This window comes from Mesorhizobium sp. B2-8-9, assembly GCF_006439475.1.
GTDB lineage: Bacteria > Pseudomonadota > Alphaproteobacteria > Rhizobiales > Rhizobiaceae > Mesorhizobium.
This window is the reverse complement of record NZ_VFTQ01000008.1, coordinates 1-56827: the sequence shown is the minus strand read 5'-3', so window position 1 is coordinate 56827 and position 56827 is coordinate 1. Positions and strand designations below refer to the sequence as shown.

Genomic DNA, 56827 nt, shown 5'->3' with positions numbered 1-56827 from the left:
CGGCCGGTGACTATTCGGCCGTCTACTACTGGAACGGCGCCATCATGCGCTCGCGCATCAAGAACCCCGACATCAAGTTCGGCTACCCGAAGGAGGGCTTCCCCATTTTCATGGACAGCGTTGCCATCCTGAAGGATGCCAAGAATGTCGACAACGCCAAGCTGTTCATGAACTTCATCATGGATCCCGAGAACGCCGCCATGATCTCCGCCTTCGCCAAATATGCGAATGGCATCAAGGGCTCGAAGGCGTTCATGCCGGCCGACATGAAAGATGCGCCCGAGCTGGTGGTACCGCCAGAACTGGAGAAAGCGGGCCAGTTCCTCACCCCCTGCTCGCCCGAGGTGCAGCAACTCTACACGCGCATCTGGACGGACGTTCAGAAATAGCGACACGCCGCTTTCTTCCCTGCGCGAGCGGGAAGAGGGCGGGTCAGGGGCCGGATGAGGGGTAGCGCTCAATTCGCACGTTCGCGCCGCCCCTCACCTGGCATGCCGGGACTGCCCTTCGCCATGGCGTCGGGCGTTCGTCACTCGAAGGCCCATTCGGGGGCTTTCGTCCGCTGTGCAGACCGCTCTCATCCAAGTAAACGGAAGGGACGGCATGGGGCGGCAGGGAAATTCTCATGCAATCCTATCGCAATTCCGATCCGCGGCCGCCGATCATGCAGGGCTCGCCGCCCAGGCTGGTGCCGCCGAGGCTCGATTGGGACCGGCCGCCCTGGAACCGCTGGGCCTTCCAGCACATCCGCGAATTCCTGCCGACCATCGAGGTGTGGCGCGGCAGCGGCCATCGCCGTCGCCTCGATCGCGCGGAGGTGGACCTCGACGATCTGCCGGTGGCCGACAGCAACGGTGCGCCGACGACACTCGCGGGCCTGCTCGACGAGACCTATGCCGACGGCTTCCTGGTGCTGAAGGACGGCAGGATCGCCTATGAGCGTTATTTCAACGGCATGGACGAGCGCACGCTGCATCTGTCGCAATCGATGGCGAAGTCGATCACCGGAGCGGTGTGCGGCATCCTGGTCGGGCGCGGCCTGATCGATCCGGACAAGCTGGTCACCGACTATCTGCCGGAGCTTGTCGAGACCGGCTGGGCCGGCTCCACGGTGCAGCATGTGCTCGACATGACGACGGGCGTGCGCTTTTCCGAGGAATACACCGACCGCTATTCCGATATCGGCCAGGTCGATGTCGCGACCGGCTGGAAGCCGATCCCGCCGGGCAGCGAGCCGGACTTTGCATGGCCGTCGCACCTGTTCGAGCTGATCCTGCGGCTGAAGGACAGAGTGCGCCCGCATGGCGAGGCGTTCGAATACCGCTCGATCGAGACCGACGTGCTCGCCTTCATCATGGAACGGGTGAGCGGCAAGCGCCTGGCGCAGTTGGTCTCGGAAGAGCTCTGGCAGAAGCTCGGCGCCGACGAGAGCGCCTGCTTCACCGTCGATAGCGCCGGCTATGCGCTGGCCGATGGTGGCTTCAACGCGACGCTGCGCGATTATGGCCGCTTCGGGCAACTGATCCTCGACAATGGCGGCGGCGTGATCCCGGCCGACTGGATCGTGGCGACGCGCAGCGGCAAGCACGGGCCGAATTTCAGCCCGAGCCTTCCCGACGGCAGCTACCGCAACCAGTTCTGGATCGAGGATTCGCGCTCGCGCTCGCTGATGTGCCGCGGCGTGTTCGGCCAATTGATCCACATGAGCTGGGAACACAGGATGGTCGTTGTGAAGCTTTCGAGCTATCCGGATTTCGTCAATTCCGCCTATTCGGTGGCGACGCAGAAGGCGGTGCATGCCATCGCCGCCGCGCTGGCCTGAAACCGCAAAAACAAGATCCGGGAGAGCATCATGAGCGGCAAGACCGCGTTCGAGGCCAGATACGGCTTTGCCCGCAAGGATGTGCGGCTCGACAACTGGCGGCTTTCGCCGTTCAACCGATGGTCTTTCCAGAATGTCGGCGAGCTGGTGCCGAGCGCGCATATCGCGGCGGCGCCCGCCGGCGAGAGCCAAGCGAAACCGCTCGACGCATTGCTTGAGGAAAGGATATCGCTCGCCGGCGGCAGCGAGACCGTCGAGAGCTTTCTGAAGCGTTCCGACACGGACGGGCTGACGATCCTGAAGGCCGGCAAGCCTGTCGGCGACTGGTCGGCGCCGCATATGCCGTTCGGAGCGCGCCACATCATCTTTTCGATCAGCAAGTCGGTGACGGCGATCCTCGCAGGCATACTGGAAGGCGAGGGGTTGTTCGATCCCAACGCGCCGGTAACGCACTACATCCCTGAAGCCAAGGGCTCAGCCTATGGCGACGCGAGCGTGCGCAACGTGCTCGACATGACGGTCAGCCTCGATTTCGAGGAAGCCTATCTCGACCCGGGAAGCGCCTTCGCCCGCTACCGCCGCTCGACACTGTGGAACCCCGGCGGCGGGTCCGAAAGCCTCGCCGCGTTCCTGATGACCATCCAGCGGCTTGCCGAGCCGCATGGCCAGACCTATCGCTACCGTTCGCCCAATTCAGACGTGCTCGGCATCCTGATCGAACGGGCCTCCGGCAGGCGTGTCAGCGACCTGCTCAGCGAGAAACTGTGGCAGCCGCTCGATGCTGGAAGCGAAATGTCGGTGACCGTCGACATGGAAGGCACGGCGCGCACCGCCGGTGGCATGTCGATGACGCCGCGCGACCTTGTCCGCATCGGCGAGATGATGCGGCAGGGCGGCATCGCCAATGGCCGCCGCATCGTGCCGGAAGCCTGGGTGCGAGACACGGTCGCCACCGGCGGCAGCCATGAAGCCTGGCAACGCGGCACGATGGCGTTCCTGTTCCCGAAGGGACGCTACCGCAACAAATGGTATCAGACCGGCCACGACAGCGGCGCCTTCTGCGGCATCGGCATTCACGGCCAGTGGCTTTACGTCAATCCGAAGACGGACGTGGTCATCGCCAAGATGTCGTCGCAGCCGGAACCGGTGGACGACAAGCTGGATGGGGACATCGTGGCGTTCTTCGAAGCGTTGAGCGGCATGGTTTGAGCCGGTCAGAGGCTGGTTCCAACAGCTGTTTTCTGTGGACCTTCGGCGCGTGACGAAACCGTTGCGGTTGGCGCAGCGGTTCTCCCGTCCTATGGTCGCCGCTCTTTTCCGCAGGGACCAGCATGGCATCGGACATCAAGCGCATCGCAGCAATCATCGCGGCCGAGATCGGCGCGCGGCCGGAACAGGCAGCGGCGGCAATCGGGCTGCTCGACGAAGGCGCGACAGTCCCCTTCGTGGCGCGTTACCGCAAGGAAGTCACCGGCGGGCTCGACGATACGCAGCTGCGCGACCTTTCCGAGCGGCTCGCCTATCTGCGTGAGCTCGATGCGCGGCGCGAGACCATCATCAGCTCCATCCGCGAGCAGGGCAAGCTTACCGAGGAGCTGGAAGCCAAGATCGGGGCGGCCGCCACAAAGGCGGAGCTCGAGGACATCTATCTGCCCTACAAGCCGAAGCGGCGCACCAAGGCCGAAATCGCCAAGGAGCGTGGGCTTGGGCCGCTCGCAGAGGCGATCCTCGCCGATCGCTCGAAAATTCCGGCCGAGCTTGCGCTCGCCTATGTCACGGAAGAGGTGGCCGACGCCAAGGCGGCGCTTGAAGGCGCGCGAGACATCCTGTCGGAGCAGTTCGCCGAAAATGCCGATCTGGTCGGCAAGCTGCGCGCCTATATGAAGGAACGCGCCTTCCTGCGCGCAAAAGTCGTCGACGGCAAGCAGGAGGCCGGCGCGAAATTCTCCGACTATTTCGACCATGTCGAGCGCTGGGCAGGCGTGCCCAGCCACCGCGCCCTGGCCATGCTGCGCGGCCGCAACGAGGAAGTGCTGTCGCTCGACATCGAGGTCGATGCCGACGATCAATCGCCGGTGAAACCGGTCGAGCGGATGATCGCCAATGCCTATGCGATTGGCGGCAGCTTGCCCGGCGATAAATGGTTGATGGACGTAGCCGGCTGGACTTGGCGGATCAAGCTGTCGCTACATCTGACGCTCGATTTGATGCGCGACCTGCGCGAGCGGGCCGAGGAAGAAGCGATCCATGTCTTTGCCCGCAACCTGAAGGACCTTTTGCTGGCCGCGCCCGCGGGCTCGCGGCCGACCATGGGGCTCGATCCAGGCATCCGCACCGGAGTCAAGGTTGCGGTGATCGATGGCACCGGCAAGCTGGTGGCGACCACGACCGTTTATCCGTTTCCACCCAGGAACGACGTGCGCGGCACGCAGGCCGAGCTCGCCGCCCTCATCCGCCAGTACAAGGTCGAGCTGATCTCGATCGGCAACGGTACCGGCAGCCGAGAGACCGAGAAGCTGGTGGCCGACATGCTTTCGGACCTGCCGGCAGGTGCCGGGCCGAAGCCGCTCAAGGTGATCGTCAGCGAGGCTGGCGCCTCGGTCTATTCGGCCTCGGCGACGGCAGCGGCGGAATTCCCCGGCCTCGATGTCTCGCTGCGCGGGGCGGTGTCGATCGCCAGGCGCCTGCAGGATCCGTTGGCCGAGCTGGTCAAAATCGAGCCGAAGTCGATCGGCGTCGGCCAGTATCAGCACGATGTCGACCAGTACCGGCTCGGCCGTTCGCTGGAAGCCGTGGTCGAGGATGCGGTGAACGCCGTCGGTGTCGACCTCAACACGGCGTCGGCGCCGCTTTTGGCGCGCGTGTCGGGACTTGGGCCGTCGCTGGCCGAGGCGATCGTTGCGCATCGCGACGTGGCCGGGCCGTTTGCCAGCCGTAAGGACCTGCTCAAGGTGGCGCGGCTCGGGCCGCGCGCATTCGAGCAAAGTGCCGGCTTCCTGCGCATTCCGAACGGGACAGAGCCGCTCGACGCGTCATCGGTGCATCCGGAAGCCTATGGTGTGGCCAAGAAAATCGTCGCCGCTTGCGGCCGCGACGTGCGCGCGCTGATGGGGGACAGCGCCGCCCTCAAGGCGCTGGATCCACGCGTCTTCGTCGACGAGCGTTTCGGCCTGCCGACCGTGCGCGACATCATCGCCGAGCTGGAAAAGCCTGGCCGCGACCCGCGCCCCGGCTTCAAGACCGCGACCTTTGCCGAGGGCGTCGACGATATCAAGGATTTGAAGCCGGGCATGCTGCTCGAAGGTACCGTCACCAATGTCGCGGCCTTCGGCGCCTTCGTCGATATCGGCGTGCACCAGGACGGGCTGGTGCACGTATCGCAACTGGCCGACCGCTTCATCAAGGACGCGCATGAAGTGGTGAAGGCCGGCGATGTCGTGAAGGTGCGGGTCGTCGATGTCGACATCACGCGCAAGCGCATCGGGCTTTCGATGCGCAAGGATGGCGGCGAGGGCGGGGCGCCCCGTGGCGGCCAGCGCGATCACGGCGGCAGCAAGCCGGCGCCGCGCTCGCCAGCGCCGCAGCGCCAGCCGGAGCGGCCGTCGCAGGGCGCGCTCGGTGCGGCGCTCGCCGAGGCGATGAAGCGCAAATAGCTACCACGCCAGGACGGCTGGCTCCTTGCCGATCTGGCCCAGCAGCCAGTCGCGAAAGCTGGCGACCGGCGGGTGGCCGCGCTTGTCGTGCGGCACGACGAGGTAATAGGCGCTGCGGCTCTGCATCGGTTGGCCGGGCGCCGGCACAAGCTGGCCGCGCTGCAACTCGCCGGCAATCAGGATTTCCGGCAGCAGCGCCACGCCAAGCCCGGCCATGCAGGCTTGGGCGACGGTGCCGAACTGCTCGAACTGCATGCCGGGTCCGGTCGGCGCCTCCAGCCCCTGATGCTCGAACCATTCGCTCCAGGCGCCGGGCCGGGTCGCCATATGCAGCAGCGGAAGACGGCTGATGTCGGCCGCTGTGGCGATGTCGCGGCTGGCCAAAAATTCGGGCGAAACCACCGGCATTACGGTCTCGCGCATCAAGAGCGTGCAATCGGCGTCCGGCCAGTCGGGCATGCCGTGATGGATCGCGGCATCCAGCCGCTCGCGGGCGAAGTCGAAGCGTCCGATGCGGGTGGCGAAGTTGATGGTGATGTCGGGATGGCGGGCGACGAAATCCGGGATCAGCGGCATCAGCCAGCGTGTGCCGAAGGTCGGCAGGATGGCCAGGTTGAGAACGCCGCTATGCCGATTGCTCATCAATCCAAGTGCTGCGTCGCGTAATTGGCCAAGCGCCGAGCGCACCGCTTCGGCATAGATCTCGCCGGGCGGCGACAGCCGGACGTTGCGGCTGTCGCGTTCGAACAGCCGGCGACCGAATTGCTCTTCTAGGAGGCTGATCTGCCGGCTGACAGCCCCTTGCGTCAGGTCGAGCTCACGCGCGGCGGCGGTGAAGGAGCCGAGACGCGCAACCGCTTCGAAGGCGGCGAGGGCGGCGGTGTTGGGTAGAAGGCGGCGCTGGACATTCATGGTCCATTCCTAACGCTCATTGATCCGTGATGCAATTTCGTTTGATTTTTTGCACGCGGAGTCCGATAAGCCGGCCACCTCAACAATATGTCGGGAGATCGAGGCCATGGCCGCCGAGAAGAACGCCTTCGTGTGGAACGATCCTTTCCTGATCGAGGACCAGCTTTCCGAGGACGAGCGCATGGTGCGCGACGGCGCTGCCGCCTTCGCCGCCGACAAGCTGGCGCCGCGCATCGAGGAAGCCTATGCCGACGAGAAGACCGACCCGTCGATCTTCCGCGAGATGGGCGAAGCGGGCCTGCTCGGCATCACCATTCCGGAAGAATATGGCGGGCTGGGCGCCAACTATGTGACTTACGGCCTGGTGGCGCGCGAAGTCGAGCGCATCGACTCAGGCTACCGCTCGATGATGAGCGTGCAATCCTCGCTGGTCATGTATCCGATCCATGCCTATGGCTCGGAAGCGCAACGCAAGAAATACCTGCCCAAGCTGGCGTCGGGCGAATGGATCGGCTGTTTCGGGCTCACCGAGCCGGACGCCGGCTCCGATCCAGGCGGCATGAAGACGCGCGCCGAGAAGACGGCGAACGGCTACAGGCTCTCCGGCTCCAAGATGTGGATCTCGAACGCGCCGATCGCGGATGTGTTCGTCGTGTGGGCGAAGCTGAAGGGCGACAGCGGCAAGGACGAGATCCGCGGCTTCGTGCTGGAAAAGGGCATGAAGGGACTGTCGGCGCCGAAGATCGGCGGCAAGTTGTCGTTGCGGGCGTCAATCACCGGCGAGGTGGTGCTGGAAGGCGTCGAGGTCGGCGAAGACGCGTTGCTGCCCAACGCCAAGGGCCTCGGCGGTCCGTTCGGCTGCCTCAACCGGGCGCGCTATGGCATCTCTTGGGGCGCGATGGGCGCGGCCGAGGATTGCTGGCAGCGGGCACGGCAATACGGCCTCGACAGAAAACAGTTCGGCAAGCCGCTCGCCGGCACGCAATTGTTCCAGAAGAAGCTCGCCGACATGCAGACCGAGATCGCGCTCGGACTGCAGGGCTCGCTGCGCGTCGGCCGGCTGATGGACGAAGGCAAGATGGCGCCGGAGATGATCTCGATCATCAAGCGCAACAATTGCGGCAAGGCGCTCGACATCGCCCGCCAGGCCCGCGACATGCATGGCGGCAACGGCATCCAGATCGGCTATCACGTGATGCGCCACGCGCAGAACCTGGAGACGGTCAACACCTATGAGGGCACGCATGACGTGCATGCGCTGATCCTCGGAAGGGCGCAGACGGGGATCCAGGCGTTTTTCTAAGCCGGCAAGGCTGCTTAAATTAGGTGCAGCGCAACATCTCTGCTTGGAGAATGGCCAGCATCTATGTCAGGGTTCGGCGAATTGAAACGCCGAACTCCGGGGCACCATGGCAATTCAGGCAGCCGTTCATCACCTGACCCATTACAAATATGACCGGCCGGTGGTGCTCGGTCCCCAGGTGATCAGGCTGCAGCCGGCGCCGCACTCGCGCACCAAGGTGCTCAGCCATTCGCTGAAGGTCGAGCCGGCAAACCACTTCGTCAACCTGCAGCAGGATCCCTACGGCAACTTCCTCGCCCGCTTCGTCTTCCCGGAGCCGGTGACGGAATTGAAGATCGAGGTCGACCTCGTCGCCGACATGACGGTCTATAACCCGTTCGACTTCTTCGTCGAGGAAAGCGCCGAGACTTTCCCCTTCGACTACCCGGAAGAGATCAGGGAAGACCTCGCCATCTACCGGGCGCCGGAGCCGGCCGGGCCGCTGTTGACGGCATTCCTTCGGACGATCGACCGCAGCCCGACAAACACCGTCAATTTCCTCGTCGACCTCAATGCAAGGCTGCAGCGCGAGATCGCCTACATCGTGCGCATGGAGACCGGCGTCTACTCGCCGGAAGAGACCCTGGCCGCGGCCAAGGGCTCGTGCCGGGATTCGAGCTGGCTCTTGGTGCAGATCCTGCGCAATCTGGGCGTCGCCGCGCGCTTCGTCTCCGGCTATCTGATCCAGTTGAAGCCGGATCTGGTCTCGCTAGACGGACCGCCGGGAACCGCTGTCGACTTCACCGACCTGCATGCCTGGTGCGAGGTCTATATTCCGGGCGCCGGCTGGATCGGCTTCGACCCGACCTCCGGCCTGCTCACCGGCGAAAGCCATGTGCCGCTTGCCGCGACGCCGCATTTCCGCAATGCCGCGCCGATCTCAGGCATGGCGAGCTTCGCCAATGTCGATTTCAACTTCGACATGCGGGTCGACCGCATCGCCGAGCATCCGCGCATCACCAAGCCATTTTCGGACGAAAGCTGGGAGGCGCTCGATCGACTGGGCGAAAAAGTCGACGCGGTGCTGAAAGACGGCGACGTGCGGCTCACCATGGGCGGCGAGCCGACGTTCGTGTCGATCGACGATTTCGAATCCGCGGAATGGAACACGGCAGCCGTCGGTCCGACCAAACGCGACAAGGCGGACCAGCTCATCCGCCGGCTGCGCGAGCGCTTTGCGCCGGGCGGCTTCCTGCATTACGGCCAGGGCAAGTGGTATCCGGGCGAGAGCCTGCCACGCTGGACCTTCTCGCTCTACTGGCGCACCGATGGCGAGCCGATCTGGCGCGATCCGTCGCTGATCGCGCGCGAGACGAGCAGCGCCGCCATCGGACCCGAACAGGCCGAAAGCCTGCTCACGGCGATCGCCGGCGAGCTCGGCATCGACAAGGCGATGGTCGGCGAGGCCTATGAGGATCCGGGCGAGTGGCTGCTCAAGGAAGGCAAGCTGCCGGACAATGTCGATCCGTCCAATTCGAAGCTGGAGGACCCGGAAGAGCGCAGCCGCATGGCGCGCGTCTTCGAGCGCGGCCTGACCAAGCCGTCAGGCTATGTGCTGCCGGTGCAGCGCTGGAACAGCCAGGCCGCTGGACAGCGCTGGCGCTCGGAAAAATGGAAGACCAGGCGCGGGCGCCTGTTTCTGGTGCCGGGCGACTCTCCAGTCGGCTACCGCTTGCCGCTCGGTACGTTGCCCTATGTTCCGCCGGCGCAATTCCCTTACATCGTGCCCGTCGACCCCTCAGTGCCACGTGGCCCGCTGCCGGCGCGCGCCGAAATCCTGCCGGAAGCTCCGGCTGGCGGCGCGGACGAGATGGCGCGTCAGCAGGCGGAGGCCTCCTTCACTGCCGCCACGGCCCAGCAGGACCGGGTCGAGCAGCGACTGACCGAGATCGGCGGCGCGGTGCGGACCGCACTCACCGTCGAGCCGCGCGACGGCAGGCTCTGTGTGTTCATGCCGCCGGTCGAGGCGCTGGAGGATTATCTCGAACTGGTGGCGGCGGCGGAAAATGCTGCCAAGGCCATCGGGTTGCCGGTGCATATCGAGGGCTATGCTCCGCCGCACGACCCGCGCCTCAACGTCATCCGCGTCGCGCCCGATCCCGGCGTGATCGAGGTCAACATCCATCCGGCCGCCAACTGGCAGGAATGCGTTGCCACCACCACTGCCATCTACGAGGAAGCGCGGCAGTCGCGGCTCGGTACCGACAAGTTCATGATCGACGGCCGCCACACCGGCACCGGCGGCGGCAATCATGTCGTGGTCGGCGGCGCGACGCCCAATGACAGCCCGTTCCTGCGCCGGCCAGACCTTCTGAAGAGCCTGGTGCTGCAATGGCAGCGGCATCCGTCGCTGTCCTACCTGTTTTCGGGCCTGTTCATCGGCCCGACCAGCCAGGCGCCGCGCATCGACGAGGCGCGGCACGATTCGCTCTATGAGCTCGAGATCGCGCTGGCGCAGGTGCCGCATCCCGAGAAGGGCGAGGCACCCTTGCCGTGGCTGGTCGACCGGCTGTTCCGCAATCTCTTGACCGACGTGACCGGCAATACGCACCGTTCGGAAATCTGCATCGACAAACTGTTCTCGCCGGATGGCCCGACCGGCCGGCTCGGCCTGGTCGAGTTCCGCGGCTTCGAGATGCCGCCCAATGCACGCATGTCGCTCGCGCAGCAATTGCTGGTCCGCGCGATCGTCGCCCGCGCCTGGAGGAACCCGCTCGACGGACGCTTCGTGCGTTGGGGCACCTCGCTGCACGACCGTTTCATGCTGCCGCACTACGTCTGGGCGGATTTCCTCGACGTGCTGGAGGATATGAAGCTCAACGGCTTCGACTTCCGCCCCGAATGGTTCGCGGCCCAGCTCGAATTCCGTTTCCCGTTCTGCGGCGAGGTGCAACATGCCGGCGTCAAGCTCGAGTTGAGGCAGGCGCTCGAGCCGTGGCATGTGATGGGCGAGCAGGGCGCTATCGGCGGCACGGTCCGCTTCGTCGATTCCTCGGTCGAGCGGCTGCAGGTGCGAACCGAAGGCCTCAATCCGGAGCGTCACGCCATCGTCTGCAACGGCCGCCTCGTGCCGATGAAGGTCACCGACAATCGCGAGATCGCGGTGGCCGGCGTTCGCTTCAAGGCCTGGCAGCCGGCGTCGGGCCTGCATCCGGCGCTACCGGTCAACACGCCGCTGGTCTTCGACATCTATGACCGCTGGTCGGCCCGCTCGGTCGGCGGCTGCGTCTACCATGTCGCGCATCCGGGTGGCCGCAACTACGACACCTTCCCAGTCAACGGCAACGAGGCCGAGGCGCGACGGCTTGCCCGGTTCGAACCGCGCGGCCACACGCCGGGCGGCTATGTGCTGCGTGACGAAGAAGCTGCTGAAGAGTTCCCCATGACCCTTGACCTCAGGCAGCCGGCGAGATTCTGATCGAAAATGGCCAAGGGGAATCAGAGACGGGCGGGCGGCAGGCCGCGGGCGCCGAGCCTGCTGGAACGCTACCGACCGATCGAAGGCGTCGTCGACGAGATGGTCGACGCGGCCGGCAGCCCGCGCCCGGCCTGGCGCTCCTTCATCGACGCGCTCGACGATCTCGGGGCGGATCGGCTCGGGCAGCGGTTTGCCCGCGCCGATCAGTATCTGCGCGATGCCGGCGTCTATTATCGTGTCTATGAGCAGGCTGGCGCCAATGAGCGGGAGTGGCCGCTCGCGCATGTCCCGCTGCTGATCGACGAGAAGGAATGGGCCGACATCAGCGCCGGCCTCGTCCAGCGCGCCGACCTGTTCGAGGCGATCCTGTCCGACATTTACGGGCCGAACCGGTTGGTCGAGAAAGGCATTCTGCCGGCCGGCCTGATTGCAGCCAGCCCGGAATATCTGCGTCCGATAGCCGGCGTCCGGCCGGCCAACGGGCATTTTCTGCATATGGTCGCCTTCGAGCTCGGCCGTGGCCCGGACGGCCGCTGGTGGGTGCTGGGCGATCGCACCCAGGCGCCGTCGGGCGCAGGCTTCGCGCTGGAGAACCGCGTCGCCACAACGCGCGCGCTGTCGGATATCTATGGCGAGATGCATGTGCATCGGCTTGCCGGCTTTTTCCGCCGCTTCCGCGACGCGCTGAACGCTATGGCAAGGGAGTCGGGCGGCCGCGTCGCTATCCTGACGCCGGGACCCCTCAACGAAACCTATTACGAGCACGCCTATATCGCCCGCTATCTGGGCATCATGCTGCTCGAGGGCGAGGACCTGACCGTTTCCGGCGGCAGGCTGATGGTGCGAACCGTTTCCGGCCTGATGCCGATCGGCGTCCTGTGGCGACGGCTCGATGCCGCTTTCGCCGATCCGCTGGAGCTCAAGCCGGACTCGCAGATCGGCACACCGGGATTGGTCGAGGCAATCCGGCGCGGCTCCGTATCGGCCGTCAATGCGCTGGGTTCGGGCCTGATGGAGACCCGGGCATTGCTGTCGTTCCTGCCCAGGATCGCGCGAGAACTGCAAGGTGACAATCTCAAGCTGCCGAGCATCGCCACCTGGTGGTGCGGGCAAGAGGCGGAGCGCGCGCATGTGCTGGCCAATATCGACCGCATGGTGGTCGGCCCGGCGCTCTCGACCCGGCTTGCCTTCGAGGACGATGGCGCGACCCGGCTCGGATCGTCCCTTTCGGCCGGCGAGCGGGCCGAGCTCATCGCGCGCATCGAGGCGGACGGCGCCGGCTTCGTCGGCCAGGAAGCCGTGACGCTGTCGACCACGCCGGTGTTCGTCGACGGCTTGCTGGAGCCGCGGCCTGCCAGCCTGCGCGTCTATCTGGCGCGCACGCCGGAAGGCTGGACGGTGATGCCCGGCGGCTTCGCCCGTGTCGGATTTTCGCTCGACCCGACGGCGATTGCCATGCAGCGCGGCGGCCAGGCGGCGGATGTCTGGGTGGTCAGCGACAGGCCGGTCGAGCGCGAGACATTGTTGCCGCAGGAGCACGACGGGTTCACTCGCACCATGCCGGGCAGCCTGCCCAGCCGCGCGGCCGAGAATCTGACCTGGCTCGGACGCTATATCGAGCGCTCCGAAGACACGGTGCGCGTGCTGCGCGCCTATCACGTGCGGCTTGCCGAGACGTCCGATCCGGATATGCCGCTGCTTGCCGATATCAGGGACTATCTGGAACCGTTCGGCATCGACGTCGAAACGGCGATACCACCAGGGTTGATCGGCACTTTGGACAGCGCGGTCTACAGCGCCGGCCAGATTCGCGACCGCTTCTCTCCCGATGGCTGGCTGGCGCTGAAGGATCTGTCCAAGACCATCCACAAATTCGCGGAGACGGTCGCGCCCGGAGACGACGCGACGCGGGCGATGACGGTGATGCTGCGCAAGCTTGCCGGCTTTTCCGGCCTGCTGCACGAGAACATGTACCGCTTCACCGGCTGGCGCTTCCTGGAGATCGGCCGCAGGCTGGAACGCGGCATCCAGATTGCCCGCACGCTCAGCCAGCTGACAAGGAATGGGGCGCCGGAAGGGGCGCTGGACATGATGCTGGAGATCGGCGACAGCGTCATGACCCATCGCCGGCAATATCCGGTGCAGGCCGGGCGGCGCACGGTTATCGACCTGCTCGCGCTCGACCCGCTCAATCCTCGCTCGATCCTGTTCCAGCTGGAGCGGCTTAAGGCCGAGATCGGCATGCTGCCTTCGATCGGCGGCGAGGGGCACATGTCACCCGCCGCCAAGGAGATACTGCGGCTCAACACGGCAATAGCCGTCATGGAGCCGTCGGACATGAGCGCCAAGGCGCTCGACGACCTCGCCGGCCAGATCGGCGATCTCTACAACAGCCTCTCCAGAGCCTATTTCGGTTAGAGCATCTCCAGCGAAAAGGATCGCCTCCAATGCTCTATCTCTCTGTTTTTGCGCAATTCCGGACGCAAGGCTACAGCAAAGCCGCCGAGCCCAACCGCTGCGCTTTTTTGCTGGAATTGCCCTAATGCTCTACGACATTAAACTCCATTTGCATTACGACTACGCCGCTGCCGCTGGCGGCGGACGGCACCAGGTGCGCGTCATGCCGCAGACGATCGCCGGAGTGCAGCGCGTGATCGCCGCCTCGCTGTCGTTCCAGCCGTCGCCGGCCGAGCGTGCCGATTTTTCCGATTTCTTCGGGAACAATGTCACCTCGATCGCCTTTCGCGACGCGCATGAGACGCTCGACATCCGCATGAGCGCGCGCGTGTCTGTCTCGCGGCCCGAGCCAGGTCTCGATGTCTCGCCCGATATAAGCGGGCTGAGGTCGGAGCTCGATCTGGTACGCTCGCTATTGCCGTCCGCGCCGCATCATTTCCTCGCCGCCAGCGACCATGCCGGCATCGATGCGGCGATCACGGCCTATGCGCGGGAAAGCCTGGCCGGCTCGGCGGTGGCAACGGCGGCCGATCTCTGCAACCGCATCCATCGCGATTTCACCTATGACGGCAAGGCGACCACGGTGCAGACGCGGGCAAGCGACGCCTTCGCGCTGAAACGCGGCGTCTGCCAGGATTTCTCGCATATCATGATCGCCGGCCTGCGCGGGCTTGGCATTCCCGCCGGCTATGTCAGCGGCTTTTTGCGCACGATCCCGCCCAAGGGCAAGCCTCGGCTCGAGGGCGCCGATGCCATGCATGCCTGGGTCAAGGCCTGGTGCGGACGCGATGCCGGCTGGCAGGAGTTCGACCCGACCAACGGCATGAGGGCGAGCAACGACCATATCACGGTCGGCTACGGCCGCGACTATTCCGACGTCGCGCCGATCGTCGGCGTGTTGAAGACCACCGGCGGCCAGGTCGGCGAGCAAGCGGTCGACGTCATTCCGGTCGTCGTCGAAAAGGTGTAACGACAACCCGATTGCCCGTGGGCGCTTCTCAAATACGCCTGCCGTCGGTATCCTGGGCACGGGATTGACGGGGGCGCGCGCCTGCGTGGGCATGGCGCGCGGAGACGGATTTGGAAGCGGTAAGCGTCATCATACCAGCACATGATGCGGCTCGGACGATTGCCCGGACGCTCGCTTCACTGGTTTCGGAAAAAGAAGTTATCGGCGAGGTGCTGCTGGTTGACGATTCGTCGTCCGACGCCACCGCGGCCGTCGCCTCGGATTTGTCGTTACGGTGCGGGTTGCCGTTGCGCGTCGTCAATTCGAGCTGCCGTGACGCCGGCGGCTCCAGGAATCTGGCTCTGGAGCAGGCCCGCTTTCCCTGGATCTATCTGATCGATGCCGACGATATTCATCTGGAAGGCGGCCTGCGCGCACTGCTGGCCAAGGCCGCAGGGGATCGAGGAGCGGACATGGTGGTCGGCGCCTATCGCCGACAGGTCGGCGGCGAGGAGCGGTCGACCAAGCTGCCGGGCGGCTACACGACGAGCGGACCGGCCAATGCCTGCGCCTATCTCGAAGGGCGGATACGGTCGATCGCAGTCGGCAGCGCGCTGGTGTCGCGGCGGATTGTCGGCGACACGAAGTTCCCCACCGGGCTCGCCTATGACGAGGACACGCTGTTTTGGGCGCGCCTGATGGCCAAAGCCTCGCTTGCGGTCCTGACACGACCGATCTTCATCTATTTCGTCTCGGCGGAGCGTTCCGACGATCGTTTCACGATCAGGCCCGCCGCTTGCTTTCTCGAATGGCGCCTGGCGCTGCGCCGGCTCCGGTCCTGCGGCATCGCGGAGCGGTCGCTCAAGACCAGGGAAGGCCTCGTCGCCTTGAAGATCGCGCGCGTTCATTATGCGCGCGGCGATTTCGACGTGGCGGGAAGATTCCTCAGCGTGGCCGAAGCTGCGCCACGGACGGGCGCGGCTGTCTGGCGGTGCATGCGCTATCGGCTGAAGATCGCGTTGCGGCGCCGGTTCTCGGCGCCGGCCGCCCAATTGCAACGCGCCTGATGGCCGCAAGGCCGGATCTCGCGGTCGTGGTGATTGGTTTGCGGGCACCCGCCTCACTGGCGGCTGCGGTAAGGTCGGTGCTCGACCAGAATGTTCCGCTCGAGATCGTGGTGGTGAATTCCGGCGGCGGCAACGCCATGGCGCTGCTTGCCGATTGCGGCATCGGCGTAACTGTCATCGATGTCGAGGAGCGGTTGTTTGCCGGGGCCGCGCGAAATCGCGGCATCGCTGCAACGCAGGCTCCGTTCATCGCCTTTCTCGCGGATGACTGCCTGGCCTGTCCGCAATGGGCCGAAATCCGGCTGCAGCGTCACCGGGAGGGCGCCGCGGCTGTGGCGAGCGCCGTCCTCAACAGCCATCCGCGCAATCTGGTCGCCTGTGCAGCGCATCTCGTCACCTATATGCGACGCCTGCCCGGTCTCCCGGCCGGGAAGGCGCAGTGCTACGGCGTTTCGTTCGACCGGAAGTTGTTCGAGCGATATGGAGCGTTCGACGAGGGGCTGAAGTCCGGAGAAGACACCGAATTCATGGCCAGACTGCCGGAGGCTCTGCGGCCGGTCTGGGAACCGAGGGTCCTGACCGTTCACCGCAACGAGATGAGCTTGTCCAGCTTGCTTGCCGACCAGTATCGCCGCGGGCGCCGCTATGGCGCCTATCTCCGGTCCCTCGACACCGGAAAACCGATGCGTCCGTTCCGAAAGGTGTTCCGCGACCGGCGCAATGTAGGCAAGCTGATCAAGGAGGGGTTGTCCGGCAAGGACAGGACCTTCGCAAGGCTGTCGCTGCCGATCGTGTGGCTGGCATTGTTCGCCAAATCGCTGGGGGCGTCCGCCGGCGCCCGGCATGGCGACACGACGGAGGACCGGCGATGATCACCATCGAGATGAAGCCGCCGCGTCGGCGGCGCGGCCGATGGTTTTGGTCACAGCGCAAAATCGTCGCCGTTTTCAGCTACCGCTACGATCAGCATCTCGTGCCCGACCTTATCGCCAATCTCGAGCCTGTCGTCGACGGCTGGATCGCCTATGACGACCGCGCCTCGGAGGGGCTTTTCAGCAGCGAGCCGCAGAGGCGGCGTGCGCTTATCGCCGCGGCCCATGAGGCCGGCGCCGATTGGGTTCTGGCCATGGATCCTGATGAAAGGCTGGAACAAGCCGTTGCCGGCCGGATCGGCCGCCTGACCAGCGGGTCCAGGCGCATCGCCTGGGGGTTCCGCTGTCGGGAACTGTATACGCCGGCCAGCTACAGGATCGATGGCCGCTGGGGCCAGAAGATGCAGCACAGGCTTTTTGCCGCCTATCCCCCTGACCGTTATCGATCGAAAGATCTGCACGGCGCCTGGTTTCCCGACGATATCGGCTTCAGGCTCGAGGATAGCGGTCTCAATCTTTATCATTTGAAGATGATCGAGCCAAAGCGGCGCGCAGCGCGTCGCGACCTCTACAATTGCCTCGACCCGGATCGCCGGCTGCAGCAGATCGGCTACGACTATCTGGCGGACGAGTCGGGAATGGTTCTCGAGGCCGTGCCGGCCGGGCGAGAGTACGTTCCCGCTCATGCCGACGACGGCGGGCTCTGGATGGCGGATCTCTCCGCCATGCGGCGGGACTGAAAGCTGTTTCGGAACCAGCCGCCGGTTACGCGGCTTATCTACGGGAACTTCCGTGGAGCCATCATGCTGCAACAATCGCGATCCTGCGTCGACCGGCCGGCAGGCGAGGACCGAAGCCGGAAAGACGGTGCGCAGGATTCGGCCGAGCGCGCGTCGCTCAGCTATGTCAGCGACACCGATCCCGGCGTCCGACGATTGAGAAAAGGCAAGGGATTTTCCTATGTCGGTCCGAACGGGCGCAAGGTCAGCGCGGAGACACTTGCCCGCATCAAGGCGATCGTCATTCCGCCGGCCTGGACGGATGTATGGATATCACCCGATCCGGACGGCCACATCCAGGCGACAGGCCGGGATCAGCGGGGCCGCAAGCAGTACCGCTATCATCCGCAATGGACCGAGGAACGCGACGGCGTCAAATATTCCAGCCTCGTCGCCTTCGCGCAAAGCCTGCCTGCCCTCAGGCGGCAGATCGATGCCGATCTGCGCCGCCACGGGCTGCCGATGGAGCGCGTCGTCGCCTCGGTGGTCTGGTTGCTCGACAACACCATGATCCGGATAGGCAACGCGGCCTATGCGCGCGACAACAAGAGTTTCGGACTGACCACGCTGCGTGACCGCCATGTCGAGATCACGGGCTCCAGCCTACGCTTCGCCTTCAAGGGCAAGTCAGGCAAGGAATGGAAGCTGAAGCTGGCCGATCGCCGCATCGCCAAGGTCGTGCGCGGCGCCCAGGACCTGCCCGGACAGAAGCTGTTCCAATATCTCGACGAGGACGGCGACCGGCGGCCGGTGCGCTCGGAGGACGTCAACCGCTATATTCGCGAGGCCTCCGGCGCCGAATTCAGCTCAAGACATTTCCGCACCTGGGGCGGCACCATCCACGCCGCTTCGCTGTTTGCGCAGACCGAACTGCCGGAAAGCCAAGCGCTGCGGAAACGGGTGACAAACAGCGTCGTCGACAAGGTCGCCGAGCGGTTGGGCAACACCCGTGCCGTCTGTCGCAAATGCTACATCCACCCGCTGGTGTTCGAAGCGTGGAGCAACGGGCGCCTGCTCGACGAAATGGCCGAAGCCAATAAGCACAAGCGCGTCATACCCGGCCTCGACGAGGAAGAAACGCTGGTGCTCAGATGGCTGCAGGCGCGCGGCGCCTGACAGGCGGTTGCGGAGATCGTCAAGTCAGTGATCCCTCGATAAATTTTTTTATCGACCTGGTGTCGGGAAGGGTCCTAGTGTCGCGTCCTTTGATACGGAAAGGACCTGCCATGCTTTACGCCATCCTCTGCTACGCCTCCGAAGACGTCGTTTGCTCCTGGAGCAAGGAACAGGACGACGAGGTCATGGCAAAGCTCCTCAACGTGCAGGACAAATACGCCAAAGCGGGCCGGCTGGGGCCGGTGGCGCGCCTGTTGCCGACGACGGCGGCCACGACGCTGCGAAAGGTCAAAGGGGAATCGATCGTGCTCGACGGTCCGTTCGCCGAGACCAAGGAACAATTCCTCGGCTTCTACACGCTCGAATGCAACGATCTCGACGAAGCCGTCGAATTCGCGCGCGAGCTTTCCGAAGTCAATCCGAGCGGCGGTTCCTACGAGATCCGGCCGGTTTCGGTCTTCAATCCGACAAAGGTCGCGGTATGACGGAACTCGCCTGGATAAACGCCGCGATCAGCAATGCCCGCCCGCAGGCGATGGGCGCGCTGCTGCGCTACTTCCGCGACCTCGACGCCGCGGAAGAGGCTTTCCAGGACGCGTGCCTGAGGGCGCTCAACAACTGGCCGAAGAACGGGCCGCCACGCGATCCCGCGGCCTGGCTGATCTTCGTCGGACGCAACAGCGGCATCGACGCCGTGCGCAAGCGCGCCAAGCAGGCGCCGATGCCGGAAGAGGACCAGATTTCCGATCTCGAGGATGCCGAAGGCAATATGGCCGAGCGGCTGGACGGCGCGCATTATCGCGACGATATCCTGCGGCTTCTGTTCATCTGCTGCCATCCGGATCTGCCGGCGACGCAGCAGATCGCGGTGGCGCTACGCATCGTGTCCGGCCTCACCGTCAAGCAGATCGCGCGCGCCTTTCTCGTCGGCGAGAGCGCCATGGAACAGCGCATCACCCGCGCCAAGGCGCGCATTGCCGATGCCGGCGTGCCGTTCGAGACGCCGGGCGCGGTTGAGCGCTCGGAGCGGCTCGCCGCAGTCTCCGCAATGGTCTATCTGATCTTCAACGAGGGCTATTCGAGCAATGGCGGCGAGGCGCCGGCTCGCGCGCCGCTGTGCGAGGAGGCGATCCGGCTCGCCCGGCTGCTGCTCAGGCTGTTCCAGCAGGAACCTGAAATCATGGGGCTGACGGCGCTGCTGCTTCTCCAGCATGCGCGGGCACCGGCGCGTTTCGACGAAGGCGGCGAGATCGTGCTGCTCGAGGACCAGGACCGCTCGCTCTGGAGCCGCAAGATGATCGACGAGGGCTTGGCGCTGGTCGACAAGGCGCTGCGCCACCGCAAGCCCGGCCCTTATCAGGTGCAGGCGGCGATCGCGGCGCTGCATGCGCGGGCGGCGACGGCCGAGGATACCGACTGGACCGAGATCGACCTGCTCTATGGTCTGTTGGAGCAGATGCAGCCGTCGCCGGTGGTAACGCTCAACCGCGCCGTCGCGGTCAGCAAGGTGCGCGGCCCGGAAGCCGCACTTGCCATGATCGAGCCGCTGGAAGAGCGGCTGTCGGGCTATTTCCACTTCTTCGGGCTGAGGGGCGGGCTGCTGATGCAGCTTGGGCGCAACGACGAGGCGCGCATCGCCTTCGACCGCGCGATCGCCCTGGCCAACACCGCGGCCGAGGCGGCGCATATCCGCATGCATATCGACCGGCTGATCAAGGAAAGCACTGAGAAGTCTTCCTTCCAAAAAGCGCGCTGATCCGGCTTCGCCGTCTGGCCCAATTTCGCAATCCGGCCTTGGACCATGCCGGGGTAGCGGTTTTCCCCCGAAACGCGTAATGCCACGCCATGAAAGCGCCCGGCTGTGCCCGACGGCACGGACATGGCGCATGGCTTCCACGCCCGTCCCATGAGCGGCGGGATATGAAAGGGACAAAAATGACGTTAGCGAAGGAAACCGCTTCACTTCTTGAGAAACTGGGCGTCGCCAAAGATGCGCTTTCGGGGGGCGACCTGATCGTGCGCAGCCCGGTGACGGGCGAACAGATCGCGGCGCTGAAGTCGATCTCGGCCGCCGACGCCGGCAAGGCCATCGATGCCGCGCACAAGGCCTTCCAGGCCTGGCGGCTGGTGCCGGGGCCAAAGCGCGGCGAGCTGGTGCGCCTGCTCGGCGAGGAGCTGCGCGCGCATAAGGACGAGCTTGGCCGGCTGGTGTCGATCGAGGTCGGCAAGATCCCGTCCGAGGGGCTGGGCGAAGTCCAGGAGATGATCGACATCTGCGATTTCGCCGTCGGCCTTTCCCGGCAACTCTATGGCCTCACCATCGCCACCGAGCGCCCCGGACACCGCATGATGGAGACCTGGCATCCGCTCGGCGTCGTCGGGGTGATCTCGGCCTTCAATTTCCCGGTTGCCGTTTGGTCTTGGAACTCGGCGCTGGCCTTCGTCTGCGGCGACGCGGTGGTGTGGAAACCGTCGGAAAAGACGCCGCTGACGGCGCTTGCCTGCGAGGCGATCTTCAAGCGCGCCGCCAAGCGTTTCGGCACTGATGCGCCGGCAGGGCTGCTGCAGGTGTTGATCGGCGACCGTGCCGCCGGCGAGGTGCTGGTGGATCATCCGAAGGTGCCGCTGGTCTCGGCCACCGGCTCGACCCGCATGGGCCGCGAGGTCGGCCCCAGGCTCGCCAGGCGTTTTGCGCGCGCCGTGCTTGAGCTCGGCGGCAACAATGCCGGCATCGTCACGCCCACCGCCGATCTCGACATGGCGCTGCGGGCGATTGCCTTCGGCGCCATGGGCACGGCCGGCCAGCGTTGTACCACGCTGAGGCGCCTGTTCGTGCATGACAGCGTCTATGATGCGCTCTTGCCGCGGCTGAAGAAGGCTTATGAAACCGTCTCGGTCGGCAATCCGCTGGAGGGCAAGGCGCTGGTCGGTCCGCTGATCGACAAGGCGGCCTTCGACAACATGCAGAAGGCATTGAAGGAGGCTGAAGCGCATGGCGGCAAGGTGACCGGCGGCGCGCGCGTCGAGAACGGCCATCCGGACGCCTATTACGTGCATCCGGCACTGGTCGAAATGCCTGCCCAGGTCTCGCCGGTCACGGAAGAGACCTTCGCGCCGATCCTCTACGTGATGAAGTACTCCGATTTCGACGAGGCGCTGGAACAGCACAATGCCGTGGGCGCCGGCCTGTCATCGTCGATCTTCACGCGCGACCTGCAGGAATCGGAGCGTTTCCTTGGCGTCGACGGTTCGGATTGCGGCATCGCCAATGTCAATATCGGCACCTCGGGCGCCGAGATCGGCGGCGCGTTCGGCGGCGAGAAGGAGACCGGCGGCGGCCGCGAGAGCGGCTCGGACGCCTGGAAGGCGTATATGCGCCGCGCCACCAACACGGTGAACTATTCCAAGGCGCTGTCGTTGGCGCAGGGCGTGTCGTTCGACATCGATTGAGGACGAAGCGACGGGTCAGCCTCGCCCGCGAGCTGACCCGGCTCGAGATCAGGCCATGCGGGCGGAAGGCGAGCGATTGCTCAGAAAACCTTGCCGGTAGCCGGATCGAAGAGGCGGAGCGCGTCCGCATCGAAGACGAACGCGCATGGCTGACCCTTGGCGACGCGGGCGCGCGGCGGCAAGGTCGCCGTCAAGTTCTGCGCGCCGATCCGGGCCGTGGTGACCTGTTCGGGACCGGTCAGTTCGACGACGTCGATCTCGACCGGCAGCGACAGATCCGCGCCGCTGCCCGGCCCCAGCCGGAGCGCTTCCGGCCTCACTCCGGCAATGACCTGAGCACCGTCGCGGCCTGCGTTGGCGTAGTGCGCCGGCAGCGCCAGCCGCGCATCCGTGCCGGCAATGGCGAGCTTGCCGTCCTCGACAAAAGCTTCCAGCATGTTCATCGCAGGCGCGCCGACGAAGCCTGCCACATAGAGCGTCGCCGGATGGTTGTAGATCTCTTCCGGCGTGCCGAGTTGCTCGACACGACCGTCGCGCATGACGGCGATGCGGGTCGCCAGCGTCATCGCCTCGATCTGATCGTGGGTGACGTAGACGACGGTGGTGCGCAGCATCTCATGCAGGCGCTTCAGCTCGGTGCGCATCTCGAGCCGCAGCTTGGCGTCGAGGTTGGAGAGCGGTTCGTCGAACAGGAAGACCTGCGGCTTGCGCACCAACGCCCGGCCGATGGCGACGCGCTGGCGCTGGCCACCGGAGAGTTGCCCGGGCTTGCGGTCGAGCAGGTTCTCGATCTGCAGGAGCCTTGCCGCTTCGCGCACCGCCTTGTCGCGCTCGGCGACGGGAACCTTGCGCATCTCCAGCCCGAAGCCGATGTTGCGTCTCACCGTCAGGTTCGGGTAGAGCGCGTAGGACTGGAAGACCATGGCGATGTCGCGGTTCTTCGGATGCACGCCAAGCACGGACCGTCCGCCGATCAACACGTCGCCGCTGGTCGCCTCGGCAAGACCAGCGATGATGTTGAGCAAGGTCGATTTGCCGCAGCCGGAGGAGCCCAGCAGCACCAGGAACTCGCCGTTCTCGAGCGCGATGTCGATGCCTTTCAGCGTTTCGACGCTGCCGTAATTCTTGCGGATATCGCGGATTTCAAGCGCGCTCATGGATGGCTTCCTCGAAGAAAATCGGCCCGCCATAATCGCGGGGCAGGGTGGAAATGGCCCGCGATGCCACCTGAACAGCCGCTGCAAGGCAACGTGCCAGAGCGTGCTCCCGAGCAAGCGCCGCCAGAAAGGCGCCGTTGAAGACATCGCCGGCGCCGATCGTGTCGACGACGTTGACGCGTGGCGCGGTCGCATCGATGATCTGGCCGTCCGGGCCGATAGCGATCGCGCCCTCGGGTCCGCGCTTGACGACCACGGTCGCGGCTTTTTTCATGCCGTCGCGGATCTTGCGTGCCGCGTCCGTGGGATCCTTCAACCCCGCCAGCGTCGTCGTCTCGACCTCGTTGAAGAGCGCAAGCTCGCAACGCGACAGCCAGGCGCGCGCCGCGGCACAATTTTGCGCCGTCCAGCCGTCCATCGGCCAGCCGGTGTCGAGCGCGACGGCGATGCGGTGTGCCTCCGCCCAATCGAAAAAAGCATCGTACTGGCGCGTGAGGTCGTCGGTCAGAAAGGAGCCGCAAAGCAGCGCGTAACCGCCTGAAAGCCGCTTGCCGTCAAGAACCGAAAGCACGTCGTCGAGGTTGAAGCGCGGCAGGTGACCGCGGGTGGTGAAGAAGGTGCGTTCGCCGTCCGGATGGGTCATGCCGACCGACAGCGTCGTGCCCTCCGTATGGACCGGCCATCTCGCGGCGCGGCCCCCGAATGCTTCGCGCAGCCAGCGCCCGAACTGGTCGTCGCCAAGATTGGCGGCAATCTCGAAATCGATGCCCAGCGCCTGCCAGGCAAGCGCCGTGTTGCCGGCCTGGCCGCCGACACGCAAGTCGTCGTGGTCGACGACGGTCTCCGTGCCCGCCTTCGGCCAAGGCGCGACCGGCCCGACGATCAGGTCGACGTTGACGTTGCCGATCACCGCGAGCGGCCGCATCACTCGCTCCTGGTGATCTTGGTGGTGCGCACCGGCGTTCCGGCGTTCTCGACGCGGGAATCGGCGAAGGCGATCATCAGGCGTTGCGCCACCGGCAGCATGGCAAAGATCGCCGCCAGTCCGGACGCGGGCTTGAACCTCAATGTGACGGCGCCCGCGACCGGCGGTTTGCCCGAAGCGTCGAAGACGATCAGCGGGGCCCCGGTCTCGACCACTGAAGCGGCCATGGCGGTGACGAGGTCGGCGGTCGGGTCGTTGCCGCGGAAGAGCACGACGCCAATGCTTGGGCCCAGCATCTCCATCGGCCCGTGGCGCAACTGACCGCCTTCGAGCGAGAAACAAGGCAGGCGCGACAGTTCGGTGAAGCCGAGCGCAAGGGCTTCAGCCACGCCTTGAAGCTTGCGGCCAGAAGTGACGATGGTCGTGACCATTCTCAGCGCCGCGAGCGCACCATCGATCTCGACCGTCTGGGGCGCATTGAGCCCGGCGAGCGCGCCGGCGGAATCGTCGCCTAGCGCAGTCAGGATGGCGAGATGCAGGGCGAAGGTCACGGTCAGGCTGCGGGTCGCGGCAAAGGCGAGCTCGCTACCGCCGGCGCCGACGAGGCAAGGCACCGTACGGCCAAGGAACGAGCCGGCCTCGAGCGTCAGGCCGAAGGTCTCCGTGCGATTGCCGGTCTCGGCAAACCAGCGCAAGACCTCGGCGCTTTCGCCGGATTGAGAGGTGACGATCACCGTCTTGCCGGTCAGCGGCAGCGGCTGGCCGAGCTGCTCCGACAGCGGCAGCGCGATGGCGTCGATGCCGTGCGCGCGATAGAGCGGCTCGACTGCGCGGGCGACGGCATGCGAGGCGCCCATGCCGAGCAGGAGGAGCCTGCCGTTCTTGTTGATCGAGGCAGCGATCTCGGCGGCTACTTCTTGATTGCTGGCGAACGAGGCAAGCGCATCCTCATGCTGGCGCGCCATCTCGCGGTCGATGGCAAGGAGGCCTGTCGGCCGTTGTTTGTCTGCGGTCATGATTATCCTTTCACACCGCCGCTGGTCAGGCCCGAGATCAGCGCGCGTTGCATGACGAGGCCGATCAGCACCGGCGGCAAGGCCGCAAGCACGCCGGCGGTGGCGATCAGTCCGTAGTCGGAGACGCGGCCGCCGGCCAGATCGGCGATGGCGACCGTCAGCGTTTTTGCCCGCTGGTCCGAGGTGAAGAGCAGGGCGTAGAAGAACTCGTCCCAGGCAAGCAGCACGGCAAACAGCGCCGATGTCGCCACCACGGGCGCCGCCAGCGGCAAGGTGATGATGCGCCAGGTCTGGAACAGTCCCGCCCCGTCGATCATCGCCGCGGCCTCGATCTCGCGCGGGATGGAATCGAACCCCGATTTCATCAGCCAGGTGGTGAAGGGCGCGAGGATCGTCAGATAGATCAGCGCCAGGCCGAAGACGTTGTTGAGCAGGCCGAGATGGGACAGGCCCATGTAAAGGGGTACAGAGAGGGCCACCGGCGGCAGCATGTAGGTGGCGATCACCATCGACAGCGACCAGCCGACCGAAGGCGTGCGCGAGACGGCCCAGCCGGCCGGCACGGCAAGGACAACAGCGGCGAGCGTCGCCATGCCGGCGACCTGCAGGCTGTTGCGCAGCGATGCGGTGAAGGCGGCGCCGGCGCTGTTCTCGGCCCTCGACAGAAGCTGCGCGTAACGGGAGAAGTCGGCCGCCTGCGGCCACCAGCGCAGCGGCTTGGCGGCGAGGTCGGCGGCCGGCGATATGCTCATGACGAAGAGCCAGGCGAGCGGCGCCAGGATCACGACGGCGAGCAGAATAGCGCAAGCGTAGATGAAAGCGGTGAAGACCGGGCTCTTGCGTTCCATCAGGCCGCGCTCCCCGCGGTCTTCTTGACCAGCGTCGCATAGGCGACGGCGAGCACGGTGACGAGCAGGGTGACGATCAGCGCCAGCGAGGCGCCGGAGCCGGCGCGCTGGAAGGAGAAGGCTTCCTGGTAGACCAGGATCGACAGCGAGCGCGTGCTGTTGGCCGGGCCACCGCGTGTCATGACCCAGATGATGTCGAAGACCTTGAAGGCCTCGATGGTGCGCAGCACCAGCGCCACCATCAGCGGGCCTGCCAAATAGGGCAGGATGACGAAGCGGAAGCGGTTGAGCGGGCCGGCGCCGTCGACAAGTGCCGCGGCGGTGATGTCGCGCGGCACGGCCTGCAGGGCGGCGAGCGCAATCAGCGCGACCAGCGGGAAATTCTTCCAGCAGTCGGCGACGATCAGCGCCGCCAGGGCCGTTCCTGGCTCGCCTAGCCAGGAGCGGTAATCGTCTATGATATGGAGCTGCGTCAGCGCCGCGTTCAGCGCGCCATATTCGGGATTGTAGATCAGCCGCCAGAGCGTCGCGTTGACGACGGTGGGCAGCGCCCAAGGCAGGATCATCAGCCCGCGCAGCACGGCGCGGCCGCGGAATTCCTGATTGAGCAGAAGGGCCGCAAGCACGCCGATCACCATCTCGGCGGCGACCGAGATAACCGCGAACCAGGTGGTGGTCGAGAGCGTGCGGGTGAAGTTCGAACTGGTCAGCATCTTGGTATAGTTGTCGAAGCCGACGTAGTTGCCCGCCGTGCCGACCAGCTGGGCGTCGGTGAAGGAAAGCCTGACGGTATCGACCAACGGCCAGCCGATGACGGCCACCATGATCATCAGAAGCGGCAGCATCAACAGCCACGCGCGCATCGTCATCCAGGTGCCCGACATTAGAGCGCCTCTCTCCTGTCATCCGGTCAGAGCGGTTCACCCGTTTCACGGAAACGGCGAACCGCTCTATCTCTTTGTTTTGACGCAATTCCGGACGGAAAACCGCTTCACACTTTTCCTGGAATTGCTCTAGAAATAGCACGGGCGGCGCTCGTGGATGAGGCCGCCCGCGTGGAGGAACGCCAGATCAGAGGCCGCTGTTTTCGGCAGCGGTCTTGAGCGCGTCTTCCGGCGTCGCCTGGCCGAGCAGCGATTCCTGGATCGCCTGCTGCAGCGCCGTCGACAGCTGCTGGTATTTCGGCGTGGTCGGGCGCGGATACATCGCGGCAAGACCGAGCTTGGCGGCGGCGATCAGTTCTTCCTGGCCCTTGGTGACGGCCGGATCGTCATAGGACGAGGCCCAGATCGGCAGCGACAGCTTGGCATACTGGTTCTGGGTCGCCTGCGAGGTCATAAACTCGATATATTTCCAGGCTTCGTCCGGGTGCTTCGACACCGCCGTGACGCCAAGCCCCATCGAGCCGTTGACGGCCGAGACCTCGCTGGTGCCGGCAACGCCCGGCGCCGGCACGACGCCGACCTTGCCCGCGACCTTGGAGTCCTTCGGATCGTTGGCCATGTTGTACATGTAGGTCCAGTTCAGCGCGAAAGCGGCATCGCCGTTCTCGAAGACCTTGCGGACGTCTTCTTCGAGGAATTCCTTGGAATTCGGATTGGTCAGGCCCGACTTGTAGCTGTCGACCATGTATTTCAGCGCCGAGAGACCGCCGCCGTTCTGGAAGTCGGGCTTGCCGTCCTTGAGGAAGTCGCCGCCATAGGCGCTGACCAGCGTGGTGTAGTCGCAGATGGCGGCTTCGGCCTGCGACCAGCTCCAGGCGATCGGCGTCTTCAGCAAGCCCTTGTCCTGAATGATCTTGGCCTGCTGGCCGAGTTCTTCCCAGGTCTTCGGCGGCGCCTTGATACCGGCCTTTTCCAGGATCTCCTTGTTGTAGAACAGGTATTTGGTGTCGAGGATCCACGGCATGCCATAGTACTTGCCGTCATACTGGACGGTGGTCCAGGCACCGGGCAGAACGCCCTTCTTCATGTCATCGGTGATCTTCGACGACACGTCGACCAGCACCTTGTTGGTCGCATATTCGGCCGGCCAGATGACGTCGAACAGCACCACGTCATAGCCGCCGCCGGATCCTTGGGCGAGCACGGTCTTGTCGTGCAGGCCTTCATAGGGAACGAATTCGAGATTGACCTTGATGTCCGGATTGGCCTTGGTGAAGGCCTCCGTCATCGAGCGCACGTCGGCCTCGCTATAGGCGGCTTGCGCCATGAAGAGCGCGTTCAAGGTGGTTTCAGCAAAGGCGTGGGGGACGAGCAGCCCGCCAACGAACACCGCGCCCAGAAGTGTCTTACCGATCGATTTCAGCATTTGTCTTTCTCCCATTTTCGACGGCTGCGAGTGGGCGGCCAAGGCTGTGCCGCTTTCTCGAATTCGCATCGCGTCTGACCGGATACATCCCCAACGGCGTGCGGCGGAGCTCGAAAGCTTTTGCCGTCTTTTTTAAAACCGCGGAGGTCTCACCTATTAAGTCAATTCGCTTGACTTAATTAGTCGATCAATCCTTTAATGGAGTCAAGAGGGGAAACGACGGTGCACGACATCAGCCCGATCCGCGCCAAAAGCGGCACCAACCAGGAGGGAACGAGCGCCCATAACCGCCGCGTCATGATCGAGGCGCTGCGGCTCAACGGCGCGCTTTCACGCGCCGACCTGGCACGGGCGACGCAGCTGACCAAGCAGGCGGTCTCCAACATCATCGAGGATCTCGAGCGCGATGGCCTGGTCGTGGCGCTGGATGCGGTGCGCAAGGGCAGGGGGCAACCTTTCACGCCCTACCGGCTGGTCCCTGAGGGAGCTTTCGCCATCGGGCTGCAGATCGACCGGCATCTGACGCGCGTGGTGGTGGTCGACCTCGTCGGCAAGGTGATCGCGCGCGCCGAGGCGGGACTGCCGTTCGACGAGCCTTCGGCGGGCGTCAGGATCATCCTCGGCCTGGTCGACCGCGTCAGGCGCGAGCTGGCTTCCTTGTTTGTCCAGTCCGAGCGGCGGCTGGTCGGACTGGGCGTCGCCATGCCGGGACCGTTCGGGCTGAAGAACCCCGACAACAAATGGATGATGCCCGCCTGGCAGCAATATCCGCTGGTGGAGGCGCTTTCGGCCGGCACCGGGCTCGATGTCGGCCTGCAGAACGATGCGGCCGCCTGCGCGACGGCGGAGCGGATCGTCGGCGCGGCGCATGGCGTCGACCACGCCGTCTGCCTTTATGTCGGTTACGGCATAGCCGCCGGGCTGATCCTCAATGGCGAACTCTACAGCGGCGGCAACGGCAATGCGGGCGAGGTCGGCATGGCGCTGCTTTCGCCGGCCGGCCCCGGTTGCACGCCGCTCGAACACCGTGCATCGCTGGCCTCGCTTTATCAGCATCTCGGCCTCGACCCTACCGAGAGGGGGCTTTACGAGACGCTTGGCGCACTGGCGCTTGCGCAAGACCCGCGGGTCATGGGCTGGGTCGAAAGAGCCGCGTCCGACCTGCGCTGGAGCGTGCATCTGATCGAAACGATCTTCGATCCGCAAACCGTCATCCTCACCTCCAGCGCGCCGGAGGCGCTCGCGCGGCTCCTGCTTCGGGCCATGCATCCGCTGCTGCCGTCGATCGCGGATCGCCCGGTCAGGCGCCTGCCACGGCTGCAACTCGGCACCACCGATCCCTGGGCGATCGCGGTCGGCGCCGCGGCAGAGCCGATCAGCCGGGCCTTCGATCCGCGCTTTTCCGCGATCCTGAAGGCCGGATAGAAGCGGTCGGCCCGTCGCCTGCGTCATGCTTGCGGCGAAAGCCGCGTCGATGATGGCGAGCTTGACCGCCTGCGCGGCGCCCGCCAGCGCGGGTACCGGTCTTGGGCGGCGCCGGGCGGAGTCTTGACGGTCAGCGATTCTTCAGAGCCGAGATACAGGCTTCGAAGGCCTCGTCGACGACGGCGAGCTTGGCTGCCTGGACGGCCATGTATTCGTCGAAGAAAGCCCTCGAAACCCACATCACGGAATGGCCGCGCTGGCCGATCCAGCCGATGCTGCCGAGCGCCTCGGCATCATACAGTTTGCGCGCCAGATGGGTGCGTGAGAGCTTCAGCCAGTGGGCGAATTCCCTGACCGAGATGACGCCGGTCGGTATCCTGTCGAGATGGACATCCTCAGGATCGATACCGGACATCAGCCAGTCCATGACGATGCCGCCGTTGTTTAGCCAGATAAACAATGAAAAAGTCTGCCCAGGCTCCCGCACTGCGCCGCTGGCCAGCAATCCATCGGCGATCAGAGGCTGCAGGATGGGCAGCATCTCGGGTCGCTCGAGGAAGTTTTCCAGCCGGTTCGCGCCATCTATGCGGTCGAGCGTTCTCAGATGCGCGTAAATCCAGCCGGTGAAGGTCTCTATGGTGCCCGCCGTGACCCGCAACGGATGGGCGCGGCCATCGCCGCTGGCCGAAATATATTCGGCGATGTTGTAGTGCAGCATCTCCTTGACGAAAGCCTCGGCGGTGTTGCGGCTGGCCACGGAATTGCGGCGCACGACCTCGATGAAACGCGCCATCGTCATGTCGGTACGGCGGTCGTTGGGATCGCGCCGGAAATGCAGAGCCAAGCCGACATGAGCGAGCAGCCAGCGCTGCTGGGTGGCAAACACGGCAGCCAGCCGCGGGCTCGTTTGATAAATATGGATGAGCGCCTTGGACTGCTCCTGGACACCGCGAAGCGCTGCCGGATGACGGGCGATCTCTGCGGCACTCAGCGGCATTTCCTACGGCACTCCATGCGATTCCAAGCAACGACAAATGAAGATTCCCAGTCTTCGCCGGTCGTGTCCAGTTGCTCATTGGAACAACGAACGATCAGGCGGTGAATGCGTTGCTAACTCTTTGCATCGGTTCGGGAAAGTCGTCGGGCCCGCAGCTCCTGCGTTTAATTGACGAGTTCCGCCAAGCGAGCATAGGTTCCGCGCCATCGGGGCTGCGGGAGCGCTTCCCGGGATGGGCTCCGTCCCTGGTGCCGATTCGCAGACAATCCTGCAGGATCCGCGCTTCGAGGACGCCGCATTCTGTCGGGCTATCGCGACGGTCTCCAATACATGCGCCTTGGCGTCGGCCACGCCGGTCGGCGCCGATCGATAACATATGGCTGACGAGGAATCCGCGCAGCCCTTTGCAGCCTGCGGAGGGCGGCCTATCCTGGTCGGTGATGGCCAACCCTGAGTGAAACGATGCCTAGAACAATCAGGACGCTGACCGCCAGCGAGGTGGAAACGCTTGTTGGCTGGGCGGCGGAGGAAGGCTGGAATCCGGGCACCGGCGATGCCGCGGCGTTTCGGGCGTCGGATCCACAAGGGTTCATCGGCGCCTTTGTCGGCGGCGAGATGGCGGCCGGCATTTCGGCCGTCGCATACGGCTCGGGCTTTGGCTTTGTCGGCCTCTACATCTGCCGGCCCGACCGGCGTGGCGAAGGTCACGGCAAGGCGGTCTGGGACGCCGGCATGGCGCGTCTGGGCAACCGCATCATCGGTCTCGACGGGGTGGCCGAGCAGCAGGCGAACTACCGGCGTATGGGCTTCGTGCCTGCCTATGAGACCGTCCGCCACAGCGGCCGCCCCGCCGGCTTGCCCGAGGGCGGCGACATGCTGCCGGTGACCGCCGGGGACATGGCTGAGATTTTTGCCTACGATCGCAAGTGCTTTCCAGCACTGCGCGAAACCTTCCTTGGCGAGTGGCTGCGGCCGCCGCGGATTGCGCGGCTCTCAGCCGGACCGGACGGTATTACCGGCTACGGCGTGGCGCGCCGCTGCAGGCAGGGTTTCAAGGTCGGGCCGCTGTTCGCAGATCGGACGGACCTGGCCCTGGCAATGCTGGCGGACCTGTCGGACGCAACTGCCGGCGAGGAATTGCATATCGACGTGCCGGCCGGCCAGGTTCAATTCACCGCCCTGCTGCAGGCCGCCGGCATGGTTCCGGGCTTCACGACGACACGCATGTACAAGGGCGGCAAGCCCGGCAACGACCAGTCGACGGTTTTCGGCGTCACGACGCTCGAGCTGGGATGATCGCGTGCTGAGATCATTGTTTTGCCTGGCTGGTCCATGCGACATGGCTCCATGACGTGGTTGCCTTTGCCGAGCTGCGTTTCGGAGATTATCGAATGGCTGGAAGGACGGTTCTGATCGCCGGCGGCGCCGGAGGAATGGGTCTGGCGACCGGACTGCGTTTCGCCGCCGACGGCGAGCGGATCGTGCTCGCGGATCTTCCCGGCTCCAAGCTCGACGGCGCCGTGGCCAAGATTGCCGCGGCCGGGGCGGACGCGATCGGCTTGCCGCTCGATATCCGCTCCGTCGCTGCCTGCCGCGACGTGGTGGGCAAGGCCAGGGAGTGGGGCGGTGCGATCGACATTCTCGTCAACGCCGCCGGGGTCTGGCTCGAGGGACCGGCACGCGAGGTCGAGGAAGATCAGTGGGACCTGGTGCTGGACGTCAATCTCAAGGGAGCCTTCTTCCTGATCTCGGCAGCCATAGCGCATCTGTCGGCGGCGCAGGGCGTGATCGTCAACATTGCGTCCGACGCCGGCATCGTCGGCAACAACGGGGCTTCCGTCTATTGCGCCTCGAAGGGCGGACTGGTGCTCTTGACCAAGGCTCTCGCGCTGGAACTCGCCCCGCAAGGCATCAGGGTCAACGCCGTCTGTCCTGGCGACACGGCAACGCCGATGATCGAATATCAGGCCAAGACCTATGGTGCGGACGACCCCGACGGCTACAAGCGCCGGCTCCTGGGGCACTATCCGCAAGGGGACAAAGCAAGGTTCATCCAGGTGGAGGAGATTGCTTCCTTCATCCACTATCTGTGCCAGCCGGGCGCGGCGCCGATCACCGGGGCCGCGCTTTCGATCGATTTCGGCGTCAGCGCCGGCTATTGAGCCGGTTCGGGTCGTCGCGGCTGTGATTGGCCGCGCCGGCATGTCGGCGCCTGCATCCTGGAGGGCAAATGGTCGTGTTCCGCAAATCCCGCAAGGCACTGGTGACCGGCGCGGGCGCCGCCGACGGCATCGGCGTGGCGATCGCGCGTGCGTTGGCCGAGGCCGGTGTTTCGGTCACCATCACCGCTTCATCCGCACGCGTCGAGCAACGAGCGGCGGAACTGCGGGGCGAGGGGCTCGATGTCCGCGCTTTCGCGGCCGACCTGACGCTCTCGGGCGACGTCGATCGTTTACGCTCCGAGACCGGCGAGATCGACGTCCTCGTCAACAATGCCGGGATGGGCACCGTTGCCCAGCCGGCATTGCAGCGGCGGTTTCTCGATCTCACAGAAAGCGATTGGGATCGCGGCATCGATGTCAGCCTGAAAACCGCTTTCTTGAGCACGCGCGGCTTTCTGGCCGGCATGGTGCAGCGCGGCCATGGACGTGTCGTCAACATGGCATCGGTGACCGGGCCCTTCGTGTCCAATGAAGGCGAGGCCGCCTACTCCGCGGCCAAGGCCGGCATGATAGGGCTGACGCATGCGCTTGCCCTGGAGGTCGGCCGCAGCGGCGTCACGGTCAATGCCGTGGCGCCGGGCTGGATCGCGACGGGCGCCTCGACGCCCGAGGAGACTGTCGCTGCCCGCAACACACCGCTTGGCCGTGCCGGCAGCCCCGAGGAAGTCGCGGCCGCCGTGCTGTTCCTGGCGTCCGATGGAGCCAGTTATGTCAACGGCGCCGTTCTCGTCGTGGACGGCGGCAACATCCTGCAGGAACGCAAGGGGTGAGCGCGGGCGCGAAAGCAAGAATGTAGGGAGATGGTAGCGGGAGAGGGAAACGAACAAGTCCTCAGCATACCCTTGATTTTAAAAGATTTTCCAAAGCATTTGGTACCAGAAAGGTACCGGGATATAAGACCATTCAGAGCGAAACTCAACAGAGAATGACGGTAGTGATGAGGCTAAGGGGCATTTTTGATCCAGCACCGATAATTTTCATGAAGCGCGGCGACCTCGCTGCCGAAAAAAATGCTGGGTGGATAATTGAAGAAGGCCAGTGGTACGATCTGGGAAAGGGTTGGCGCGCTCGGGCGGAAGGGCCGCACGTGCCTGGAATGATGGACCATAATCATCTGTATTTCAAAGGAAACCAGATGGCTGTCATAAACCGAAACAGATCACAGAGCCATGGTTCGGACCTCAGCAAAATTCCGGCACGCGTCCTGAACGGATTGCAAGCTAGAGGCCTAATTGATGAGGCGAACGTGCAGGTGGAAGCGGCAAGCTTATCTCGCTCCGAGCTGGTCCCGATCGATATCATCATGGAGGCTGTGGAGCGCATCAAAAAGCGCGATTTTTTTGCCCGGCTTCTCCGCAATTCGTCTCGTTGAATGCGGGGAAGTTTCGACCTGGTCCTGGCGCTCGTCCCCAGGCCAGCTGTTACCCTTTGACGCCTGCATTGCCCGTACTCGTTTCCCCGTTGCATTTTGTCGGTTAGTTGCGTAGGTGGCGCGCTGGGTCAACGGCCAATTGACGACCACCGGATTGTGCATGGCCAAAGAAAGTCTTGTGCACAGCGGACACGCAGCAGTGGATTTCAACCGGTTGCAGACGTCCGCCGGGAAGCTGTAAGCTGACCGAACCAAGGGTAAATCGGAAACGATTTCCAAATCAAGCGTTAAGCGGAGCGAATATGGCAGCGAACAAGGGGCAAGGTGCCAGCGCTTCCGCAGTCGAACAAAAGGCCAAAGCGGCCACGGCAGCGGGCGTGCCTAGCGATGAAGGTTTGGCGAGCCCGCTTGACCTCCAGTTTGATCCGATCAACCCGCGTATGCCTTTGATGAAATTCAAGGACGACGCCGAGACGATCAAATTTATGATCGATACCCATGATGTCGATGAGCTCGTGCGCGCCATTATGGCCAGCGGATGGCTCGACTACGAGCCGCTGATAGTCGAGCGGCCCACTAATTACGTGTTAGAGGGGAACCGGCGCTTGGCTGCCTTGAAGCTGTTGAGCTCCGAGAAGCTACGGGCGGAGACAGGGTATAAGCTGCCCGATATCGCAGGCCCAAAAGCCATGCCCCAGAAGGTCAGGGTACGGTTTGTGCCTGATCGCAAAACAGCACGGTCGTTCATTGGCTTTAAATGTCAATGGGCCAGTGAAATGGGATGCTTATGCGAAAGCCCGCTTTGCGGTCGACTGGTTGGAAGATCACGGTTCGCTCGCAGACGTCAGCAAAGCGTTAGGCGATAACCATAATACAATCCGTAGATTGGTCGACGGATGGCGGGTGCTTCAACAGAGCATTGAATGGGGATTTAGTATCGAGCAAAGGGGAGCAAAGCGATTTTCGTTCTCGCACCTTTACACTGCGGTGTCGCGCCCGTCTGTTCGCCGTTATCTGAATTTAACGCCTGACTTGTCGGACGTCCTTCCCAAAGACCCGGTGCCAGCAGATAACCGTGTGAAGCTTACCAATTTAATGGGTTGGCTCTATGGCCAGGGGGCGGAAATTCCGGCCGTACTACAGAGCCAAAATCCGGATTTGAACAGAATATCGGAAGTGCTCACGAGCGAGCAGGCAACATCAACTTTAGAGCGCTCTCGAAACCTAGATTTGGCGTATGAGGAGGTAATTCCCAAAAGTAAGCGGTTCGTCGACGCACTTTACGATGCGATCCGAAGTGCTGAAAAGGCTGCCGGTCTTCATGCCTCGTATAACGGCGAGGCAATTCATTTTGAAGCGGCTCAAAATCTCTTTCTTACGGTCCGCGGAATGCGTGACAATATGCGCAGAAAACTGGAAGGCGATGACGAGTGACTGGACTGTTGCCTCCTACTAAGGCGCAAAATCGTAGCCACTGGACTGATTGGTTTGAGATTTCAGCATTGCTTTCAACCGAGGGCACCGTCCATTCCCATGAGCTGAGGAAATTGCAACGGCTCTTGAGTGACGAAGACGACCACGGAGTTCTGACGGACCCCATTACTGGCGAGGCGCTTGAAGCGGAAATTCTCGATGAGAAGTCGGACAAGCTTGTAGATAAAGTTCACGACGAAATTCTCCTTCGAACAAAATTGTGCGGCGATGCTTATCCGTTCGAGCTGCGTTATGCGGAAGCGGGCGCAGCTTTTTCGGGCCAGTTTACACTTATATCCAAGGCAGGTGAACTCAGCGCGAATAATCCATTTGTATTCTATATATTAGCCTTGTTGGAAACGGGACTAAGAGATCAGATCATAGCGGTCAAGGACGTAAATACTAGCAATCACCGGCTTGGCCTCTTATTTCAAATCGCGAGTTGCTTGGCTGTAGGCGGCTATCTTAAGGGGCACTCTGTTTGGTTCGGCTTTCCCCGCCCGGATAAGACGGCTTTTCTCCCCGCTTTGAGCTCCGCAATGTCCCGGTTCGGAAGTCATAAGGTGGTCGAGGCAATCCCTCCAGGCTTTCCCCAGGCGCTGAAAGACGGCGGGATTGATATCATCGCGTGGCTTGATTTTTATGACGGACGCGGAGCCCGCAGCGTGCTTTTTGCTCAGGTAGCTTCTGGGTACGATTGGGAGGGAAAAACACTTCAAGGCTTCCTGCCCAAGTTCATGAATTGGTTTATTCCACCAGCGCCGGCGCCGGTGAAGCCTGCACTGCTCATACCATTCCCCTTTCACCACGATATTGCGGACGATGACGAAGCTCCTTGGGCAGAGCGAGCCAACGGTTGGCTCCTGTACCAGTCTAGTGATTTTGGTGTGATATTTGATCGATTTCGGGTCGCAAGGTGCGCTGCGTCCGCAATGGCTATGAGCGACGAAGATCGTGCTCGAATAGATGGCGCTGATCAGGTCGGTGCGATCGCCGACTGGTTGTCGGAACTCGTAAACGAAATCAAAGAGAAGAAAGCAGCGTGAGGCATCCCTTACACTCGATGTGTCCATACTTCGCGATGTTCCCAGAGGAATACGTCGCGCGTCAGCTGCTTGCCTTCACTAGGCCTGGCGACCTCGTGCTGGACCCATTCTGTGGACGGGGGACAACAATTCTCGAGAGCGCGCTTCATTCCCGACGTGCCATTGGTACGGACGTCAACCTAGTAGCTGCCTGCGTATCAGGAGCGAAGGCCGAGGTCCCTTCGCTGGCGGAGGTGCTGCAAAGGCTCGACTATTTAGAGGTAAATTGTGTTGCGGATGGCTTGTTGGTGCCTGAGGGGGAGTTCTTCCAATACTGCTTCCATACTAACACGCTTGAAGAATTGCTATTTCTGCGCGCCGAGCTCAGATGGCGAGAGGATCCGGTAGATCGGTTTATCGCGGCCGTCGCGCTAGGTGCGCTTCACGGTGAGGCTCACCGATCCCCGAATTACCTTAGCAATCGCATGCCCAGAACGATCAGTACGAAACCGGAGTATTCCGTCCGCTGGTGGAAGGAGCGAAATTTGCTTCCGGAGCGGAGAACCGTTTTTCCAATTCTTCGTACCCTAAGCCGTTCCAGGTTATCCGTACCTGCGCCCTCTGGCTTGGCGAAGGTAGCACTTCAGGATGCTCGAAATTGTGGGGAGGTGTTTGCCGAGCATCAGGGCGAGGTCAGGCTCATGGTTACCTCTCCGCCCTATTTGGACACGACGGATTATTCAGAAGACCAATGGTTGCGTATTTGGTTTCTAGGAGGCCCAGAGCGACCCACTAGGAAGATGAGTTTGGATGACCGCCATACAAACAAGGAGAATTATTGGGACTTTCTAGCTGAAGTCTGGAAAGGAACTGCTAACCTGCTTGGCGAAGAGGCTACGATCGCTATACGGATCGGGGGAAAGGGTCTTGACGTTGAGGAAATCTCCTCGGACCTGAGCCAGTCTCTTGCGAAGGGATTGTCACGAGACTTTCGCCTCCTGGACGCTCCAAAGACAACTGAAATCAAGAATGGGCAACTAAATTCATTTCGACCAGGGGCGCTGGGCAAGAGCCATGAACATGACTTTGTGTTCAGGCTACACTGACTGAAATACGATCGCAGGAGCGGCGGCGCTGCTCGGCGAGGAAGTGGAACTTCCGCCGGCAGGCCGCAAAGTGGCTATTGGACTGGTAGCGGGAGAGGGACTTGAACCCCCGACCCCAGGATTATGATGGCTTAGGTCAAATTTTAACCTGTTGAAATCATTGAAACTTTACTTGGAATTTGTCCTGTGCTCATATGTGCTCACTTTTCGAGTGGTTCGTGAGCAGGTCATATGAGCGTTCGCCAGAAGAAATTTCGCCGCCCTGATGGTTCCGAATTTAAGGGCTGGCAAGTCACCTATCGAGACGAAACCGGCAAGACGCGCACCAAGAGCTTCAAGCTGAAAACCGAAGCGCAAAAGTTCGATCGCGGAAAGGGTGATGCCGTTCGCGTCCGCAAAGAAGCGGTGCTGCATTCGTTGCCTCTGGACATCGCGGCGGCGCGGTTAGAGGCTGCGAAGGTGATTCAGAACGTCGCTGGGTCGCTGTCACATGCGGAGGCGTTGGGGCCGAAAGACAAGCCCATCAGCGCCTACATTTCGCAATTTCTGACCACCTGTGAGAAGGGACGCGACGGCCGAAAGCCGCTCAAAAAATCCGCCGTCGAGAGCTACCGGGTCCGGCTTGAACCGTTCAAGAAAAAGTTCGGCGATAGGCGCGCCAGCACCATAAGCAAAACCGACATGCGGGAATATCGTGACGAGCTTCTGGCGGCACGCTCGACCCGCAACAGCGCTAAGAACGTGTTCAATGCAGCAAGCATTTTCTTCGGCTGGCTGGCTGATGAAGCCGAAGTCATTATGCGGAATCCGTGCAAGGGAATCCGTATCGACATTTCCGAAAGTGACGATGTGTCGGCCGTTGATGAGGATGACATTTATAGCGACTCGGACGTAGCGGCGATTTTGAAGGCGCTGGCTGATTACGCTGAAAAGGTCGGGAGATCGAAAACCGCCAGCGACGAAGAGAAGAACGCGGCTTGGCGGGACCGCGCCATTGTCTACATCCTGACGTATTGCGGCCTGCGCATCGGTGAGGCACAGGCGCTTCGCAAATCTGACCTCAACCTAAAAGATCGCTTGCTCACGGTCTCGACAACCGTTGACAGGTGGCGGCAGGTCACGGTGGCTAAGACCAAGGCTGGCCGGCGTCACGTCGCTATCCCGACCGTAGTTGCAGCCGCGCTCAAAGACTGGACGGCGATTTCTGATAAGACCGAGCACGAGTTTCTGTTCGCCACGGCATCGGGGAAATCGCTCAACTACCGTAATTTCCTGAGAAGCTGGAAACGCGCGGTCAAGTTGGCAAAGGTCGCTTACCGGAACCTCCATAGCCTTCGGCATTTCTACGTCTCGAAATTGATCGATGCCGGATACGATGAAGCGAGACTCACGGCGATGATTGGCCATGAAGACATCCTGTTCACGCGCCGAGTCTATGGCCACCTGCTCAACAAGCGTGAGCGACTGGCAAAGGACGTGGACGCCGTGGATGGCGTTTTCGCCGAGAAGCCGAAGGGCGGGGGTAAGGGCAAGCGCGTCGGTGCGGTGACCACGCTGACGGTTGCCGATGTTCTGGACAAGGCGATGCCCGGCCGGGAAGTTGTCGGCGAAGCGGGTTGAGTGCAGGTTTCGGTCCGACGTGATAATGTCTAGAGTTCCGAATCAGCGGGTTGAGAGGCCTGTCAATGGACCAGAAACGCATTCTCTCGTACTTCGGCCGCCACCTAGTGGCGCTATGTGTCGCGACACGCTATCGGGATGAGCCTGCCCGCTTTAATGCATACTCAGGCACGTTGATGCGCGTGGATGGCACGGTCCTTTGGCTAACCGCTGGGCACATTATTCGAGAGCTTGAGGAAGCCTTAGACTCGCCGGATGTGACATTCGACGAGACGGTGTTAGCCGATGCGTTCGGGGAGGCTTTCCTTTCCGAGAAGCCAGTGCCGATCGACCTGCGATCAAGCTGGCGCATGTTTCGCGACGACGATTCCCTTGGTCTGGATTTCGGAGCCATCGTCATCCATCCTCATCATGAGCGGCTGCTTCTGGCCAATAACGTGAGGGTGCTCGAAGAAGCGAATTGGAATCGTCAACATACTGTGAACTTCATGGGCTACGTAATGCTTGGCCTGCCCGAAGAGTTCACCTCCGCCAAGCTGCCGGAGAACGGTCTAGCTACCCTTTCGCCAACCATGTTTCCAGTCCAGCGCCTAGCCGAAGTTCCCGCAGGGCACGGGAAGGAATATCCGCGACTAACGGCTCGCATTCACGAACGCATACCGCTCAAGAGCGCCAAGGGGATGAGCGGCGGCCCGAAATTTGGCTTTGCGGAGACAGCCGAAGGGTTAGCCCATTGGGTCGTTGCGCTTCAAAGTTCTTGGCTGGAAAAAAGCCGAACTGTTTTTGCCTGCCCGTTGCCAGTGTTTGCTCCAATGCTGACTGAGTGGGTCCGATCGCTGCCTGCAAAAGCTGCTTAGTAATTTTCTCCCGCCCTGGATCAAGGCGCGCCCGGCGAAGCCGGCCACACACCTAGTTGCTTGTTCTTCACGAGGACAGGTGTGTTGAACCAGTGAACTTAGGCAGCAACCTAAGCAGCATCATTCCTTCAAAGCATAAGTCAGTTCGGGCTTCCTGCTTTTGTAGGATTGCGTATGCGCCTCCGCAATCCCAACAAGACGTGAGGGGCTGGGCTCGATCAAGCGCGCGCTGATATTGAAATGAGGGTATGTGCCGAAGATTTCTGGATGCATGTTCGCCGCGACTTCAACGTCATTTTGGGAAACGTAGCGGCCTGCCCATTGCTCAATAAGATGTTTCAGTGGCCGCGTCTTGGGCGTCGGGCCTTGGATTTTCTTTTGAGCATCTAGCCACTCGTAGGCGATCCTGATGCAATCGTCGTGCTCGTGAAAACGGTCTTTTGTACCGTAGGGCGTGTTCAACTTGGCCTTTGCGATGGCTTCCGAAGTGAGCATGGGGTTCCCCGCTATTTGGATGGACGTTAGATTTAAGAACGCCAGCCTCAGGCGGCAAGTCGCTTTGGAAAACCTCACACAGGAGGATGTGGCGACCGAAGTTTTGGCCAACGCTTCTTGGCGGCTTTCCAGAACTCTTGGGGTACGCCGTCGCTGCCCCATTGGGCGATCGTCACCCAATACAGGAAGTTGGCTAGAACGCCGGCCCGGTTCGTCAGGACCGCACGGTCATAATCCTGCTTGGTGATCGGAGCCGGCTGCTTGGTCGCGGCGACGTAGGCAATGACCATATGAGTCGATGCAGCCGCATGCGCCATGTAGTCAATCCATTCGTCGGTGCGCGTCATTGGCACCGCATCATCAGTCGCCGACCAGTGCCCGGCGCGCGGCTGCTTTTCGGTACTCCCGGAGCGCCAGTCTCAGCACCTCGCCCACGCCAGAAAGATGCAGATCACGCGCGACGGTTTCGGCATAGGCGAGGTCGTCTATTGGAAGCCTCACACTAAAAGGGTCAGCCAGCCGTTCTTTGCGTTTGATTGCCATGCTTCTATTCACTCAAAAGCCGCTGCAACGCTGCGATGTCACGCTCTATCTTGGCCCAGCTTGTTTCCAGTTGCGCGTAATCAGACCGGTATTCTGCACCGTGCCGCGCGATCTGGTGGCGTAGATTCTCGGCCTGCAATTCCAGCGCCTCCAGTAGGTCTTTCGCGGCGCTCATCTTGCGGGTTCGCCCGGCAACGGAAGCGATGCCCGTTCCGCCTTCAACTCACGCGCGACCTTCAACAGTCGGTGCCTTTCGCGAACGTCCAATGTGGCCAGGAGTCTGGTGTTCAGGGTATCCAGTTGAAGGTCAATTTCCTCGCGCCGTGTAGTCACCATGGCTTCGCCTCTTTCGAAAATTGTGACCCCGCCCGACGCGGGGTTCGCCGGGCGGGGTTTATCGCCGACCCGGAAGGTTTGTGGCGACTATCAGCGAAGTGACGGGCCGTGGGCGGTGGGAGGCACAGCGCTGAATCTGTGCCCCACGAAAACCGCGCGGGGTGTCGCGGACGTGGGGCGTGTCGCGCCTCCGAAGAGGTGTGCGACTTCTCGGCCGGTGAAGCTCGGCCGAAAACTTGGTCAATCCACCAAGTAAGGGGCGGTCTGTAGCCGCGCCGCGTCAATGTCCCAACGGCTTTCGCGCAAGTGAGGCGCGATGCCGGCCATCGCCTCGCGATGGTGTTGCGCGAGAACCTGGGCGTGCTCGTGTAGCTGAGACCTCCGAAGCGGGGTGAGTCCTTCGAGCTTCTTCGGGTCAAGACGCGGCGGACCAGCGGGCTTGGATGCTGGCGTGGTGTTGCCATCGTCGGTTACTGCCTTGGTGGCTCCCATCTTCAGGTAAATCTCTTTCGAAAAATCATCGAGGTCATCGAACGACTGTCCGCAAAGAAACTGCCTCTGCGCTTTAGTCTCAACCGGCTTGTCCGACTCCGGCTTCGGTTCATCGAGGACGGACGCAAGTTCACACCATTCAAGCCTGCGAAGGGGGGCTAGTTCATCTACCGAGCCGACACCGTTCGCGGCGAGGAAGTCCTTTTGACTCTGGGTCTGGGTCATGTCGTCATGCCTGGGTTTTCGCGTCGATGGTGCTCTGCCGGCGCTGCTCGCGGCGTTCATTGGAAACGGTCGAGTGAGCGAGGTCAAAATTGACCCATTCCGCTTTGTACAATCGGACCTGCTCTTCTCCGTCCTGCCACGATGCGCAGTCCAGAATTTTGCCGTCTTTGCGGACGGCGTAAGGGTTGGTGCTCTTGATCATACAAGGTCCTTTTCGATGAGGGATTCGATCGTGCGGTGCCGCTCGGTCTGGTTGATGTAACAAGCCAGCGCCTGCCGAATGATCGTTGACGGGGTCGTCATCTGCGCATGGGCAATGGCTCTAATCTGATCACGCATCGCCGCAGAGCAGCGAAAGTAGATTCGATCGTCGTGCGGCGGCGGTAGCGGTTTACGCATGCCGAGTTCCTGAATTGTCGGTTTGGAGGTTCGCCAGTGCGCGCACCGCGCGGCTTCTGACGTTGGACACAGTTTGAGGCATATTTTCCTATTCGTCAAGTTTTTCTGGACAACGGCTCACTTTTGTCGAGCAAAAACTGACGTGGATGAGTGCAGACAGGTAAATGTCTGACAAAGAGTTTTGTGTTTAGCCCTTTGCACAGTGTGCGGTTGGCAACGGGCCGGGGGTAATACTGCCCCGTGGTTCCATGGGCGGAGTCTCACAGCCGAAATAATTGCGATGCTGGACTTGGTTCGACCTCGCTCTGCACTCGACCTTGAGCCGGCGCAGCGTCACCGCGCCACGCCTTTGGTCAAAGAAAAGCCCGGCACGAGGCCGGGCTTGCGAGCGATAGGGCTAAGGCCTGCCACGCCGGGATCATCTACAACGCAAGCACAACCTTGAGAACGAACAGCCAGAAGGCAAGCGAGGCGAGAGCGAGAATGAAGCGCATGGCTACGCGGCCTCGCTTACACGCTTCGCCAGCTTGGCCAGCGTGGACCGGGAGGCACCGGTTGCCGCTACGATGCTGGACCAGCTTTGACCGCTGGCGAGAAGCTTCATGATCGCGCAATTGCGCTCTGTATCCTCCGGGCGGCCCTTGTAGCGCCCGTCTGCCTTGGCCGTGGCTATGCCCTGCGCTTGCCTCCTACGACGATCCACATAATCCTTGCGAGCGGCGGCAGCGAGAACGTCAAGGATCATGGCGTTCATGGCTTCGAACAGGCGCGATGTGAAGTCGTCGGGATTTGCCTGCGCCATCATCCATGACGTAGGCAGATCAAGCGCGACGATCTTCACCTTGCGCGCTGCGATCTCCGCTTTGAGCTTCGACCAGTCATCGGCGTTGAGACGAGTCAGACGATCGACCTGTTCAAGCAAGAGCACGTCGCCAGGCTGACAGTCGGACAAGAGGCGGAACAGTTCCGGCCGGGTCAGCTTCGCACCGGACTCGTTCTCGACGTAGGACGCCGCAATGGTCAACCCGCGCTCGGCCGCGAAGGCGACAAGATCGGACTTGGCGCGGCTGGCGTCCTGCTCGGAAGTGGATGCCCTCAGATAGGCTCGGATGTACATTTGGTGCTCTCAGTTCGGTTTAAGTAGTTCTCTTGTAGCCGGTTCGCTTGAAGTGGTCCAGTAAATTCGGAAAGGCGGGAAAGATGCAGGATTCATGGTTAATATAGTCGGTTCATCTGGTGCTGCCAAAGTAGACCCAAAAAGAACCGGTTGAGAGCAGACCTGTTGCGGCCCAGAACCTTTAACCGTCTCCGGGTAGAGTGCTGCGCCCGAGTTGAAAAAGGCCAAACCACGATGGTTCAAGCGGAAAGACTATTCACCAAAAAGCAAATGGGCGATGCGGCCGAGATGATCGTCGCTGCCGAACTTACATTAGCCGGTGTGCCAGCGCTCAAGGTTCCCGACAATTGGCCCCACTATGACGTGATCGCGCAGCCCTTCGCCGGCAGTCCTGAACGCGTGTCTGTGAAGGCCAGGACCTTCAAGAAAGGCGCGGCATACGTCCAGTACCTGGCAACTGACGAGTTCGATTGGCTGGCGATCGTCATACTCGCTGCCGATGGAAGCAATGTACGCAGCGTGTACATCATTCCCCGCGCAGAGGCTGACGCGCAGTCGCAGCGTAACGCTCCGCACACGAGGACGGCCAATATCCGCTATATCCCAATCGACCAGATCGAGCGCCGCTTCAGCCAATATCGGGACAATTTCAAACTGCGCCCGCAGGGGATGAGTGCAGAAGGCGCTGTAGAGTTACAGTGATACAGGGCAGACTTCTTCCCTGAATGAATCGTCTTTGAGATACCGCGATGGTATCCAAAAGTGCCCGGGAACATACAAGATAAACTGTTATTTTTGGCGCGGATTTTAACGGCGAGACTGGCGGGGATATTTCATCTCTCCCGACAGGGCGTCGAGGCTTTCCTGCAAATGCGCATTCAGCAGCATCTGTTCCTTGAGTGCCTTCATGGTGTTGCCGCCATGCTGGCGAACAAAGCGATCTGCTGCGGCCTGTAGGGCTGCCTCTTGGCGAGAATCGAGCGTGACAATGTGGTCCATTTCATTGACTCCTAATTGCCCATATCGGCAGTGAACAAAATAGGAACAAAATTGTCAAGGTCGAATTGACTCGGCAAGGAATACGTTCCTATCCGTATCTCATGCCGGAACCAAGTAGCAGAAACAGGCGCGTCGTCCAGACGCTTAGCCGCGCCCATGAAATAGGGCAGCTAATCCGCGTCCGGTGCATCAATTGCAACGTCACACGGCACTACCTGCCGGGCGATCTGGCGAAGCTCATGGGCGACATTCCGTTTTGGGACGTTGAGCGCCACATGCGATGCGAGCGGTGCAAGCGGCGGGAGTTCGATGTGGACATCCTGCTCCCCAGCGCTGGCCAAGGCGTGAAGATACGCGTAAGGCGGCTTGTGAGCGTCCGTTTGGTTCGGCGTGTGATCTGGCGGGATGACTTTTAGCAATGGCACAGGTTCATCAACGCCTGCTAATATGCCGTTCGGGCGCAGACGAGGGAGAAAACCATGATTGCTGTCATCTCTGAGGTTTGGCCGTATCCGGACCGCTACCGTGACTACAACGAACTGGCCGCAGCGCTGCTCCCACATCTGGAAGCAATCGACGGATTCATTTCATCAGAACGTTTTGAAAGTTGCACGGAGCCAGGAAAGTATCTGTCGCTCTCGTTATGGCGCGATGAGACTGCACTTTCACGGTGGCGCAATCTTGAGGAACATCGCCGTGTGATGGCACAAGGCCGCAGCGGCATCCTTCGCGACGTTCACATCCGCGCAACCAACATTCTGTGGGATTACACACTCCACGACCGAGCACAGGCACCGGCGGACAGCAGAGCCTTGTTCGGATAATCGGGTCAACAGCCGGACCCGCAGCATCTACGAGCAGCAATGGCAAGGCCCCAACACTCGCCTAGAACAGCGACCCTTGAGCTGGGGCCCCCTGCGGAAACTTGATCTGTGTGGCTGGCTTCTCGACGATCACAAGGGCATCGTCGGCGGCCGGCCGCTGCATGTGCCGGGCTTCCGACCAGGGCGCCGTCAGCCACGTTTCCACTTCCTCCGGCGTGGTCAGGATCACTGGCATTGCCTTCTCATGGATTGGCGCGACGACGGCGTTCGGTTTGGTTGTCAGAAACGCGTAAAGCTCGAAATCGCTTGGACCGTCCTTGACCTTGCGAATGCCCTGCCAGCGCGTCCACATGCCGGCGAAAAAGAACAGCGGCCGGTCCTCGCTGCGCGCAAACCAATAGTTCCTTTGAATGCCCGTCTCGGGGTCTTTGTCGTTCGGCGTCGGCGACGGCTCAGCGAAACTGGTCACCGGCACGACGCATCGGTTTTTCACGCCAACGTATTGCTGCCAGTGGGCATATTGCGGGTTGCGAATGTTGGTCGTGCCGTAGTCCGCCTTGCCCTTCACGCGCTCGGCCGGCGTCGGCATGCCCCATAGCAGCCGGGCAAGTTCGCGCTGGCCATCGGGGGCGTTGCGGACCACTGGACCGGGTTGGTTGGGGTAGATGTCAATCGATGGTTCGAGGTTGCCGGCGATGTCGCGAAGTGTTCGGCTGAGTTGCCGAATGGACTCTTGGGATGTGGTGATATTGTACAAATTACACATGCGGGCAGAATGCACCGCGCGGGTTCGGTTGGCCAGTTCGATCGATCTGCACTCAACCGGTTCCTGACAGGTCTGCACTCAACCGACTGATCTCTGGGCTGGCGATGTCTCGGCCGCGTCGATCGGTCGGCGCAGCGTATGGGGAGGCAAGGCTAAACAGGTTGAGACCGAGTCGAGTGCAGACCATTTCTGGAACATTTCTGGAAAGGCCGTGTTTCTTTCCAGAAATTTTTTATCAATAATTCCAGTTAGTTATGAACCATTTCTGGAATTTCTGGAATTTCTGGAAAGGATAGAAAGAGAGACCCCACGCGAACACTCAACCCTTTGGAGACTGCGCCGTGGGACGCAGCACCGCGCCACGTCGCACGCGCCGTTGCGCCTCTTACCGTGCCAGCTTTCCAGAAATTCCAGAAATACCAGAAATGAATGCTAAGCTGTTGTTTTTGTTGATGTCAATTTTCGCGCTTTGAGCGGCTCGCTTCCAGAAATCCGCAAGCCGATTTCCAGAAATGGGATCATCTAATTCTTTCGAAGCGGCCGAGTGCCGATCGGCAATACAGACGCAACGCCGATCTTGACAGCATGCAGGACGCGACGGACGCTGCTTATCCGAGCTTTGGGGGCGATCTATGGACGGTGACGCAGATTATTACAGGGAGTTGCGATCAAAGACAAAAGAGCAGCTTCTTGTCGAAATTGAACGTTTGCGGAAGCTGATTCACGACCGCACGGAACAGCACCATCTCGAAAAGCAACGGATCGAGGCTGCCCGTGCTCCGAACAAAGAACACATTGCGAAGCGAGGGGCTATCCGCTTAGCTGTGGCTTTCGCCGCGCTGATTATCCTAGGGATAGGCTACGGCTTTTTTCCGGCCCTAGTGAATCTAATGGCGTTCGCCTTCGTGGTTCATCTGTTCATTCGGATCAATATGGAAGGCTAGGAAGCCTCTGCACTCGACCCATACTCATCAGCTTCGCTTTCACTGTCAGCGAGGTAGAAGCTCGACACGATCCGATAGTTCTTGACCCGCTCAGCCGTACCGTCCCGCATCGGCAGGGTGTCGTGGAAAAGCTGCTTCTTTCCCTGCATGCGGAGAAAGCCTGCATCCCGAAGATATTGAGCGACTTCGGTTTCCGAACAGATATTGCCAGCCATGCCGCGAATGGCGTCCGCCAGGACAATCAGTTCCTCACCGCCCCGCGAGCGGTAGAAGTATCCCGCCACATTCTTGTGGCCGCTCTCAATGTCGTTGGTTTCGACTTCATCGCCACCACGGCGCGGAATAGACGACTTCTCCCAGACGTACAGGTCTCCACCGTGGCGGCGGCGCGCAATCGCCGTGCGGAGCGACGACAAGACGCGATCGGCGACAGGTCGCGAAGCATCGGTCACGCGGTTCTCGCGTGCCCACCGCACGACGCGCCCGACGCTGAAACCGGCCGGGATGATGCCCAGCTTCTTGCCGATAATGCCGCCCAGCCAAACCCATGCAAGGGTTTCCATAGCGCGCGATTCAAGCCCCTTGGCGTCCCTACCGACAAGCGCGGTGGTCAACCGATCGATCTGGCGCAAGATCGCCTTGGGATCGATGCTCAACAGCACCTTGACCACCAACGACAGGACATGGCCGTTATGATCCTTGATGCCATGAAGCTGCGTCGTCAGCGGCGTGGCCTCGCCCTTGGGATAATCCCTCACGCCAGCCACGTTGATGTCGAGTACGCGGGCGTCGAACCCCGGTGACACGTCCACGTCAGCGTCCTTGAGCTTCTGAGCCCACGGCTTCTCATTGGCCATCATGGCGAGACCGCCGAAGCGGCGAACCTCACGGGCGTTGCGGGTCTGGGTCGCGGCGATCTTGCCCGCGCCTGCTTCCATCATGAAGACCAATTCATTGGCGTGTTCGGCCTTAATGTGCTGGCCTTCGTCCAGTGCGATGGCGTGTCCAGAGAGGTCCGGCAGCATGGCCTCGATACCGTTCGAGGTTGCGCGCAGATTGAGATAGCAACCCGACGAAAGCGCCGGCCCGGACACGCTGGCGAGCAACTTGCAAGCCAAGCTCTTGCCGCGAGACGTGGGACCATGCAGAGACAGCATGCGGAAGCCTTCGGGATGACACCGGCCGAAGATCGGGCCGGCGATGCCCATCATGATCGCGAGGGCCAGATGTTCGCGTCCTGCGGCTTTGTCTTCCCAGACGGGCGATACGGCCTGTTTCCAGCCCTGCAACGTGCCGGGCGGAGCAAAGTCCTTCCGAGTCGTCTCCAGCATGCGCATGGTCAGCGCGGCCGATCCTGCCTGCTTGACCGTTTCGCCCCCGATGGTCAGGTACTCGTCGCCGTGCCAGCCACGACGGTTCACCCAGCGGCCATTGAGCGAAGGCCGGAGATTGCGCAGCAACTCAAGCGTTGTTTCGCCGTTGCCCGCAATGCGGAAATTCATTGCGGCAAGCTGGCTGATAACGGTGGCTCGATTCCAGAGGTCGGCGCGCTGCACCTTGCAAGTCTTGACCTGCCCCATGGAATGAAAGCGAAGGAAGAGCGTGGCGTTGTCGCCGTGAGCGTCTTCAAGGTGCTCGGCAACTTCGAAGGGCTGGCATACACGATCGCCACCGACGTGAATCCAGTCCGGGTCCGCTGCGTCAAACTTGAACCCAGTTCCCCGAAGATTGACACAGACAACATCGCCCGGCGCTTCTCCGCTCTGCCTTTCGGTATCGCCGTCAGGGTCATCAAAGTAGGCATCGTCCCATAGAGCATCGGCTGGAAACCATTCGAGTTCGATCGCCTTCGCCAGCATGTCCAGACGGTCTCTGCCGTGGCACCCGTTGTGCCTGCAACAGAAGGCGAATGTCGCCGCATCCTGCCCGGCGGACTGCACAAACGTACCCTTGTCCTCTGGATCACCGGGATTGCTGTGATCATCGTCATAGGGACAGTCGGCTGTCAGTTTGTCGGTCGTCTGAGTCTCGCGAACGCGGTCAGGGCAGTGGTCGCGAAAAAGACTGGCGATATCAAAACCCACCGCACGTTCATGCGCCCAATGTTTCAGGTTCACGTCGCCGACATGCGCCTTGCCGGACGATCCGCCCAAGGCGCTACCAGCGCCGTCAAACGGATCGTTGGAAAAGCGTTCGCGAGGATTCGCGGTCGGAACATCTTCGATCCGCAGCAACCGGCCGCACGTGAGCATGATGCGCCAGTTGTCAGCACCCTTCGGATGGCGCGGCAGGTAGAAAAGGCGCGATGGATCACGTGCAACACGGTCGATCTCGATGCCGAGGGACCGGCCCATGCCAAGCACCTTCGACTCCCAGAGATTGATAACGTCCTTGTGCGCGCCGTTCTGCTGCGCATAGATGAATGGCTTTTCGAGCGGGAACAGGATTCGAAATTTGTCGATCGCTCTCGTTTTTACGATGAGCTTCATCCCGTCCTCATGACGTTTCTCGACGAACTCAGCCGAGTCGCACACATCGGAAACGTAGTTCGATTCTTCCCGCATGTAGCGGCGGACCAGTTCATCGGTCGGCTCGGTCGGCAGTTCCGCCTTGATCGCCCATCTGTGAAATTTATCGTACGCGACCTCTACGTGGGTCGTGCTGTGGGAGTTTGTCGTATAAAAAATCGCAGTCAGACCAGCGCGGCGGACCGTGTGGAAGGTCTCTTCCATGGACGCGCCGGAGTCCACGTCCAGACCCATCATGTAATTGGCTAGGACGTTATTTTTTGTCCGGCGCTTCGAGGACTGCCCCAGCGAACCGGTGACGATGCTATTTCCGTCTTTCTTGCCGACCACATGTTTCGAGAAGATGCCTTTGAACACATCGATGAACCGGGCTTCCTTCTGAGTGGTCCACTCACGTGCTTCGCGGTTCTTGGCAGTGCTCAGAACGATCGGAAGATCGGCGATCTCGTCGGTCAACGTGCCCCAGATTTCTGCGTCGTTGATGTGCTCGGTCGGTTCGTCGGCTTCGTCTTCGACAGCCAAGCGCAAAAGCGCATCGGCCGCAGCCGAGAAATTGTCGTTGGCGGGCGGAATGGACTCGACAGCAGGGGCAGTATTCTGGCGCATGTGATCTCCGAAAACGCGGACGCAATTCGACCTTCATGCAAACCAAAGGGTCGCGTGTTGGACTGTTCGGCCAAAATCGGAGATTTGCTTGCCGCCCGATTTCACCGTCGATGGATTTGTGACGCTCATGCGTCTGGCACTATGTGCCTGCTTGTCCGTGTGGTCGGAGGCAGCGCTTTTTGGAAGCATCCGCCTCCGACGGTACGGGAGACAAGCAATATTCTCTGTAAGTCTAAATTCGCCTTTGGTACAGAAAAATCACAAAACGGCTCACACCGAGCATAATATTGCATCCCGCAATATTACGACCTACTGCCGAAAAGCTTCGGCATGACAAGTGGAGTCGGTCGGGGCGATCTCGGTGGACGCGACTTAGGTTTCGGACGCCGCTTCACCCTGCGCTCACCCGCAAGGTGCGATCCGGGGCGATCCACAGTTCCCCCGAGATTTCAGGATCGCGGGTCGGCAGCGTCGAGTAATCAACCGCGCCTCCTGCTGCCAAGTCGTCCAATGCGGCGTCAACCTCTTCCAACATATCGGCAAGCCAGTGCCGGATTTCTTCAAGGCGATGAGGCATCGGCCGGTTGTGGAGCGAATAGATCATAAGGTCAGTCCTTCATTCTGGCAGCAGCAGCGAGCGCGTCACAGATAGCCATGAAGGCGGTCGCTCGGGCTCGCATACCAACGCCGGGCAAAAATCTCTGAATCAGTAGATTGACCTCCCCATCGAGATTCTTTTCCGACGCCGCAATCCGCCACGGATCGGAACGCCGGAACGTTCGCTGTTGCTGTTGCCAGCCAGTGAGCTTCATGCTGTCCTCCCGAACACGCACGCTCCAAGAAGCGAATCGGCGGCACCGCTCACCACGGCAGCCAGCGCGACCTCAATTGAGGCCGCTGCATCACGTAGGATGACGCGCCCCTCAACAGGCGAGGCAGTATGTTTGTGGGTCATTCGGTATGTCGTCCCGATGGCAACTTCGAACCCTGCGGCGGTCTTCGCCAGTCCCGCAAAGTCGAGAGCGATTGCAGCATCTACGTCCAGTTCGGCAAGTTTGCTTTCGATCCGGCGCGCGGCGCGGTCCAGTCGGTACTTTTCGGCCAGAGCGGCGCGCGCCACGCCCGACAGTTCGAAGTCGATATGCATAAGGTTCCACGCCTATAAAGGCGCTCCTAGTTTTCAGATTGTTTGGAAAAGATCATGCCCCGCGCGATTAAAGCGAATTGTGTATGACAAAGTCGCACACGTCAAGAAATTCTTGACAAGCGGCTCACGCCAGAGGCCTCCGCGTACGATTTAGTAAAGTAAAACTATCATTTCGGCCGATGGATATTGACGTGATACCTGCATCAGGCAAGCCTGTATCGGTCGAAACATGGAGAACTTGTAATGTTTGAATTGTGGGAGCAGGAATCTGTATCCGTTCTGTTTTTTGCTGACGAGTTGCGAGACTTGGGAACTCGCCGGATCGAATGCGAGAGCGATGGTGGAGAAATCATTCGCGCCTTGGAGACCTTGGCCGCCGAGATTCTGGTGACTTGCGCGAAACTCAATGAACATCGGGGCGTTGTCCGCCGTGGCAGTGAGCCGTCTAAGGTTGCCTAACCTAAATTGACTTGGCCGGGGATCGCCGCTCCGACCGCAGACCGGACGAAATCTGCACTCAACCGACTAGGGCGAAGACATTCGTTGCGAACCGTCGCGGTAGACGCGAGATCGCCCGCCAAGGCATGCTATCATTTTGGGCCTTAGCTGACTCGATATTAGATAAACCGGCGCGGGGGATGAACGATCACCAGGAGGCAAGGAAGTCCTATGGTTCCGATCGTGCGCAGCTTGTTTATGGGCTGAGGCCGGACGGCACCTTGGCGCATATCAGCGAGGTTCAGCGCGGCATTGCGTGTGGCTGCAATTGCCCTGCCTGTGGCGGCCGATTGGTGGCTCGCAAGGGTGATGAAAACGTGCCGCATTTCGGGCACGACGATGGCGAAGCGTGCGGCGGCGGTCCTGAAACCGTTCTGCATCTTCTTGCCAAGGAGGTGTTCCGAACCAATCCGCTGCTACTTCTGCCGGAACGTCTTGGGCTCGATAAGGGCAACGTCGTGATGAAGCCTGGTCAGCGGATCACGACCCATTTCCTTCGAACCGAATTCACCGACCCGAAGAAGATCATCCCGGACCTCTATGTTCGGGCGCTTGGCTATGACCTCTTTGTTGAAGTCGCGGTCACCCATGCGAGCGACGAAACCAAGATTCAGCGCCTTCGGGAACACGGCGTCATGGCTGTCGAAATCGACCTGTCAAAGTTGCCCCGAGACTCGACGCGCGAGCAGATCGCGGATGCGGTGCTTCGATCCGCACCACGGTGTTGGCTCTATCATCCCGATATCGACAGAGCTTTGGCGAAGAGCCGCGCCGACGAAGAGAAATGGCAGGCTGCGCAGGAAAGGCGGTTCGCCGACTATCAGGCCAGGCATGAGAACCGGGTTAGCGAACTTGCCCGCGCCTATGTCGACGCATTGAGACAACTGGCCGGAACGAAGATTGTCGTTCCGCGTGATGCTGAACTTCAAGCGGTGGGACTGGCCCCACATGTCGGCATCAAGATGGCAGGGTATGCCTGCTTCACTGTCCCGCCCGCAGTTTGGCAGGCGGTCATTTTGACAGAGGTCTTCCACGACAACTGCCTTGGTGACGAGATTCCAAAGGCGGTGCCGATCACCAAGCATCTGGAAAAGCGTAATCTTATACGGCCACTTTTCCGGCGCGTGTCGCGCGAGGTGGCGGACGATACGGCTCTTGCCGAACCGCGCTTCGCCCCAGCGTGGAAAGCGATAGACAGTTACTTGCAGCATTTGCTCGGCAAGGACGTGTTGGCTCACCAAGGCTATGGCGTGATGCTGGAGAAGCATCTAGCCGACAAGTGGACCGCTCGCACGCTAGCCCTGAAACAGAGAACCGCTGCCATGCATGCGGCCGTGCAGAAAGTCGATTGGATTTTGGCCGAGCTTCCAGACAAGGAACGCGGGAACATGACTGGCGAGTCGTGGCTTGATTCCGTGCACACCGAGTCCGGCATGACACACCGGACTGCGATCCGGTCCGACGTCGAAGCGCCGAAGATCACTGCCGAGGTTGATGCCGTTTTCGCCATGCTCAGAGGAAATGGCCGACTTCCATATGCGACCGCTGGACTGCCTGTTGAGGGCGCAATCGAGCGCCGCAAGGCTCAGATAGCAAAACAAGCCCAAGACCTACGTGAGAAACAGATTCAGGAAGCGAATCGACTTCGACAATCACGCCGGGATCGGTTTTGCATAGACGCTGAAACGGAGCTGAACGGTTCTGACCTTGGCGCATTTCTTAACACGAAACTCGACGATCTAAACGGAATGACGCCGTTGGAAGCGGCGGAGGATAGTGAGTCCGGGTTGACCAAGGCCCGCTACCAACTTTCCGCGTTGGTAAGGCGTCACCGTGAGCAAGCGGAGGCCGATGCCGAGCGCAAGCGATATCAGGAGAAAATCACGGCCGACGCCAAGCAGTCTTTGTTAGCGAAGCATGTCGATACTTTCCTGAACGGCCCGGATGACGACTTAGGCCGGACAACGCCCTTCTTGTATGTCCGGGATGACGCCACCTATCGGAAGGCACTAGGCAAGCTCGCTGAATGGCACAGGGAGTTCGGCGGGCCGTTTTGACCATACACCACCGCAAAAAATCATGGCCGGGAGCAGTCACGGCCGTTTTTCTGCGCCTGTGATTATAGTGACCGGCGCTAGGATTGAGCCGTCCTTCTGTGCTCACTTTTGTGCTCACTTCGCGGTCGTAAACTCCCGTAAAGCAGCGTAAATCAGCGTCATCGGCGTGACCTATGTCACGCCGCTCTTTAGATCGTATTGCATTGATTTCATTGAAGAATTTAGTGGTAGCGGGAGAGGGACTTGAACCCCCGACCCCAGGATTATGATTCCCGTGCTCTAACCAACTGAGCTACCCCGCCAGGGTGGCAAATGGCCCGAAAAACCGTCCTGGACGGACGGGTTGTTTCAAGGCGTTCGCCAAGGTCGCGCGGATATAAGGTTGGGAGGGTGGGCCTGTCAAGCTTCGAAGCGGCCGACATGTTGGCATAATCCGGCCGTCATGATCTCATCCCAGAAAAGCTTTGCCGGACAGACACTCAGGGCCTGCCCCGGGGTTGAGTTCGGCGGGGCACGTCGTTATGTCTCGGCCAAGAAATTCTAGAGTTGAGCGAATGAAGCCGCGCATCGCCGTCCTCGGTTGCGGATACTGGGGCAGCAACCATATCCGCACCCTCAAGGCGCTTGGCGCGCTGCATGCCGTTTCCGACGCCAACCGCGCCCGCGCCGAAGGTTTCGCCAGCGAGCAGGACTGCCTGGCAATCGAGCCGGACCGACTGTTCGAGCGCGCCGATATCGACGCCATTGTCATGGCGCTGCCGCCGCAATTCCATGCCGACACCGCGGTGCGCGCCGTCGAAAGCGGCAAGGACGTGCTGGTGGAGAAGCCGATCGCGCTGACGGTCGCCGACGCCGAGCGCGCGGTGAAAGCGGCAAAGGACAATGGCCGCATCTTCATGGTCGGCCATGTGTTGCGCTTTCATCCCGCATTCGAGACGCTCAAGGCGCTGATCGACAATGGCGAGCTCGGCGAGGTGCGCTACATCCATTCGCACCGGCTCGGCCTTGGCAAGTTTCATACCGAGAACGACGCTCTCTGGGACCTGGCGCCGCACGATTTGTCGATGATCCTGGCCATCACCGGCACCGAGCCGATCGAAGTGAGAGGCGAGGGGGCAGCACTCCTCGACAATCTCAGCGACTTCGCGCATCTGCATATGCGCTTCCCGAACGGATTGCGCAGCCATCTCTTCGCCTCGCGACTCAATCCCTATCGCGAGCGGCGGCTGACGGTCGTCGGCACCAAGGCGATGGCGGTCTTCGACGACGTCGAGCCCTGGGAGCGCAAGCTTGCCGTCTACCGCCACGCAGTATGGCAGGACAGCGGCCAGTGGGCCTTCACCGCCAACGAGCCTGCCTATGTGGCCGTCGGCGAGGGCATGCCGCTGACGCGCGAGCTTGCCCATTTCATGCAATGCATCGAGACGCGCGCCGAACCGCGCACCGACGGCGAGGAAGCGATAAGGGTGCTGCGCATCCTGACCGCCGGCACAGTGATCCACACCGGCTCGTCTGCATAAAGCAATCAGATCGAGAATTTACTCAGCGGGAATCTGCGCCGGCCTGGCCGCCAGCCGGGACAGCATGGCCTCGGCCTCGGCGCCGCGCTCGGAGCGCTCAATGAAGCCGCCGCCGAAGACGCGCGCCTCATTGCCGTCGTCGGAATAGAGCACGCAGGCCTGCCCCGGCGCGATGCCCGACTCGCCGTCGGCCAGCTCGACAGAGGTCACGCCGTCGCGGTGATGCAGCACGGCCGGACGCGGCGGCCTGGTCGAGCGGACTTTCGCGAAGAGCTCGATCCCGCCGGCCGGAACATCGGACAACAGTCCGTCGCCCAGCCAGTTCATGTTGCGCAGATAGATCTTGTGCGTCTCCAGCGCTTCGCGCGGGCCGACGATGACGCGCGCGCGGTCGGCGTCAAGATGGACAACATAGAGCGGCTCGCCAGAGGCGATGCCGATGCCGCGGCGCTGGCCGATCGTGTAGCGCAGGATGCCTTCATGGCGGCCGAGCACGCGGCCGTCGATATGGACGATGTCGCCAGGATTGGCGGCGGCCGGCTTCAGCCTGGCGATGATGTCGGAATACTTGCCCTGCGGCACGAAGCAAATGTCCTGGCTGTCCTGCTTGGCGGCGACAGTCAGGCCCATTTCCTCGGCAATGGCGCGGACCTGCGGCTTCGACAGGCCGCCGAGCGGAAAGCGCAGATAATCGATCTGCGCCTGCGTGGTGGCAAACAGGAAATAGCTCTGGTCGCGATCGGCGTCGACCGGCCGGTAAAGCGCACGATGCGCTCCATTGGAGCGCGAACGAATGTAATGGCCGGTGGCCAAGGCGTCGGCGCCGAGATCCTGAGCGGTCGCCAAAAGATCGGCAAACTTCACAGTCTGGTTGCAGGACACGCAAGGGATGGGGGTCTCGCCGGCGACATAGCTTTCGGCAAAGGGATCGATGACCGCTTTGCGGAAACGTTCCTCGTAGTCGAGCACGTAATGCGGGATGCCGAGCGTCTCCGAGACGCGACGCGCGTCATCAATATCCTGTCCGGCACAGCAGGAGCCGGCACGATGGGTGGCCGCGCCGTGGTCGTAAAGCTGCAGCGTCACACCGACGACATCATAGCCTTCGCGCTTGAGGATGCCGGCAACCACCGAGGAATCG

55 protein-coding genes and 1 tRNA gene (1 of these 56 cut by a window edge) are annotated in these 56827 nt (G+C 62.0%); 32 read left to right on the top strand and 24 right to left on the bottom strand.

Annotated features, from left to right (window positions below):
- The 4 genes from FJ423_RS12295 to FJ423_RS12280 all read left to right on the top strand — a co-directional run.
- On the top strand, positions 1-389 hold the 3' end of the coding sequence (locus FJ423_RS12295; RefSeq protein ID WP_140842024.1) for an extracellular solute-binding protein. The gene continues 646 nt to the left of window position 1, outside the view; 389 of the gene's 1035 nt are visible here — the last part of the coding sequence; its start codon lies beyond the left edge, outside the window; the stop codon is at positions 387-389.
- Between the two features lie 236 nt (positions 390-625).
- On the top strand, positions 626-1822 hold the full coding sequence (locus tag FJ423_RS12290; RefSeq protein ID WP_140842023.1) for a serine hydrolase: 1197 nt from the start codon (positions 626-628) through the stop codon (positions 1820-1822).
- Between the two features lie 30 nt (positions 1823-1852).
- Positions 1853-3031: a serine hydrolase gene (locus FJ423_RS12285; protein ID WP_140842022.1), complete on the top strand. Its 1179-nt coding sequence runs from the start codon at positions 1853-1855 to the stop codon at positions 3029-3031.
- Between the two features lie 122 nt (positions 3032-3153).
- Entirely contained in the window at positions 3154-5475 is a 2322-nt protein-coding gene (locus FJ423_RS12280) for a Tex family protein (RefSeq protein ID WP_140842021.1), read from the top strand.
- On the opposite strand, the gene FJ423_RS12275 is transcribed toward FJ423_RS12280, so the two are convergent.
- Positions 5476-6387, bottom strand: coding sequence for a LysR family transcriptional regulator (locus tag FJ423_RS12275; RefSeq protein WP_140842020.1), 912 nt, complete (start codon positions 6385-6387; stop codon positions 5476-5478).
- A 106-nt stretch (positions 6388-6493) separates the two neighbouring features.
- Here FJ423_RS12275 and FJ423_RS12270 point away from each other — a divergent pair, with 106 nt between their 5' ends.
- From FJ423_RS12270 to FJ423_RS12220, 11 genes are all read left to right on the top strand, one after another.
- Positions 6494-7690, top strand: coding sequence for an acyl-CoA dehydrogenase (locus tag FJ423_RS12270; protein ID WP_140842019.1), 1197 nt, complete (start codon positions 6494-6496; stop codon positions 7688-7690).
- A gap of 106 nt (positions 7691-7796) precedes the next feature.
- Positions 7797-11147, top strand: a complete 3351-nt coding sequence (locus tag FJ423_RS12265) for a transglutaminase family protein (RefSeq protein WP_140842018.1) — start codon at positions 7797-7799, stop codon at positions 11145-11147.
- Between the two features lie 6 nt (positions 11148-11153).
- Positions 11154-13565: a circularly permuted type 2 ATP-grasp protein gene (locus FJ423_RS12260; RefSeq protein WP_140842017.1), complete on the top strand. Its 2412-nt coding sequence runs from the start codon at positions 11154-11156 to the stop codon at positions 13563-13565.
- 124 nt (positions 13566-13689) lie between these two features.
- Positions 13690-14574: a transglutaminase family protein gene (locus tag FJ423_RS12255; protein WP_140842016.1), complete on the top strand. Its 885-nt coding sequence runs from the start codon at positions 13690-13692 to the stop codon at positions 14572-14574.
- Between the two features lie 110 nt (positions 14575-14684).
- Positions 14685-15620, top strand: a complete 936-nt coding sequence (locus FJ423_RS12250; protein ID WP_140842015.1) for a glycosyltransferase family 2 protein — start codon at positions 14685-14687, stop codon at positions 15618-15620.
- Positions 15620-16492: a glycosyltransferase family A protein gene (locus tag FJ423_RS12245; protein ID WP_140842014.1), complete on the top strand. Its 873-nt coding sequence runs from the start codon at positions 15620-15622 to the stop codon at positions 16490-16492. The genes FJ423_RS12250 and FJ423_RS12245 overlap by 1 nt, the downstream gene beginning before the upstream one ends.
- Positions 16489-17232 carry a hypothetical protein gene (locus FJ423_RS12240; protein ID WP_140842013.1) on the top strand — a complete coding sequence of 248 codons (744 nt, stop codon included), beginning with the start codon at positions 16489-16491 and terminating at the stop codon, positions 17230-17232. Before FJ423_RS12245 ends, FJ423_RS12240 begins: the two co-directional genes overlap by 4 nt.
- Before the next feature lie 63 nt (positions 17233-17295).
- Positions 17296-18387, top strand: coding sequence for a DNA topoisomerase IB (locus FJ423_RS12235; protein WP_140842012.1), 1092 nt, complete (start codon positions 17296-17298; stop codon positions 18385-18387).
- Between the two features lie 110 nt (positions 18388-18497).
- On the top strand, positions 18498-18872 hold the full coding sequence (locus FJ423_RS12230) for a YciI family protein (protein ID WP_095766415.1): 375 nt from the start codon (positions 18498-18500) through the stop codon (positions 18870-18872).
- On the top strand, positions 18869-20143 hold the full coding sequence (locus FJ423_RS12225) for an RNA polymerase sigma factor (RefSeq protein WP_140842011.1): 1275 nt from the start codon (positions 18869-18871) through the stop codon (positions 20141-20143). Before FJ423_RS12230 ends, FJ423_RS12225 begins: the two co-directional genes overlap by 4 nt.
- 179 nt (positions 20144-20322) lie before the next feature.
- Positions 20323-21837, top strand: coding sequence for an aldehyde dehydrogenase family protein (locus FJ423_RS12220; RefSeq protein ID WP_140842010.1), 1515 nt, complete (start codon positions 20323-20325; stop codon positions 21835-21837).
- An 80-nt stretch (positions 21838-21917) separates the two neighbouring features.
- Here the strand turns inward: FJ423_RS12220 and ugpC are convergent, their stop codons facing one another.
- The 6 genes from ugpC to FJ423_RS12190 form a co-directional block, all read right to left on the bottom strand.
- Positions 21918-22994 carry a sn-glycerol-3-phosphate ABC transporter ATP-binding protein UgpC gene (ugpC, locus tag FJ423_RS12215; protein WP_140842009.1) on the bottom strand — a complete coding sequence of 359 codons (1077 nt, stop codon included), beginning with the start codon at positions 22992-22994 and terminating at the stop codon, positions 21918-21920.
- On the bottom strand, positions 22981-23919 hold the full coding sequence (locus tag FJ423_RS12210; protein WP_140842007.1) for a PfkB family carbohydrate kinase: 939 nt from the start codon (positions 23917-23919) through the stop codon (positions 22981-22983). The genes ugpC and FJ423_RS12210 overlap by 14 nt, the downstream gene beginning before the upstream one ends.
- Complete coding sequence (locus FJ423_RS12205; RefSeq protein ID WP_140842005.1) at positions 23919-24935, bottom strand: SIS domain-containing protein; 1017 nt, start codon at positions 24933-24935, stop codon at positions 23919-23921. The genes FJ423_RS12210 and FJ423_RS12205 overlap by 1 nt, the downstream gene beginning before the upstream one ends.
- Positions 24936-24937: 2 nt before the next feature.
- The gene (locus FJ423_RS12200) at positions 24938-25783 is read right to left on the bottom strand and encodes a carbohydrate ABC transporter permease (RefSeq protein ID WP_140842003.1); all 846 of its coding nucleotides are present in this window, start codon (positions 25781-25783) and stop codon (positions 24938-24940) included.
- Positions 25783-26667, bottom strand: coding sequence for a sugar ABC transporter permease (locus tag FJ423_RS12195; RefSeq protein ID WP_140842002.1), 885 nt, complete (start codon positions 26665-26667; stop codon positions 25783-25785). The genes FJ423_RS12200 and FJ423_RS12195 overlap by 1 nt, the downstream gene beginning before the upstream one ends.
- A 187-nt stretch (positions 26668-26854) precedes the next feature.
- On the bottom strand, positions 26855-28093 hold the full coding sequence (locus FJ423_RS12190) for an extracellular solute-binding protein (RefSeq protein ID WP_140842000.1): 1239 nt from the start codon (positions 28091-28093) through the stop codon (positions 26855-26857).
- A 222-nt stretch (positions 28094-28315) separates the two neighbouring features.
- Between FJ423_RS12190 and FJ423_RS12185 the strand changes: the two genes are divergently transcribed.
- Positions 28316-29518, top strand: coding sequence for an ROK family transcriptional regulator (locus FJ423_RS12185; protein WP_140841998.1), 1203 nt, complete (start codon positions 28316-28318; stop codon positions 29516-29518).
- A 130-nt stretch (positions 29519-29648) separates the two neighbouring features.
- Here FJ423_RS12185 and FJ423_RS12180 read toward each other — a convergent pair whose 3' ends face one another.
- The gene (locus FJ423_RS12180) at positions 29649-30515 is read right to left on the bottom strand and encodes a hypothetical protein (RefSeq protein WP_095766424.1); all 867 of its coding nucleotides are present in this window, start codon (positions 30513-30515) and stop codon (positions 29649-29651) included.
- A gap of 462 nt (positions 30516-30977) precedes the next feature.
- Here FJ423_RS12180 and FJ423_RS12175 point away from each other — a divergent pair, with 462 nt between their 5' ends.
- The 10 genes from FJ423_RS12175 to FJ423_RS12130 all read left to right on the top strand — a co-directional run bounded on the left by FJ423_RS12175 (position 30978) and on the right by FJ423_RS12130 (position 40190).
- Positions 30978-31811, top strand: a complete 834-nt coding sequence (locus tag FJ423_RS12175) for a GNAT family N-acetyltransferase (protein WP_140841996.1) — start codon at positions 30978-30980, stop codon at positions 31809-31811.
- A gap of 95 nt (positions 31812-31906) precedes the next feature.
- Complete coding sequence (locus FJ423_RS12170) at positions 31907-32677, top strand: SDR family oxidoreductase (RefSeq protein ID WP_140841994.1); 771 nt, start codon at positions 31907-31909, stop codon at positions 32675-32677.
- Positions 32678-32751: 74 nt separating this feature from the next.
- Positions 32752-33507, top strand: coding sequence for an SDR family NAD(P)-dependent oxidoreductase (locus tag FJ423_RS12165; RefSeq protein WP_246680150.1), 756 nt, complete (start codon positions 32752-32754; stop codon positions 33505-33507).
- A 209-nt stretch (positions 33508-33716) separates the two neighbouring features.
- Positions 33717-34109 carry a hypothetical protein gene (locus FJ423_RS12160; RefSeq protein ID WP_140841990.1) on the top strand — a complete coding sequence of 131 codons (393 nt, stop codon included), beginning with the start codon at positions 33717-33719 and terminating at the stop codon, positions 34107-34109.
- Between the two features lie 302 nt (positions 34110-34411).
- A complete protein-coding gene (locus FJ423_RS12155; protein ID WP_140841988.1) occupies positions 34412-34975 on the top strand; it encodes a ParB N-terminal domain-containing protein in 564 nt (187 codons plus the stop codon).
- A 37-nt stretch (positions 34976-35012) separates the two neighbouring features.
- On the top strand, positions 35013-35543 hold the full coding sequence (locus FJ423_RS12150) for a hypothetical protein (RefSeq protein ID WP_140841986.1): 531 nt from the start codon (positions 35013-35015) through the stop codon (positions 35541-35543).
- Positions 35540-36628 carry a hypothetical protein gene (locus FJ423_RS12145; protein ID WP_140841984.1) on the top strand — a complete coding sequence of 363 codons (1089 nt, stop codon included), beginning with the start codon at positions 35540-35542 and terminating at the stop codon, positions 36626-36628. The genes FJ423_RS12150 and FJ423_RS12145 overlap by 4 nt, the downstream gene beginning before the upstream one ends.
- On the top strand, positions 36625-37713 hold the full coding sequence (locus tag FJ423_RS12140; RefSeq protein ID WP_140841982.1) for a DNA methyltransferase: 1089 nt from the start codon (positions 36625-36627) through the stop codon (positions 37711-37713). Before FJ423_RS12145 ends, FJ423_RS12140 begins: the two co-directional genes overlap by 4 nt.
- Before the next feature lie 231 nt (positions 37714-37944).
- The gene (locus tag FJ423_RS12135; RefSeq protein WP_140841980.1) at positions 37945-39333 is read left to right on the top strand and encodes a tyrosine-type recombinase/integrase; all 1389 of its coding nucleotides are present in this window, start codon (positions 37945-37947) and stop codon (positions 39331-39333) included.
- A 65-nt stretch (positions 39334-39398) separates the two neighbouring features.
- Positions 39399-40190 (top strand): hypothetical protein, encoded by a 792-nt coding sequence (locus FJ423_RS12130; RefSeq protein ID WP_140841978.1) that lies wholly within the window; start codon positions 39399-39401, stop codon positions 40188-40190.
- Between the two features lie 120 nt (positions 40191-40310).
- Here the strand turns inward: FJ423_RS12130 and FJ423_RS12125 are convergent, their stop codons facing one another.
- The 8 genes from FJ423_RS12125 to FJ423_RS12095 form a co-directional block, all read right to left on the bottom strand.
- Positions 40311-40685 (bottom strand): hypothetical protein, encoded by a 375-nt coding sequence (locus FJ423_RS12125; RefSeq protein ID WP_140841976.1) that lies wholly within the window; start codon positions 40683-40685, stop codon positions 40311-40313.
- A gap of 74 nt (positions 40686-40759) precedes the next feature.
- Positions 40760-41032, bottom strand: coding sequence for a hypothetical protein (locus FJ423_RS12120; RefSeq protein WP_140841974.1), 273 nt, complete (start codon positions 41030-41032; stop codon positions 40760-40762).
- 13 nt (positions 41033-41045) lie between these two features.
- Positions 41046-41228, bottom strand: a complete 183-nt coding sequence (locus FJ423_RS12115; protein ID WP_140841972.1) for a hypothetical protein — start codon at positions 41226-41228, stop codon at positions 41046-41048.
- Between the two features lie 4 nt (positions 41229-41232).
- The gene (locus tag FJ423_RS33520; RefSeq protein WP_181174783.1) at positions 41233-41403 is read right to left on the bottom strand and encodes a hypothetical protein; all 171 of its coding nucleotides are present in this window, start codon (positions 41401-41403) and stop codon (positions 41233-41235) included.
- A gap of 401 nt (positions 41404-41804) precedes the next feature.
- Positions 41805-42281, bottom strand: a complete 477-nt coding sequence (locus FJ423_RS12110; protein ID WP_140841970.1) for a hypothetical protein — start codon at positions 42279-42281, stop codon at positions 41805-41807.
- A 4-nt stretch (positions 42282-42285) separates the two neighbouring features.
- A complete protein-coding gene (locus FJ423_RS12105) occupies positions 42286-42483 on the bottom strand; it encodes a hypothetical protein (RefSeq protein WP_140841968.1) in 198 nt (65 codons plus the stop codon).
- Positions 42480-42680, bottom strand: coding sequence for a hypothetical protein (locus FJ423_RS12100; protein ID WP_140841966.1), 201 nt, complete (start codon positions 42678-42680; stop codon positions 42480-42482). The genes FJ423_RS12105 and FJ423_RS12100 overlap by 4 nt, the downstream gene beginning before the upstream one ends.
- 496 nt (positions 42681-43176) lie before the next feature.
- The gene (locus FJ423_RS12095; RefSeq protein ID WP_140841964.1) at positions 43177-43797 is read right to left on the bottom strand and encodes a recombinase family protein; all 621 of its coding nucleotides are present in this window, start codon (positions 43795-43797) and stop codon (positions 43177-43179) included.
- A 234-nt stretch (positions 43798-44031) separates the two neighbouring features.
- Between FJ423_RS12095 and FJ423_RS12090 the strand changes: the two genes are divergently transcribed.
- A complete protein-coding gene (locus tag FJ423_RS12090; RefSeq protein WP_140841962.1) occupies positions 44032-44499 on the top strand; it encodes a hypothetical protein in 468 nt (155 codons plus the stop codon).
- A 105-nt stretch (positions 44500-44604) separates the two neighbouring features.
- On the opposite strand, the gene FJ423_RS12085 is transcribed toward FJ423_RS12090, so the two are convergent.
- Positions 44605-44796, bottom strand: a complete 192-nt coding sequence (locus tag FJ423_RS12085; RefSeq protein ID WP_140841960.1) for a hypothetical protein — start codon at positions 44794-44796, stop codon at positions 44605-44607.
- Positions 44797-45275: 479 nt separating this feature from the next.
- On the opposite strand from FJ423_RS12085, the gene FJ423_RS12075 reads away from it, so the two are divergent.
- The gene (locus FJ423_RS12075; RefSeq protein ID WP_140841956.1) at positions 45276-45620 is read left to right on the top strand and encodes an antibiotic biosynthesis monooxygenase family protein; all 345 of its coding nucleotides are present in this window, start codon (positions 45276-45278) and stop codon (positions 45618-45620) included.
- A 61-nt stretch (positions 45621-45681) separates the two neighbouring features.
- Here the strand turns inward: FJ423_RS12075 and FJ423_RS12070 are convergent, their stop codons facing one another.
- Positions 45682-46386, bottom strand: a complete 705-nt coding sequence (locus FJ423_RS12070) for an SOS response-associated peptidase (protein ID WP_140842268.1) — start codon at positions 46384-46386, stop codon at positions 45682-45684.
- 632 nt (positions 46387-47018) lie between these two features.
- Between FJ423_RS12070 and FJ423_RS12065 the strand changes: the two genes are divergently transcribed.
- On the top strand, positions 47019-47330 hold the full coding sequence (locus FJ423_RS12065; protein WP_140841954.1) for a hypothetical protein: 312 nt from the start codon (positions 47019-47021) through the stop codon (positions 47328-47330).
- On the opposite strand, the gene FJ423_RS12060 is transcribed toward FJ423_RS12065, so the two are convergent.
- The 4 genes from FJ423_RS12060 to FJ423_RS12045 all read right to left on the bottom strand — a co-directional run bounded on the left by FJ423_RS12060 (position 47327) and on the right by FJ423_RS12045 (position 51611).
- Positions 47327-50464, bottom strand: a complete 3138-nt coding sequence (locus tag FJ423_RS12060) for a DUF927 domain-containing protein (RefSeq protein ID WP_140841952.1) — start codon at positions 50462-50464, stop codon at positions 47327-47329. The two genes, FJ423_RS12065 and FJ423_RS12060, sit on opposite strands and share 4 nt — an antisense overlap.
- 391 nt (positions 50465-50855) lie before the next feature.
- Complete coding sequence (locus tag FJ423_RS12055) at positions 50856-51068, bottom strand: hypothetical protein (protein WP_140841950.1); 213 nt, start codon at positions 51066-51068, stop codon at positions 50856-50858.
- Between the two features lie 4 nt (positions 51069-51072).
- Positions 51073-51276, bottom strand: a complete 204-nt coding sequence (locus FJ423_RS12050; RefSeq protein ID WP_140841948.1) for a hypothetical protein — start codon at positions 51274-51276, stop codon at positions 51073-51075.
- Entirely contained in the window at positions 51273-51611 is a 339-nt protein-coding gene (locus tag FJ423_RS12045) for a hypothetical protein (RefSeq protein ID WP_140841946.1), read from the bottom strand. Before FJ423_RS12045 ends, FJ423_RS12050 begins: the two co-directional genes overlap by 4 nt.
- Before the next feature lie 243 nt (positions 51612-51854).
- Here FJ423_RS12045 and FJ423_RS12040 point away from each other — a divergent pair, with 243 nt between their 5' ends.
- Positions 51855-52070 (top strand): hypothetical protein, encoded by a 216-nt coding sequence (locus tag FJ423_RS12040; RefSeq protein WP_140841945.1) that lies wholly within the window; start codon positions 51855-51857, stop codon positions 52068-52070.
- A gap of 179 nt (positions 52071-52249) precedes the next feature.
- Positions 52250-54166: a competence protein CoiA family protein gene (locus tag FJ423_RS12035; protein WP_181174782.1), complete on the top strand. Its 1917-nt coding sequence runs from the start codon at positions 52250-52252 to the stop codon at positions 54164-54166.
- Positions 54167-54391: 225 nt separating this feature from the next.
- Here the strand turns inward: FJ423_RS12035 and FJ423_RS12030 are convergent.
- Positions 54392-54468: transfer RNA gene (locus tag FJ423_RS12030), tRNA-Met, on the bottom strand.
- A gap of 252 nt (positions 54469-54720) precedes the next feature.
- Here FJ423_RS12030 and FJ423_RS12025 point away from each other — a divergent pair.
- On the top strand, positions 54721-55686 hold the full coding sequence (locus tag FJ423_RS12025; RefSeq protein WP_140841943.1) for a Gfo/Idh/MocA family oxidoreductase: 966 nt from the start codon (positions 54721-54723) through the stop codon (positions 55684-55686).
- A gap of 18 nt (positions 55687-55704) precedes the next feature.
- Here the strand turns inward: FJ423_RS12025 and mnmA are convergent.
- The coding region (gene mnmA, locus FJ423_RS12020) for a tRNA 2-thiouridine(34) synthase MnmA (RefSeq protein ID WP_140841942.1) at positions 55705-56827 on the bottom strand (1123 nt) is incomplete at its 5' end.

Excerpts from the sequence above, each read along its gene's own strand:
- FJ423_RS12240 (WP_140842013.1), top strand. The coding sequence starts at position 16,489 with ATGATCACCATCGAGATGAAGCCGCCGCGTCGGCGGCGCGGCCGATGG.
- FJ423_RS12285 (WP_140842022.1), top strand. The coding sequence starts at position 1,853 with ATGAGCGGCAAGACCGCGTTCGAGGCCAGATACGGCTTTGCCCGCAAG.
- FJ423_RS12085 (WP_140841960.1), bottom strand. The coding sequence starts at position 44,796 with ATGGACCACATTGTCACGCTCGATTCTCGCCAAGAGGCAGCCCTACAG.
- FJ423_RS12180 (WP_095766424.1), bottom strand. The coding sequence starts at position 30,515 with ATGCCGCTGAGTGCCGCAGAGATCGCCCGTCATCCGGCAGCGCTTCGC.
- FJ423_RS12160 (WP_140841990.1), top strand. The coding sequence starts at position 33,717 with ATGAAGCGCGGCGACCTCGCTGCCGAAAAAAATGCTGGGTGGATAATT.
- FJ423_RS12070 (WP_140842268.1), bottom strand. The coding sequence starts at position 46,386 with ATGTGTAATTTGTACAATATCACCACATCCCAAGAGTCCATTCGGCAA.
- FJ423_RS12040 (WP_140841945.1), top strand. The coding sequence starts at position 51,855 with ATGTTTGAATTGTGGGAGCAGGAATCTGTATCCGTTCTGTTTTTTGCT.
- FJ423_RS12265 (WP_140842018.1), top strand. The coding sequence starts at position 7,797 with ATGGCAATTCAGGCAGCCGTTCATCACCTGACCCATTACAAATATGAC.
- FJ423_RS12090 (WP_140841962.1), top strand. The coding sequence starts at position 44,032 with ATGGTTCAAGCGGAAAGACTATTCACCAAAAAGCAAATGGGCGATGCG.
- FJ423_RS12055 (WP_140841950.1), bottom strand. The coding sequence starts at position 51,068 with ATGATCTATTCGCTCCACAACCGGCCGATGCCTCATCGCCTTGAAGAA.
- FJ423_RS12230 (WP_095766415.1), top strand. The coding sequence starts at position 18,498 with ATGCTTTACGCCATCCTCTGCTACGCCTCCGAAGACGTCGTTTGCTCC.
- FJ423_RS12220 (WP_140842010.1), top strand. The coding sequence starts at position 20,323 with ATGACGTTAGCGAAGGAAACCGCTTCACTTCTTGAGAAACTGGGCGTC.
- FJ423_RS12025 (WP_140841943.1), top strand. The coding sequence starts at position 54,721 with ATGAAGCCGCGCATCGCCGTCCTCGGTTGCGGATACTGGGGCAGCAAC.
- FJ423_RS12260 (WP_140842017.1), top strand. The coding sequence starts at position 11,154 with ATGGCCAAGGGGAATCAGAGACGGGCGGGCGGCAGGCCGCGGGCGCCG.
- FJ423_RS12075 (WP_140841956.1), top strand. The coding sequence starts at position 45,276 with ATGATTGCTGTCATCTCTGAGGTTTGGCCGTATCCGGACCGCTACCGT.
- FJ423_RS12095 (WP_140841964.1), bottom strand. The coding sequence starts at position 43,797 with ATGTACATCCGAGCCTATCTGAGGGCATCCACTTCCGAGCAGGACGCC.
- FJ423_RS12270 (WP_140842019.1), top strand. The coding sequence starts at position 6,494 with ATGGCCGCCGAGAAGAACGCCTTCGTGTGGAACGATCCTTTCCTGATC.
- FJ423_RS12065 (WP_140841954.1), top strand. The coding sequence starts at position 47,019 with ATGGACGGTGACGCAGATTATTACAGGGAGTTGCGATCAAAGACAAAA.
- FJ423_RS12225 (WP_140842011.1), top strand. The coding sequence starts at position 18,869 with ATGACGGAACTCGCCTGGATAAACGCCGCGATCAGCAATGCCCGCCCG.
- FJ423_RS12120 (WP_140841974.1), bottom strand. The coding sequence starts at position 41,032 with ATGACGCGCACCGACGAATGGATTGACTACATGGCGCATGCGGCTGCA.
- FJ423_RS12200 (WP_140842003.1), bottom strand. The coding sequence starts at position 25,783 with ATGGAACGCAAGAGCCCGGTCTTCACCGCTTTCATCTACGCTTGCGCT.
- FJ423_RS12035 (WP_181174782.1), top strand. The coding sequence starts at position 52,250 with ATGAACGATCACCAGGAGGCAAGGAAGTCCTATGGTTCCGATCGTGCG.
- FJ423_RS33520 (WP_181174783.1), bottom strand. The coding sequence starts at position 41,403 with ATGAGCGCCGCGAAAGACCTACTGGAGGCGCTGGAATTGCAGGCCGAG.
- FJ423_RS12110 (WP_140841970.1), bottom strand. The coding sequence starts at position 42,281 with ATGACCCAGACCCAGAGTCAAAAGGACTTCCTCGCCGCGAACGGTGTC.
- FJ423_RS12190 (WP_140842000.1), bottom strand. The coding sequence starts at position 28,093 with ATGCTGAAATCGATCGGTAAGACACTTCTGGGCGCGGTGTTCGTTGGC.
- FJ423_RS12050 (WP_140841948.1), bottom strand. The coding sequence starts at position 51,276 with ATGAAGCTCACTGGCTGGCAACAGCAACAGCGAACGTTCCGGCGTTCC.
- FJ423_RS12275 (WP_140842020.1), bottom strand. The coding sequence starts at position 6,387 with ATGAATGTCCAGCGCCGCCTTCTACCCAACACCGCCGCCCTCGCCGCC.
- FJ423_RS12115 (WP_140841972.1), bottom strand. The coding sequence starts at position 41,228 with ATGGCAATCAAACGCAAAGAACGGCTGGCTGACCCTTTTAGTGTGAGG.
- FJ423_RS12290 (WP_140842023.1), top strand. The coding sequence starts at position 626 with ATGCAATCCTATCGCAATTCCGATCCGCGGCCGCCGATCATGCAGGGC.
- FJ423_RS12105 (WP_140841968.1), bottom strand. The coding sequence starts at position 42,483 with ATGATCAAGAGCACCAACCCTTACGCCGTCCGCAAAGACGGCAAAATT.
- FJ423_RS12205 (WP_140842005.1), bottom strand. The coding sequence starts at position 24,935 with ATGACCGCAGACAAACAACGGCCGACAGGCCTCCTTGCCATCGACCGC.
- FJ423_RS12280 (WP_140842021.1), top strand. The coding sequence starts at position 3,154 with ATGGCATCGGACATCAAGCGCATCGCAGCAATCATCGCGGCCGAGATC.
- FJ423_RS12125 (WP_140841976.1), bottom strand. The coding sequence starts at position 40,685 with ATGCTCACTTCGGAAGCCATCGCAAAGGCCAAGTTGAACACGCCCTAC.
- FJ423_RS12235 (WP_140842012.1), top strand. The coding sequence starts at position 17,296 with ATGCTGCAACAATCGCGATCCTGCGTCGACCGGCCGGCAGGCGAGGAC.
- FJ423_RS12060 (WP_140841952.1), bottom strand. The coding sequence starts at position 50,464 with ATGCGCCAGAATACTGCCCCTGCTGTCGAGTCCATTCCGCCCGCCAAC.
- ugpC (WP_140842009.1), bottom strand. The coding sequence starts at position 22,994 with ATGAGCGCGCTTGAAATCCGCGATATCCGCAAGAATTACGGCAGCGTC.
- FJ423_RS12195 (WP_140842002.1), bottom strand. The coding sequence starts at position 26,667 with ATGTCGGGCACCTGGATGACGATGCGCGCGTGGCTGTTGATGCTGCCG.
- FJ423_RS12245 (WP_140842014.1), top strand. The coding sequence starts at position 15,620 with ATGGCCGCAAGGCCGGATCTCGCGGTCGTGGTGATTGGTTTGCGGGCA.
- FJ423_RS12155 (WP_140841988.1), top strand. The coding sequence starts at position 34,412 with ATGGCAGCGAACAAGGGGCAAGGTGCCAGCGCTTCCGCAGTCGAACAA.
- FJ423_RS12170 (WP_140841994.1), top strand. The coding sequence starts at position 31,907 with ATGGCTGGAAGGACGGTTCTGATCGCCGGCGGCGCCGGAGGAATGGGT.
- FJ423_RS12130 (WP_140841978.1), top strand. The coding sequence starts at position 39,399 with ATGGACCAGAAACGCATTCTCTCGTACTTCGGCCGCCACCTAGTGGCG.
- FJ423_RS12135 (WP_140841980.1), top strand. The coding sequence starts at position 37,945 with ATGAGCGTTCGCCAGAAGAAATTTCGCCGCCCTGATGGTTCCGAATTT.
- FJ423_RS12045 (WP_140841946.1), bottom strand. The coding sequence starts at position 51,611 with ATGCATATCGACTTCGAACTGTCGGGCGTGGCGCGCGCCGCTCTGGCC.
- FJ423_RS12100 (WP_140841966.1), bottom strand. The coding sequence starts at position 42,680 with ATGCGTAAACCGCTACCGCCGCCGCACGACGATCGAATCTACTTTCGC.
- FJ423_RS12210 (WP_140842007.1), bottom strand. The coding sequence starts at position 23,919 with ATGCGGCCGCTCGCGGTGATCGGCAACGTCAACGTCGACCTGATCGTC.
- FJ423_RS12255 (WP_140842016.1), top strand. The coding sequence starts at position 13,690 with ATGCTCTACGACATTAAACTCCATTTGCATTACGACTACGCCGCTGCC.
- FJ423_RS12175 (WP_140841996.1), top strand. The coding sequence starts at position 30,978 with ATGCCTAGAACAATCAGGACGCTGACCGCCAGCGAGGTGGAAACGCTT.